The sequence below is a fragment of the Pseudomonas sp. CIP-10 genome (assembly GCF_020911845.1).
GTDB lineage: Bacteria > Pseudomonadota > Gammaproteobacteria > Pseudomonadales > Pseudomonadaceae > Aquipseudomonas > Aquipseudomonas alloputida.
On record NZ_CP087160.1, the window covers coordinates 2217080 to 2270833 of the forward strand.

Sequence of the window (53754 nt, forward strand, 5' to 3'; positions counted from 1 at the left end):
GCCTGGGGCTGAGCCAGGTCTATGGGTTCGCCCGGCAAAGTGGTGGTGCCATTTGTGTCGACAGCGAGCCTGGCCGGGGAACTTGCATGCGACTGTACTTGCCAATGTATCAGGACCAGACGGATAGCCCACTCGACAGGTAGACATCATGGCACAGGCACTGAAGCGGCTGGTAACGGGGATCGACGGGCTCGACGCGTTGCTCAAGGGTGGCCTGATAGCTGGCGCCTCCTACATTATCCAGGGGCCGCCGGGGGCCGGTAAGACCATCCTCGCCAATCAGCTGGCCTGCGGCCATGTGCGTGGCGGTGGTCGGGTGCTGGTGGCCACCTTGCTGAGCGAGTCGCATGAACGCTTGTTCCAGTACCTGTCCACGCTGGACTTCTTCGACCCGGCGCTGGTCGGTGACAAGATCCAGTTCGTCAGCGCCTTTGATACCCTCGAGCAGGACGGGCTGGATGCGGTGGTGCGCTTGCTGCGCCAGGAAATTGCCCGGCAACAGGCCAGCCTGCTGATCGTCGACGGTGTGCTCAATGCCCGGGTACGCGCGGAAACCGCGCTGGACACCAAGAAGTTCGTTTCTGAGCTGCAGGGGCATGCGGCCTTCGCCGGTTGCACCGTACTGTTGCTGACCAGTGCCCGGCTGGACGAGGGCAGCCCGGAACACACCATGGTCGATGGCGTGATCGAACTGGGTGAGCAACTGGTGGGCAGCCGCGCCGTGCGCCACGTCCAGTTGCGCAAGACCCGCGGCAGTGGTGCGTTGTCGGGGCGTCACGAATGCCTTATCGATGAGTCCGGCATGCAGGTCTATCCTCGCCTGGAAGCGTTGTTCAGCCACCCTAGCCAGTTGGGCAGCGGTACCTTGGCGCGTATCAGCAGCGGTGTACCCACCTTCGATGAAATGCTTGGTGGTGGCTTGGCCACCGGGTCAGTCAGCCTGTTGATGGGGCCTTCGGGGATTGGCAAGACGTCATTGGGCCTGGCCTTTCTGGGTGCCAGCACGCCGCAGGCGCCGGGGTTGCATTTCGGTTTTTACGAAACGCCCGAACGCCTGCGCAGCAAGGCCGCTTCGCTCGGCTACGATTTTGCCGCGATGGAGCAGGGCGGTAGCTTGCAGCTGTGCTGGCAGCCGACCACCGAGGGCTTGCTGGACCAGGTTGGCGCGCGGCTACTGGAGCGTGTAGCGGCGCAGGGCAGCAAGCGCGTGGTAATCGACAGCCTCGGCGCATTCAGCCGCCTGGCTATTGACCCGACGCGGCTAAATGCGTTTTTCCGCGCCCTGGCGGGTGAGTTGCGCGCGCGCGATGTCAGCGTGATGCTGACCTGGGAGATGCGCGACATCTTCGGCGCGGAAATCAGCGCCCCCGCGCCGGACCTGTCGAGTATCGTCGACAACCTTATGCTGATGCGCTTTGTCGAACTGGACTCGCAACTGCGGCGCATGCTGTCGGTCCTCAAGGTGCGTGACAGCCACCATGACCCGGCCTTGCACGAGCTGCTGATCGGGCCGCAAGGCATTACCTTGCGCAAGGCATTCGAAGGTGCCTGCGGTGTGCTTTCGGGAACGCCGACGCCGCAGGGGAGCGGGTGACGGACGAGCCGATGAACACCATCCTGATTGTCGATGACGAGTACCTGATCGCCGATATCCTCGGGTTTGCCCTGGAGGACGAAGGTTTCGTGGTGGAAAAGGCGAGCAATGGCTGCAAAGCACTGGAGGCGTTGAAGGAAAAACGCGTGCAGCTGGTGATTACCGACTACATGATGCCGCTACTCAACGGTGAGGAGTTGGCACGTGCCATACGCCAGGACCCGGCGTTAAGCGAGTTGCCGGTCATCCTCATGAGCGGCGCACAGGCCAGCCAAGGATGCCCGGCCCTGTTTGCCGCAATATTCGACAAGCCGTTCGACATGGATGAGATGATCGCCACGGTGCATCAGTTGATGGGCACCTGAGGCTGGCGGTCGAGCGCATCCATGCCCCTCGGGTGGCGCTAGTGTGAGTCTTCGTGTTTCTCCGGAGCCGGGTTGCCGGCCTGGATGCGTTTGAAGATCTCTTCTCGATGGACCTGAACATCTTTCGGTGCATCGATACCGATTCTCACCTGCATCCCTTTGACGCCCAGAATGGTGACTTTGATGTCATCGTTGATGACGATGCTTTCGCCAACCTTACGGGTGAGTATCAGCATGTAATTCTCCTTGGTGATGTAAAAGTCCGCAGGGCTAGTTGCCGCTGCGGCGGGAGCTTGTCCCTCTTCCTTCTCATTAAAGACGCTTTCGGCGGATAGTAATTCCCCGACAGACAAATTCTGTTGCGTGTCTTCAGTTGCAGGTGCCAAAGCAAACCGTCAACGGTTTGTCGGCCAAGGTGCTCGCTGGCAAGAATAGGGGGCTTGGCGACTAATGGGAAATTTCTTCGCATCATGGACTGAATAGACAAGCTCAATGGTCCTCCTGTTCCTCGAGTGCCTGAAGAAACAGCAGCAAGGCCACTTCCTCCGGGTCCAGGCCTTTGCGCACACGGTTTTTCGGTAAATTGGCCAGGCGCCCCAAGGCATAGTGCTCCAGGACTGCCGGGTGGATGTAACAGCGCCGGCACACGGCCGGTGTATTGCCCAGGCGTGTGGCCACCTGGCGGACTATCGCGGCCACCTGGCGTTTGGCTTCACTTTCCGGCTCCCAGGCCAAGGGCTTCAGCAGGTTCAATGCCAGGCTGCTGCCGGCCCAGGTGCGATAATCCTTGGCGGTGAAGTCGGCGCCGGTCAGTTGCTGCAGAAACTGATTGACCTCGCTGGAGCCGACACTATGGCGCTGGCCGTCTTCATCCAGGTATTGAAACAGCGCCTGCCCAGGCAGTTCCAAGCAGCGTTTGAGCAGGTTGGCCAGGCGCCGGTCGTTGAGGGTGACGTTGTGCTCGACGCCGCGCTTGCCGCGGAACTGGAAGCGGATAGTGCTGCCTTTGACCTGCACATGGCGATTGCGCAGGGTGGTCAATCCGTACGACCGGTTATCGCGCAGGTAGCGCTGGTTGCCAATGCGGATCAGGGTGTGATCCAGCAGGCTCACCACCAGTGCCATGACCTTTTCCCGGTCCAGCCCTGGCCGCGCCAGGTGGGCTTCCAGCTGTGTGCGCAGCTTTGGCAGGGCCTGGGCGAACGCAAGCATGCGCCCATACTTGTGCTGGTCGCGCAGTTGGCGCCACTGCGCGTGGTAGCGGTACTGCTTGCGGCCGCGGGCATCGCGGCCGGTGGCTTGCAGGTGGCCTTGCGGGTCGGCGCAGATCCACACATCCGTGTAGGCCGGGGGAATCACCAGTGCGGCGATGCGCGAGAGGGTGTCGCTGTCACGTACCCGTTGGCCATCGGCATCCAGATAGATGAAACGGTCGCGCCAGCGCCGACGGGTCAGGCCCGGCTGACTGTCGTCAACGTAGTGCAGGGTGCGCGGCAGGGGGCAGTCGAGCATGGGCAGCAGGCCTCGATCAGGTCACTGATCAATGGACAATACGCGCGCTAAGGATGCTCAACCCAAAAGGGCCACCGACTTGATCTGGGCGAACAGTGTCTGCCCTGTGTGCAAGCCGAGCTGGTCTGCCGAGAAGCGGGTGATGCGTGCAAGCAGGGCATTGCCGCCAGCATCCAGGCTGACCAGCACATGCGCCGGGTTAGCCGCCGGACGGCTTTCGCGCACACGCACCGGCAGGCGGTTGAGGATGCTCGATGCGCTGTCCGCCGCCAGGGCCAGGCTGACATCCCGGGCCTGAACCTTGACGCGCAGGGTGCTGCCCATCACCTGCGCCGCGTGGGTGATGCGCAGCAGCGGCCCGTCGCTGCCGGGCAGGCGCAGGTCAAGCAGGCCGTAGTGCGGGTCGTGCCCTACCACCTTACCCTCGAACACGACGCCGGCGTCGTCGCCCTGGGCCAGCGACAGGTCAAGGCGAGCCAGGGTTTCGCTGATCGGGCCGCTGGCGATCGCCCGGCCTTGTTCCAGCAACACCAGGTGGTCGGCCAGCCGCGCGACTTCATCCTGGGCGTGGCTGACATATATCAGGGGGATGTCCAGTTCGTCGTGCAGGCGCTCCAGGAAGGGCAGTATCTCGCGCTTGCGCGGGCCGTCGAGGGCTGCCAGCGGCTCGTCCATCAACAACAGCCTTGGGCTGCTGAGCAGGGCGCGGGCAATACCTACCCGCTGCGCCTCGCCACCCGACAGGGTTGCAGGGCGGCGCTCCAGCAAGTGGCCGATACCCAGCAGTTGGCATGCCTGGTCGAGGCTGACCTTGCGTTCAGCGGGCGCTACTCGGCGCCAGCCGAACGTCAGGTTGCCGCGCACCGACAGGTGCGGGAACAGGCTGGCCTCCTGGAACACGTAGCCCACCGGGCGCAGGTGCGGTGCCTGGAAGTAGCCACGGGTGCTGTCTTCCCAGACTTCGCCGTTGACCTCGATATAGGCGCTGGCGGCCCGTTCCAGCCCGGCCAGGCAGCGCAGGCAGCTGGTCTTGCCCGAGCCAGAGTGGCCGAACAGTGCGCTGATGCCGCGCCCGGGCAGGTGCAGGTTGACGTCCAGGGTAAAGTCGTCGCGCGCCAGTTTCAGGCGCGCCACAATCGATGCGCTCATTTCAGCTCCAGCCAGCTTTGCCGCGGCGTCCAGCGTACAGCAAGAGCAGCACCAGGAAAGAGAACACCAGCATGGCACCGGCCAGCCAGTGGGCTTGTGAATACTCCATGGCTTCGACGTGATCGAAAATTTGCACCGAAACCACGCGAGTCTTGTCGGGAATGTTGCCACCGATCATCAGCACGACGCCAAACTCGCCCACCGTGTGGGCAAAGCCGAGGATGCTGGCAGTGACGAAGCCAGGGCGGGCCAGCGGCAGCACCACATGAACGAAGGTGTCCCAGGGGCTGGCGCGCAGGGTGGCGGCGACTTCCAGGGGCCGCTGGCCGATCGCGCCAAAGGCATTCTGCAGGGGTTGCACCACGAACGGCATGGAATACACCGTCGAGCCAATCACCAGGCCTGTGAAGCTGAACACCACACTGCCCAGGCCTAGCGCCTGGGTGGCCTGCCCGAGCCAGCCGTGCGGGCCAAGGGCGATCAACAGGTAAAAGCCGATCACCGTCGGTGGCAGTACCAGGGGCAGTGCCACCACCGCACCCACCGGCCCGCGCAGCCATGAGCGTGTGCGCGCGAGCCACCAGGCGACCGGTGTGCCGATGACCAGCAGGATCAGGGTGGTCAGGCTGGCCAGTTTCACGGTCAGCCAGATGGCGCCCAGGTCACTGGCATCGAGTGGCATCAGCGTTCATAACCATAGGATTTGATCACCGCTGCGGCTTTCGGGCCTTTGAGGTATTCGACCAGTGCCTTGGCGGCCGCATTGTCCTTGCCTTTGTTGAGGATGACGGCGTCCTGACGGATCGGGTCGTGCAGGTTGGACGGCACGATCCAGGCCGAACCATGGGTCACCTTGCCGTCCATGTAGATCTGCGACAGGGCGACAAAGCCCAGCTCGGCGTTGCCGGTGGAGACGAACTGGAAGGCCTGGGTGATGTTCTGGCCTTCGACGATCTTGCCTTTGGTGGCTTCGGTTAGCTTCAGCCTGTCCAGTACCTGGGTGGCGGCCAGGCCGTAAGGTGCCGCTTTCGGGTTGGCGATGGACAGGTGTTTGTATTCGTTCTTTTTCAGCACTTCACCCTTGGCATCTACGTAGCCTTCCTTCGCAGACCACAGGGCCAGGGTGCCGATGGCGTAGGTAAAGCGCGAGCCGGGTACGGTTTCCTTTTCTGCTTCCAGCTTCTTGGGGGTGGTGTCGTCAGCGGCGAGGAACACTTCGAACGGTGCACCGTTCTTGATCTGCGCGTAGAACTGCCCGGTGGCGCCATAGGCCGCGACCAGTTTGTGGCCGGTGTCTTTTTCGAAGTCCTTGGCGATGGCCTGGATAGGGGCTGTGAAGTTGGCTGCGACCGCGACCTGGACTTCGTCGGCCCAGGCAGTGTTGAAGGCGAACAGGCTGGCCAGGGCAGTGACGGCCAGCTGGGGCGAGCGGATACGCATGAAGACAGCTCCTTGAAGTTATCGTTATAGCCTTAACTATATAGCGATAAGCCATTGGCCGGGAAGAGGCCAGGCCTGCCTGTCAGAATGCCTGGTGACCGATCACTGCCAGTGCCTTACCGGCAATCTCCCGGGTCAGCTCACCCGCCGGCATGTGCCGGCCCAGCCGTAACGCCTGCCCCGACCACAGATTGCTGAAATCACTCTTACCCTGCGGATCGGTGATCGCCCGTAAAGGCATCAATGCCCCGCCCGCCAGCGGGAAGCGCGGTGCTAGCTCGCTCATCGGCCCCAGCTCGCGCATGAGGCGATTGTTGATGCCGCGCGCCGGTCGGCCGGTGAACAGGTTGGTCAGCGCGGTGTCGCTGGCAGGCGCGCTGTCCAGCGCCCGGCGATGCGCTGGCGACACCTTGGCCTCGGGGCAGAACAGGTAAGCCGTGCCGATCTGCACTGCCGAGGCACCCAGGGCCAGTGCCGCCAACAGCCCGCGGTGGTCGGCGATACCACCGGCGGCAATCACCGGCACGCCGACGGCATCGGCCACCTGCGGTACGAGCGCGAAGGTGCCTATCTGGCTGGTGATGTCATCGCTGAGGAACATGCCGCGATGGCCACCGGCTTCATAACCCATGGCGATGATCGCATCGCAGCCATTGCGCTCCAGCCAGGCCGCTTCTTCCACAGTCGTGGCGCTGGACAGTACCTTGGCACCGCTGGCCTTTACCCGCTGCAGCAGTTCGGCCTGCGGCAGGCCGAAGTGGAAGCTCACCACCTCCGGGCGCAACGCTTCGACCAGCAGGCAGCTCTGCTCGTCGAAAGGCGCGCGGTTGGACACCGGCGTGGGCGCCGCGAAGTCTGCGCCCACTTCGCTGTAATAAGGCTCAAGTGCCTGCTTCCAGCGCGCATCGCGCTCGGCATCGGGCGCTGGCGGCTGGTGGCAGAAGAAGTTCAGGTTCAGCGGGCGCCCCGGGCAGCCGGCGCGGAATGCGGCGATCTCGGCGCGCACCTGCTCGCCGCTGAGCATGGCGCAGGGCAGGGCGCCCAAGCCACCTGCCAGGCCCACGGCAATGGCCATGGCCGAGCCGGTCGCCCCCGCCATGGGTGCCTGTAGAATGGGCAGCTCGATGCCCAGCAGGTCGAGGATACGGCGGTCGGGCCAATGGCTCATGCGAGTCTCCTTGCGTGGGGCGAGCGATGCGGCGGGGGCTTGCGGCAAGTCTTAGAGGGCCTTGCTGACCTGGATGTCGCTGATTTTCTCGGCGTCGTCGCCGTGGATCTTGCGCAGGGCCTCGAGGGCTTGCTCTTGCGAGGCATCGGGCATCAGCGCGAAATCCCAGCGACGCTGGCCGTCGAGCTTGTATTTGATGACGTACTTGATGGTCTGGGTCATGGTGGCCTTATCTGAGTTTCGACGACGAGCGACGGATGATCTTGATCTTGTGGGTCAGCGTTGGCTTGCGTGTGACCGAGATCGGGCGAGTGGTGACGGTATCGATGGTGATGTTCCAGAAGCCGGTACTGGGTACGGTGATCTTCGCCGGAAACTTCTCGAAATGGCCGCCGTGGTAAGTATGACGGCCGCCGTTCTTGAAGCTGCGGAAGTTGGCGTCGTTCATCAGGCGGATATTGCAGCGCTGGGAGCACTCGATGACGACAATATCGTCCTCGTTGAGGTGCTCGCGCTGGTGTACGAATTTCATGTGATGCTCCGCAAGGTTTGGATCTGCAAAAGCAAAAGATACCACGATGTGCCGTTACACTGCCGCGTTGATCGCCAGGCGTAGATAATTCTGCCAAAGCAGGGAGCAAAACCGCCTGGATGTGGTCGAAGCGAATTCTTGAAGGCAGAGGTGCAGCAAATGAAGTGGATGGTGGCGGCGTTGTCGGTTGCGCTCGGTGGCTGCGTGAGCGTCGCGGAGCTGGAGCAATCGCGTGAAACGATGGATGTGATCTCTGGCAAGAGCCCACGCGCCTATGCCGATTGCGTAAAGGAAAAGCTTGCCGATACGCGTGACCCGCTGACCGAAGAGCAGCGTGGCGACGGCCTGCGGCTGATCGTACCGCAGAAAATCACCTCAGGTGCCGGCCCGGCGGCGCTGGTGGATATCGACAAGCGCGGCAGCGGCAGCAGCATCAAACTGCACGAGCGGCTGAATAACTTCCCGCTGCGCCTTGGGGATGTGCGCACTGCGGCAACGCAGTGCATCTCCGGAAGTTGATCTGAAGCAACGGGTCCTCCTTTCTCTGCTTATATGTTTTAAGCCTAAACATATAACAAAAGAAAAGGAGATTCGTGATGACACCGTTGAGACGCGTGATGATCGGCAGCTTGCTGATCCTGATCTGGCCCACGGCACATGCCGCTGAGGGTCAGAAGGTCTTCACCCAGGGTGGGGCCAACCCCGCCGCCATGGCCTGCCTGGGTTGCCATGGCCCGGACGGCAATGGCATTGCGGCTGCCGGCTTTCCACGTTTGGCCGGGCTACCGGCCGGTTACCTTGCCAAGCAGTTGCAGGACTGGCGCAACGGCAGCCGCAAGCAGCCGGTGATGGAACCTTTGGCCAAGGCCCTGAGCGACGACGAAATCAAGGCCGTCAGTACCTACCTGGCCAGCCTGCCAGCAGCGCCCGCTGGCGACCTGCACCGCCAGCAGATTGCCGATGACCCGACCACCCGCATGGCCCTGTACGGCGACTGGAGCCGGCAGATTCCAGGTTGCGTGCAATGCCACGGGCCGGGTGGCGGCGGGGTGGGCGAACACTTCCCGCCCTTGGCCGGCCAGCCCGCCAGTTACCTGGTGGCACAGCTCAATGCCTGGCGCGACGGCAGCCGCAGCAATGACCCCAACCAGCTGATGGTCGGCGTGGCCAAGGCCATGACCGATGAGGAGATCAAGGCCGTTGCCGAGTTCTTCGCCCGCCCCGCCAGTCAGGAGGTCACGCCATGAAAACCTTGATTCCCGTCTTGTTGCTGCTGGCCGTGGGCAGCGCCCAGGCCACGCCGATCGCCATGGAAGACCAGTCGCAGTTGAAGGTGCCCGGTGTGCAGGCTGCACCGCAGTTTGTGCCGCCTGCTGAGCGTGAGTTGCCCGATAATGCCTTTGGCAAAATGGTGCGTGAAGGCCATGCCTTGTTCGTCGACACCCGCCGATTGATGCCCGAGGCGGTGGGCAACGGCATGAACTGCAGTAACTGCCACCTCGATCAGGGGCGGTTGGCGCATTCGGCGCCGCTGTGGGGTGCCTACCCGATGTATCCGGCCTATCGCAAGAAGAATGACAAGGTCAACACCTTCGCCGAGCGTATCCAAGGGTGTTTTCAGTTCAGCATGAACGGCAAGCCGCCGGCCGCTGACAGCCCGCAGATGACGGCGTTGGCGGTGTATTCATACTGGCTGTCGACCAAGGCGCCGACCGGCGTGGAGATTGCCGGACGTGGTTATCCGGAGGTGGCACAACCCAAGGGTGGTTATGACTTCAAGCGCGGCCAGCAGGTTTACCGTGAACAATGCGCGATTTGCCATGGCGATAACGGTGAAGGGCAAAAGGTCGCCGGCGAGTACGTAATGCCGCCGCTTTGGGGCAAGGACTCCTACAACTGGGGGGCTGGCATGCACCGCATCAATACCGCTGCGTCGTTCATCAAATACAACATGCCGTTGGGCAAGCCGGGCAGCCTCAGCGATCAGCAGGCCTGGGATGTGGCGGCGTGGATCAACCGCCACGAGCGGCCACAGGACCCGCGGTTGGTAGAGGGATCCATCGAGAAAACGCGGGTGAAATTTCATGCCAATGATGGGGTGAACCTGTATGGTCAGGAGGTTGATGGGGTGCTGATCGGACAAGGGACGGGTAGCTGAGGTCAGCCAGTGGCGGTCTCTTCGCGGGTGAGCCCGTTGAAAAGGCCGCCACTGGCACGCTGATTTTCCTGTCATCCAACGGTCATGTATGACAGCAATATTTACGATCCCCCGGAACTATCTACACTGGGATATCTCTATGATGGCAACGGTCGTTAACGGGGGCATTGTAAGGTGACTGCCGCCTGATTAGACTGCGCCGAATTCCACAGGCCTAGCCTTTTGTAAGGACGTATATGATCAAAAAATGCTTGTTCCCGGCAGCCGGCTACGGCACGCGCTTCCTGCCTGCTACCAAAGCCATGCCCAAGGAAATGCTGCCGGTGGTCAACAAGCCACTGATCCAGTATGGCGTTGAAGAAGCATTGGATGCGGGTCTGAACGAGATCTCCATCGTTACCGGGCGCGGCAAGCGCGCCCTGGAAGACCACTTCGACATCAGCTACGAGCTGGAAAACCAGATCAAGGGCACCGACAAGGAAAAATACCTGGTCGGTATTCGTCGTCTGCTCGACGAGTGCTCCTTCTCGTACACGCGCCAGACCGAAATGAAAGGCCTCGGCCACGCCATTCTCACTGGCCGCCCACTGATCGGCGACGAGCCGTTCGCGGTGGTGCTGGCGGACGACCTGTGCGTCAACCCGGAAGGTGACGGCGTGCTGACTCAGATGGTCAAGCTGTACAAACAGTACCGCTGCTCGATCGTCGCCATCCAGGAAGTCGACCCGCAGGAAACCAACAAGTATGGTGTGATCAAAGGTGAGATGATCCGCGACGACATCTTCCGTGTAACCGACATGGTCGAAAAACCGGCCCCGGAAGACGCGCCTTCGAACCTGGCGATCATCGGCCGTTACATCCTGACCCCGGATATCTTCGACATCATCGCCAACACCAAGCCAGGCAAAGGCGGTGAAATCCAGATCACTGATGCCCTGTTGCAGCAGGCGAAGGATGGCTGCGTGATTGCCTATAAGTTCAAGGGCAAGCGTTTCGACTGCGGTGGCGCCGAAGGCTACATCGACGCGACCAACTTCTGCTTCGAGAACTACTACAAGACTGGCAAGGCTTACTGATAAGCCCTGCTGGCCTCAAAGCCATCCTTCGGGATGGCTTTTTTGTTTGCGGCGGCCAACGGCGGTATGCTGGACGCCTGCCTGGGAGAGTGAATACATGGCCTTCGATTTTGATCTGTTCGTGATTGGCGCCGGGTCCGGTGGTGTGCGTGCAGCGCGTTTTGCTGCCGGTTTTGGTGCAAAAGTGGCAGTGGCGGAAAGCCGCTACCTGGGGGGGACCTGCGTCAACGTCGGTTGTGTGCCGAAAAAACTGCTGGTATACGGCGCGCACGTTGCCGACGAGCTGGAGCAAGCCGCGGGTTTCGGCTGGACGTTGGAAGAGGGGCATTTCGACTGGGGCACCCTGATTGCCAACAAGAATCGGGAAATCGAGCGCCTTAACGGCATCTACCGTAACCTGCTGGTCAACAGCGGGGTGACCCTGTTGCAGGGCCACGCGCGTCTGACGGGTGCCAACGAAGTGGAAGTGGACGGTCAGCGCTACACCGCCGAGCATATCCTCATCGCTACCGGAGGCTGGCCGCAGGTACCGGACATCCCCGGCAAGGAACTGGCCATCACCTCCAACGAAGCCTTCTACCTCAAGGACTTGCCGCGCCGCGTGCTGGTGGTGGGTGGGGGTTATATCGCCGTCGAATTCGCCGGCATCTTCCAAGGCCTGGGGGCCGACACCACACTGCTGTACCGTGGCGACTTGTTCCTGCGCGGCTTCGATGGCTCGGTGCGCACCCACCTGAAGGAAGAGCTGGAAAAACGCGGCCTCGACCTGCAGTTCAACGCCGACATCCAGCGCATCGACAAGCTTGAAGATGGCCGCCTGAAAGCCACGCTCAAGGACGGCCGCGAGCTGGTCGCCGATTGTGTGTTCTATGCCACTGGCCGGCGCCCGATGCTGGACAATCTGGGCCTGGAGAACACCGGCGTCGAGCTGGATGCGCGCGGCTACATCCGGGTTGATGAGCAGTACCAGACCACCGCGCCCTCGATTCTCGCCATTGGTGATGTGATCGGCCGTGTGCAGTTGACCCCAGTGGCCTTGGCTGAAGGCATGGCCGTGGCGCGGCGCTTGTTCAAACCCGAGCAATACCGCCCGGTGGATTACCAGAACATCCCCACTGCGGTGTTCAGCCAGCCACCCATCGGTACCGTAGGCTTGACCGAAGAGCAGGCGCTGGAGGCCGGGCACAAGGTGCAGGTATTCGAAAGCCGCTTCCGGGCCATGAAGCTGACCCTGACCGACATTCAGGAAAAGACCCTGATGAAGTTGGTGGTCGATGCCGAGACCGACAAGGTGCTGGGCTGCCACATGGTCGGTCCTGACGCTGGCGAGATCATTCAGGGCCTGGGCATTGCACTTAAAGCCGGTGCGACCAAGCAGCAGTTTGACGAAACCATCGGCGTGCACCCGACGGCGGCCGAAGAGTTCGTGACCATGCGCACCGTCACCCGCTGATGACGCGGAGCCTGCTGTACAGCCTGTAGACGCAGCCTTGTGCTGCGACGAGGTCCTTGCTGACACCGGAATGTTTCTGTCATTCGGGCCTCGTTGCAGCACAAGGCTGCTTCAGGGGTGTGTACAAGGCCGGATCAATACACCCACACCTCGACCCGCCGGTTGCGCAGCCGGCCTTGCTCCTGTTCATTGCCGGCCACTGGCAATTCATCGCCCATCCCGGTCACCTGCAGCACCTCCACGCCACCACGCGCCAGTTCGCGGCGCACTGCTTGCGCACGCAGGCGGGAGAGCAGGGCTGCGCGCCCGGGCGTTTCCTTGGGGTCGCCGAACCCCACCAGCACTGCCTTGCCCTGCAGCTTCCCGGCCTGGCGCAGGTACTCTGCCACCCGCTGCACATCGCGCAAGGCCTTATTGTCCAGCCTGGCGCTTCCTTCCTGGAAGCGGAAGTTCACACTCAGCCGCTGCGCCTGCAGGGCCAGGATGCGATAGCGCGGTGGCATGTCGCTTTGGGGGGCGACAGACAGGGCCTTGATCTGCTGCGAAACGAAACCCTGCTGGGCGATGATCGCCTGGCCGGCCGGGCTCTGAGCGAAATCGACCAGGGCCTTGGCCTGGGGCTTGGGGTTGGCCGGCAGGTAAAAGTACAGGCGCCGTGAGAGCGGGTAGTCCTCGCTGGCCACACGTGCACGCTCTGGCAGCATGGCCGGCGCGTCGCCTTCGGCCACCGCCAGCACCTTGGCCCCGTGTACGGCGGCCAGGCTGCTGAAACCGATGGCCTGGCGGTCGGTACCCACGCGTTGCGCCAGTTCGTCGCTGGACTCGAAGCGCCTGGCCTTGGCCGAAAGTTCGCCGTGCTGAGGTTCCAGCACCAGCGCCTTGAAGGTCTCGAAAGTGCCGGAACGGTCGTCACGGGCATACAGATGAATGGCCCCGCCAGGTATGCCCAGTTGTTCCCAGCGCTGGATCTGCCCGGAGAAAATCTGCGCCAGTTGCCGGGTGTCCAGTTGGGGTATTGGGTTGTCGGGGTGGACGATGATCGCGACGCCGTCGAGGCCGATCACTTGTTCTGCGCCGGCTGCGCGCAGGTCGCCCAGCGCCTGCAACTGGCGCACTTCACTGTCGTTGATCGGTCGCGAGGCGGCGGCCAGGTCAGCCTCGCCACGGCCCAGCGCGACAAAGCCTGTGCTTGAGCCGTGGGCGGCAATGTCGATGCGCAAGGGCTGACCATGCACGTCGCGGGCGGTAATCACCCGCTCGTTGGCGACCTTGCCTGGCTGTTGTGCGATGGCGGTGGCCTGCTGCGCGCGCAATTGCCCCTGCACCAGCGCCGGCATCAAGGCCGCGCCGATGGTGTTGGAGCCTTGGACACGCAGATGCAGGGGCTCAGACAAGGTCGCTAGTGGAAGCAAGGTGAGCAGCAAGACAAGCAGGCGGAGCATGCCGGGTGGCCTATGGCACAGTGTTGGCCGGCAGATTACGACAGTGGCGTGATGATAATGTGACGGGGGCGTACACCTTCCAGCGTGCAGCGCCTGCCCGATCGTGCGCCGCGCGGGCTACGCTCGATCTGGCAGGCGCTGCAACGCTGAAGAGGTTAATGTGCCCCGGCCGACTTGCTCAGGTCGCTCTCGGCCCATTCGGTATAAATGCAGGCGTCGGCCACTGCCCAACGCACCTTCACGCTGTCGCCCGGCTGCATCGGCATGCCCGCGGCCGACAGGGCCTTCACCGTCAGCTCGGTACCCCCTGCAGTCACCACATGACAGGTCTGGCTTTCACCCAGGAACAGCACTTCGCCCACCTTGGCACTGACCTCGTTCCAGCCTGCCGGCAATGGCTCGCGCGCCGCTTGTTCGGCGGTCAGGGCCAGGGCTTTTTCCGGACGCACCATGATCAGCGCATCCTGCTCGGCGGCCAGGCCTGGGGTGAGGCGGATGGCCACTGGTTGGCCCTCGAAGCTGCCTGCGCCATTGCTGCTGGCCTTGATCCGCAGGAAGTTGGAGTTGCCCAGGAACGACGCAACAAAGGCATTCGGCGGATTCTGGTACAAGTCGTACCCGGTGCCCAGGCCGACGATCTTGCCGTGGCTGAAGATGGCGATGCGCTGCGACAGGCGCATGGCTTCTTCCTGGTCGTGGGTGACGTAGACGATGGTGATGCCCAGGCGGCGGTGCAACTGGCGCAGTTCGTCCTGCAGGTCTTCACGCAGCTTCTTGTCCAGCGCGCCGAGCGGCTCGTCCATCAGCAGGATACGCGGCTCGTACACAAGCGCCCGGGCGATCGCCACGCGCTGCTGCTGGCCGCCCGACATTTGCGAGGGTTTGCGGTGCGCGAACGGCTCCAGTTGCACCAGCTTGAGCATGGCGTCGACGCGCTTTGCGGTTTCGGCAGCGCCGAGTTTGCGAATGGCCAGTGGGAAGGCGATGTTGTCACGCACATTCAGGTGCGGGAACAGCGAATAGCGCTGGAACACCATGCCGATGTCACGCTTGTGCGGCGGCACGTTGACCAGCGACTGGCCGTCGACCAGGATCTCGCCGCTGCTCGGTGTTTCGAAGCCGGCCAGCATCGACAGGGTGGTGGACTTGCCCGAGCCGCTGGAACCAAGAAAGGTCAGGAACTCGCCGTCCTGGATCTCCAGGTCGAGGTTGTCCACGGCGGTGAAGTCGCCGTAGTGCTTGTTCAGGCCGCGCAGGCTGACCAGGGTTTTGCCGTGCGCGTTGTCTTTGATCACTGCACTCATTGTTGTTTTCTCCGCGCTCAGGCGTTTTCGGTGCGCCGGCGCAAGGCGGCGGCAATGAACATGACCAGCAACGACAGGCCGATCAGCAGGGTCGAAGCCACGGCGATGACCGGGCTAAGGTCCTGGCGCAAGGTGGTCCACATCTTCACTGGCAGGGTCTGCAGGTCGGGGCTGGCCATCATCACGCTCAGCACCACTTCATCCCAGGACACCAGGAAAGCGAACAGGCCACCGGCGATCATGCCGGGGCGGATGGCCGGGAACGTGACCTTGAAAATGGCCTGCAGACGTGATGCACCGCAGATCACCGCAGCATCTTCGATCGACTGGTCGAACAGCTTCAGCGAGTTGATGATCGAGATGATCGTGAACGGCAGGGCGACGATCACGTGGCTGACCACGAAGGCGAACAGCGTGCCGGTGTAACCTAGCTTGAGGAACAGTGCGTATACCGCCACGGCAATGATCACCAGCGGCACGATCATCGGCATGGTAAACAGCCCGTACAGCAGCTCGCGGCCCGGGAAGCGGCCACGCACCAGGGCGAATGCGCTGGGCAGGCCCAGCAACACGGCGGCGATGGTGGTCAGCACGGCCACCTTCAGGCTGGCCAGTGCGGCGTCCATCCACTCCGGGTTGGAGAAAAACTGGCCGTACCACTTGAAGGTCCAGCCCGGTGGCGGGAACACCAGCCACTGTGACGAGCCGAATGACAGCAACACAATGAAGACCACCGGCAGCAGCAGGAAAGCCGCGATGACCCCGGTGGTCAGGTACAGGCCCGTACGCAGCGGGCGGCCCATGGCATTGGGAGACAGGAGCATGGCGGTTTACCTCGCGTTGCCAACCGGGGATTCCGGCTGCAGCTTCAGGTACAGGTAGAAGAGCACCAGGGTGATCGCCACCAGCAGTGCGGCAGCGGCGCTGGCCAGGCCCCAGTTGAGGAACGACTGCACCTGCTGGATGATGAATTCAGGCAGCATCATGTTCTGCGCGCCCCCCAGCAGCGCCGGGGTGACGTAGTAACCGAGCGACATCACGAACACCATCAGCGCCCCGGAGAACAGCCCCGAGCGGCACAGCGGCAGGAACACCTTCCAGAAGTTGGTCCACGGGCTGGCACCACAGATCGAACCTGCCTGCAGCACCATCGGGTCGATGGCGTGCATGGTCGCCTGCAGTGGCAGCACGATGAACGGGATCATGATGTAGCTCATGCCGATTACCACGCCGGTGAGGTTGTGCACCATTTCCAGCGGGGCATCGATGATGCCCATGGCCATCAACGCCTTGTTGATCACCCCCGAGCTCTGCAGCAGCACCAGCCACGAGTAGGTGCGCGCCAGCAGACTGGTCCACATCGACAGCAGCACGATGTTCAGCAGCCAGCGGCCCCAGCCCTTGGGCACCAGGGTGATTGCCCAGGCCAGCGGGAAGCCCAGCAGCACGCTGATCAGGGTTACCACGCCGGCCACCGAGAAGGTGTTGAACAGCACCCGTGCATAGGCCGAGTTGGCGAACAGCTGCTCGTAGTTACCCAGCCCTGGCGTTGGCTCCAGCACCCCGCGCAGCAGCAGGCCGACCAGCGGGGCGAAGAAGAACACGCCAAGGAACAGCAGGGCGGGCAGCAGGTTGCGGCTGCCTTTCCAGCGCTGGCTCAGGCTTGCGCGGCGCGGGGCGGTGCCCGGGGCGCCAGCACCCGTGGGGGTGCCTTGCGCATTGTGCAGGGCGTTGATGGCGACTTTCATTTGACCAACCACTCATTCCAGCGGGCCGCGATGGCTTGACCGTTCTTGGCCCAGTAGGCGAAGTCGAGGGTGACCTGGTCCTGGGCGTAGGCAGTTGGCAGGTTTGGCGCGAGGTCCTTGTCCAGCTTGGCCACGCTGTCGACGTTGACCGGCGCATAGGCGGTTTTGTTGGCGAATTCGGCCTGGCCTTCGGCGCTGCTGGCGTTGGCCAGGAATTTCATGGCCGCTTCCTTGTTCTTGGCGCCTTTGGGGATGACCAGGAAGTCGGCCATGACCAGGTTCTGCTTCCAGCTCACACCCACCGGTGCACCGTCTTGCTGCAGGGCGTAGACACGGCCATTCCAGAACTGGCCGAGCGAGGCTTCACCTGAGGCCAGCAACTGCTGTGACTGGGCGCCACCGCCCCACCAGACGATGTCTTTCTTGATGGTGTCGAGCTTCTTGAAGGCGCGGTCCAGGTCCAGCGGGTACAGCTTGTCGGGGGCTACGCCGTCGGCCAGCAGGGCCAGTTCCAGCACGCCGGGGCTGGGCCATTTGTACAGGGCTCGCTTGCCGGGGTAGGCCTTGGTGTCGAACAGCGCGGTCCAGTCCACCGGCTTGTTGGCCCCGAGCTTGCCTTCGTTGTAGCCGAGCACGAAGGAGAAGAAGAATGAGCCGACGCCATGGTCGGAGACGAAGCGTGGGTCGATCTTGTCGCGCTTGATCTGGTTGAAGTCGAGGGGTTCGAGCAGGCCTTCGCTGGCGGCACGCAGGGCAAAGTCGGCTTCGACGTCGACCACGTCCCACTGCACGTTACCGCTCTCGACCATGGCCTTGAGCTTGCCGTAGTCGGTGGGACCGTCCTGCACGACCTTGATGTTCGTGGCTTTGGTGAACGGTACTGCCCACGCTTCTTTCTGGGCGTCCTGGGTCGTACCGCCCCAGCTGACGAAGTTGAGGCTGTCGGCGGCCTGGGCGGCCTGACATGCCAGGGTCAGCAGGCTGGCGGACAGCACTGCGGTTACACGTTTGCTTAACAGCATGGTTACGCCCTCGTTGCTTTTGTTATTCGAGGCGGGGCTTTTGGTGCGCCCGCCAATAATGTTCGGGGAGCAGCTAAAACAAAGTGTTCTGATGGCCGTTTTTAATTGTAGGTGCCGGCCTGAAGACTCAAGGTCTACGGGATATCATATTATGGTATTCCAAGATTTTGGCAAGAGGTATGGGGCGACCGGCCATCACTCTGCCTTCAGGCACGGGCCCGTTGCTGATCGGGGAAATTGATTTGAACAGGGTCTAAAAGCTTGCGCGGTCTCTGTGGGAGCGGGCGGGCCCGCGAACACGGGCGAAGCCCGTGCCATGCCCCGCGGTGTCTGCTTCGTGGGCTTGCCCGTTTCCACAGGGACCGTATATCAACCTGCAATCCCGGGCTCGAACGGGATGCTCTGCACCACTTCCAGCTCATACCCCGCCAGCCCCGCGTATTTCAGCGGCGGCCCCAGGTGACGCAGCTTGCCCACGCCAAGGTCCTGCAGAATCTGCGCCCCGGTGCCCACTTCGGAATACACCTTGGACTGGCCACGTTGATAGGGCCGCACAGGGTGGGTCAGTTGTGGCACACGCTCAAGCAAGGCCTGGGAGGATTCGTGGTTGGCCAGGATCACCACCACGCCAGTACCTTCCTCAGCCACCTTCTGCAGCGCCGCCCACAGCGTCCAGTTGGCGGGGCCGGCGTACTCGGCACCCACAAGGTCGCGCAGCGGGTCAATCACATGCACCCGCACCAGGGTCGGCTGTTCGCGGCGAATGTCGCCCATGACCATGGCCATGTGCACGCCACCTTCGATGCGGTCTTCATACGTGACCAGGCGGAAGGTGCCATGCACGGTCGGTAGCTCGCGCTCGCCGATGCGCTTGATGGTCTGCTCGGTGCTCAGGCGGTAGTGGATCAGGTCGGCGATGGTGCCAATCTTGATGCCATGCCGGGCGGCGAACACTTCCAGGTCGGGGCGACGGGCCATGGTGCCGTCGTCGTTCAGCACTTCAACGATGACCGAGGCCGGGCTGAAGCCGGCCAGGCGTGCCAGGTCGCAGCCGGCTTCGGTGTGGCCGGCACGGGTCAGCACGCCGCCTTCGCGTGCCCGCAGGGGGAAAATGTGGCCAGGTTGTACCAGGTCTTCGGGGCGGGCGTTGGGGGCCATGGCCGCTGCCACGGTGCGTGCCCGGTCTGCGGCGGAAATGCCGGTGGTGACCCCGGTGGCCGCCTCGATCGACACGGTGAACGCGGTGCTGAACACGCTACCGTTGGCCGGAACCATCTGCTCCAGGCCCAGGCGCTGGCAGTGATCGTCGGTCAAGGTCAGGCAGATCAGCCCGCGCGCCTCGCGGGCCATGAAGTTGATGGCCTGGGCGTCGCAGCGCTCGGCGGCGATCAACAGGTCGCCTTCGTTTTCCCGGTCCTCGTCATCCACCAGCAGGACCATCTTGCCTTGCCGGTAGTCCTCGAGAAGTTCCTCGATGGTGTTGAAAGCCATGGTGCACGCTCACTGTGGTGGGGTGAATTTTATGGTATACCATCATACACAAATATCGCCGTAACAGGAGAGCTGCACATGAAGGCCTACTGGATCGCCCATGTGGACGTGACCGACCCCGAGCAGTACCAGCAATACACCCAGCGCGCCCCGGCTGCCTTCAAGGCATTCGGCGGGCGCTTCCTGGCCCGTGGCGGGCGCAGCGAGGCGATGGAAGGGAGAGCTACGCCTCAGCGTAGCGTGGTGATCGAGTTCGATTCGTACGCGCAGGCCGTCGCCTGTTACCGCTCCGCGCTGTACCAAGAGGCATGCAGTCATCGCCAAGGGGTGGCGAAGGCTGAGGTGATCATTGTGGAAGGGTTTGAGCCCTGAGCAGGATTTGCCGGCCCTTTCGCGGGTTTACCCGCGAAAGGGCCGGACCTGCAGCACCGATGGCAGATTCATTGACGCCTGCGGGCCGTTTCCGCAAATAGAAGCAAAAGACCCGCCCAGGCGGGTCTATTGCTCATTGCCTCACTGCAGATGCACTTTAAGTTCGTTGCCCGCCTGCCGCAGCGCCGCCTTTACTGCCGGCACTTGGCTCAACGGGTTGAGCAGCCCATAGTCATGAATCATTCCGTTGTAGCGCACCGAGGTTACTTTCACGCCCGCCGCATTCAACTTGCGGGCATACGCCTCACCTTCATCCCGAAGCACATCGAACTCAGCCGTTTGCACCAGGGCCGGTGGCAAGCCCTTCAGCTGTTCGGCGGACGCCCGCAGCGGCGAGGCGTAGATCTGCGCCCGCGCCTTTGCATCAACGGTGTAGTTGTTCCAGAACCACTTCATCATCCCGGTGGTCAGGAAGTGTCCTTCGGCAAACTGCTTGTACGATGCTGTCTCGAAGCTGGCATCGGTCACCGGCCACAGCAGCAGCTGGAAGCGCAGGGCAGGGGTGCCGGCCTCTTTGGCCTTGAGTGCAACCACCGCCGCCATGTTACCGCCAACGCTGTTGCCGGCTACAGCCAGGCGCTTGCCATCCACGCCGATCTCCTTGCCATGCTCGGCCACCCAGCGAGTCGCGGCGTACGCCTGGTTGATCGCCGTCGGGTAGTGCGCTTCCGGTGACGGGGTGTAGTCCACATAGACCGCCACCGCACCCGAGCCGACCACCAGGTCGCGGATCAGTCGTTGGTGGGTCGGGAAGTCGCCCAGCACCCAGCCGCCGCCGTGGAAGAACATGAACACCGGCAGATCACCTTTGACATTAGTCGGGCGTACCACTTGCAGCTTGATCGACTGGCCATTGGCCTGAATCGTGCGTTCCTTCACTTCGATCCCCGAGAGGTCGACCTTTACCGAGGCCTGGGCGCCGGTCAGTACCGCGCGGGCGTCGTTTGGTGTGAGCTGTTCCAGCGGCTTGCCACCCCCTTTCTCTAGGGCTTCGAGGAAGGCCTGGGTGTGTTGTTCGACACCGGGGCTGCCTGCGGCGAAGGCACTGGAAACGGACAGGGCCAGGACGGAGGCGGTGAGGGCTTTGTGGACAATGTTCATGAGCGAATCCTTTTCTGTGCAAGTGTTGGTAGTGGGCGTCTTGCCTGGCCTGAGGGGCCATCGCTGCGACTTGTGCGTAGATTAGGCAGATGCACTCGTGGGAAAAAGCCGCTATAAAGTGTTTGACTGTCAGCAAGAGCGAGACAATGAACCCTTACGAAGACATGCGGATCTTTGCCCAGGTGATGGAGGCCGGTAGTTTCACCGCTGCCGCCGACCGTCTGGGCATGTCCAAGCAATCGGTCAGCCGGCGTCTGATGCAGCTTGAAGAGCGCCTGGGCGTGCGCCTGCTCAACCGCTCCACCCGGCGCCTCGATGCCACGCCACTGGGGCAGCACTACTACCAGTCGGCCCTGCGCCTGCTGGGTGAAGTGCAGCAGGTCGAACACGACATCAGCGGCCAGGCCCAGGTCCTGCGCGGCACCTTGCGCCTCAGCGCGCCGCTGTCGTTTGCCATGGCGCACCTGGGTTGCCTGCTGACCGAGTTTCTGCAGTTGCACCCCCAGGTTGATGTAGAAGTAGACCTGAGCGACCGCGCCGTGGACCTGATTGGTGAAGGCTATGACCTGGCGCTGCGGATTGGTGCACTGGAGGACTCCAGCCTGATTGCCCGGCGTATCGCCAGTGTCGAGCGGGTCTACTGTGCGAGCCCGGCGTATTTGCAAGCACGAGGAGCGCCGGGAAAACCGGATGAGCTCGCCGCGCATGATTGTCTGCCCTATGGGCATTCGCGGCAGGTGCAGTGGCAATTCCACACAGGTGGCAAAACCCAGGCAATTCAGGTGACCGGGCGCATGCGGGCGAACAATGGCGAGTTGCTGCGGGGGGCTGCGATTGCCGGGATGGGGGTCACTTACCTGCCGACCTTTATCGTTGGGCAGGCGTTGGCGGAGGGGCAACTGGTGACGGTTCTGGATGAGTGGCGCCCGCCCGCGCTGCAGCTCTCGGCGGTGTATCCGCAGCACCGGCAGGTGGCGCGGCCGGTGCAGGGTTTTGTCAGCTTCCTGCGTACGCGGCTGGCGCAGCTCTGACGGTCGGTACAGGCTATGCTTGCCCTATGAGTACGCCCGTTCCTTTACGCCAACCTTGCCCCCCTGGCGCCTGCGTCTGCGGCCGCGAGCAATTGGCCGACCATCCGCAGGCCGCCCAGCGCATCCTCTTGCTGACCCGGCAGGAAGAAAAACGCCTGCTCGAACGCCTGGAAAACCTGAGGGACCTGGAAGACCTTCAACGTCTGCAGCAGCGCCTGTACGAAAACCTCGGCATCCGCGTGCACATCGCCCCCGGTTACAACGAGGTACGGACCATGCGCGGCATCGTCATCGAGCTGGACGAGCAACCCGGGCTGTGTCGCAAGACCCGGCAGTCTATCCCGGCGGCAATCCGGCGCGGGCTGGAGCGTAATCCGCAGGTTGCGTTCCGGTTGCTCGATACGCATGACCTGTTGCGCGATACCTGAGCGTTGATACCAGCACCGGTCGCTCCCACACAGCGGCGCGTCAGTTCCGTTAATTTTTACAACGCTTGCTACGTCTACTTGAAAGCCACCCTGCGCCAGGCGCGCAGCGGCATCATCATTTAAGGAGACAGGCAATGACTTCCGTTTTCGACCGCGACGATATCCAGTTCCAGGTAGTGGTCAACCACGAAGAGCAATATTCGATCTGGCCCGACTACAAAGCCATCCCCAACGGCTGGCGAGCCGTGGGCAAAAGCGGCCTGAAGAAGGAATGCCTGGCCTACATCGATGAAGTCTGGACCGACATGCGCCCGCTGAGCCTGCGCCAGAAAATGGCCGAAGCTGCCGCCCAGTGACCGTGCTGAACCTGCTGTGCCTGCCGTACTCCGGGGCCAGCGCCATGGTCTACAGCCGCTGGCGGCGCAAGCTGCCGGCATGGTTGCAGGTGCGCCCGGTGGAATTGCCTGGGCGGGGCGCGCGCATGGCCGAGTCGCTGCACACCGACATGCAAGTGCTGGCTCGGCAACTGGCCAGCGAGCAGCGACTGGCGGCAAGCGCTCCTTATGCGCTGCTCGGCCACAGCCTGGGTGCACTGCTGGCCTTCGAGCTGGCCCATGAGCTGCAGGCATTGGGCTGCCCGGCGCCGCTGGCCTTGTTCGCCTGCGGCACCGCGGCACCTACCCGGCGTGAGGACTACGACGGCAACAACTGGCGCGAGCCCAAGAGCGACGCCGAGCTGATCAGCGAGTTGCGCGCGCTACAAGGCACGCCTGAGGAAGTGCTGGCCAACGCTGAGCTGATGAGCCTGACCCTTCCGACCTTGCGCGCGGATTTTCTGTTGTGCGGCACTTACACATACCGGCAGCGGCCGGCGTTGCAGTGCCCACTGCATGTGCTGGGTGGCGTGGATGACCGGGCCAGCGATGAGCAACTGCAGGCATGGCGCTGTGAAACTCACGGCGCGTTCTCGCTGCAGATGTTCCCGGGTGGCCATTTCTTCATCCATGAGCAGGAAGACCGTGTGCTCGCTGCGCTGACCGCGTCGCTGCAGCCGCTTCGGCTGTCTGCCTGATTGACGACACCGCTTGCCTGGGGGAGGCTAGGGTTTTCCCAGGCAAGAGGCAGACAATGCTGATCGATCCACTCAAGGCCACGCTACTGGTCGTCGACATCCAGGAAAAGCTGATCGGTGCCATGAGCGACTCCGAAGGCACTCGGGCACGGGCCCGCTGGTTGCTGGCGGCGACTGCCGAGCTGGCGCTGCCGACGGTGATTTCCGAGCAGTACCCCAAAGGCCTGGGCCATACCCTGGCCGAACTGCTGGCCGCAGCGCCGGCAGCCGAAGTGGTGGAAAAAAGTCACTTTTCCTGCGTGGCCGCCGAGTGCCTGCCGGCCAGTTTGATGGCGCGCGAGCAGGTGATCGTCTGCGGCATGGAAACCCATGTTTGTGTGCTGCAGACCGTGCTCGGCCTGCTGGCGCTGGGCAAGCAAGTATTCGTGGTCGAGGATGCCTGCGACAGCCGCACCCCGGCCAGCAAGGCCGCAGGCCTGGCGCGCATGCGTGCCGCCGGTGCGCAGGTAGTGACCCGCGAGATGGTGCTGTTCGAATTGATGGGCAGTGCCGGGCACCCGCAGTTCCGCCACATCAGCAAAACCTATCTGGTCGGTGAACAGCCCTGAACGGCCGGTTACTGGCCATTGCGGTGATGGCCCTGGCGCTGTTGCAAGGCTGCGCCGGGCGCCGCGAAGAAGCGCCCGAAGCGGACCCGGCCAAAATCCGTGCGCAGCTGTTGCGGCTGTTACCCGCCCAGGTCAAGGACCGCGAGGGTTGGGCCAACGATATCCAGGTAGCCTTCGAAGCCCAGCGCATAGCGCCCAGTAAAAGTAACCTGTGTGCAGTGCTGGCGGTGACCGAACAGGAGTCGACTTTCACTGCGGACCCGCAGGTGCCCAACCTTGGGCGTATCGCCCGCCAGGAGATCGACCGCCGCGCTGCGCGCCTGCATATTCCCAAACTGCTGGTCGACGGTGCGCTGAAGACGCCGTCGGTCAACGGCAAGAGCTACCAGCAGCGGTTGCAGACGGTGCGCAGCGAAAAGCAGTTGAGCGAACTGTACGACGAAGTCGTTGCTCGCGTGCCGCTGGGCAAGACCTTGCTGGGCGGGCTGAATCCGGTGCACACCGGCGGGCCGATGCAAGTCAGCATCGACTTTGCCGAAAAGCATGCGAGGGATTACCCCTACAGCCATGAAGGCACGATTCGCCAGGAAGTGTTCAGCCGGCGTGGCGGCATGTACTTCGGTATTGCCCACCTGTTGGGCTACCCGGCCAACTACGAGCGCCAGCTTTACCGTTTCGCCGATTTCAACGCGGGCTGGTACGCCAGCCGCAATGCGGCATTCCAGGCGGCATTGAGCAAGGTCACGGGGGTGAAGTTGGCACTGGACGGCGACCTGGTGGCGCCAGGGGCGATCATGCCGGGGACGACTGAACTGGCCGCGCGCAAGCTGGGGGTGAAGCTGGGGCTGCGTAACCCGCAGATCCGAAGCCAGCTGGAGGAGGCCGACAGCCTGGCGTTCGAGGACAGCAAGCTGTACAGCGGGGTGTTCGCCCTGGCGGATGCCAAAGCCGGCAAACCGGTGCCCCGCGCAGTGTTGCCGGGCATCGAGCTGAAGAGCCCGAAGATTACCCGCAAGCTGACCACGGCCTGGTTTGCCGGGCGGGTGGATGAGCGTTATCAGCGGTGCATGAAGCGTTAGCCTGGCAGCAACCGTTCAACGGGTTTACCCGCGAATACGGTGGCGGCGGCAATGGTGATTGGCGGGTGGAGATTGGCCAGCAGGCCCGGCCCTTTCGCGGGTGAACCCGATCCTACGACGGCCTGCGCCCAACCACCGACGCGTGTCCAATGTAGGAGCGGGCTTGCCCGCGAACACGGGCGAAGCCCGTGCCATCCACCGCGTGGGCCCGTCCGATCAGCGCCCGCCCAATGCCCCAACCACCTGGTCAACGCTGGCTTTGAGCCCCGCAATCGCATCTTCAGGGTCACTCTCCACCACCACCAGCTTGGCCCCGGCCGCCTTGATCACCTCGGCCACTGCCGCTTCAGGCTGACGATGGTCCAGCACCAGCGCCACGTCCTGCGCCTTCAGGTTCTCCCCCAGCGCCTTGAGGGCCGCCGCATCCCATTCGGCCGGCAGTGGCTGCTCGACCGCATCCAGGTTCAACCCGTTGACCAGATATCCCAGCCGCTCCGACAGGCTCACCACCGTCAGGTTGTCGACTTTGGCCAACCGCGTCTGGCTGCTGGCCGAAAGCTCCAGCAATTGGCGCTTGAGCCCTGCCAGGTTGCCCTGGATCTTTGCCTTGTCGTCCGGCGCCAGGCGCTCCAGGTCATTGGCCACCACGTCGGCCATGCGCCCGAGGTTGGTCGGGTTGAGCCAGGGGTAAGCACCATAGGCATCGTCACCGTTCACCGCAATGCCCGGCAGTGCGCCATCCACCGGTCGCGCGGCATCGATCTCGACAATGCGGATATTGCTGCGTCGGGCCATCGGGTACAGCGGGTCGTCACGCCAGATCGAACGCACCCCGATCACCGCATCTGCCTGCTGGGCGGCCTTGTGCAGGCCTGCGCCACCACGCCCGCTGAAATACGACGGTTGGCGGCTGGCAGGCAGGTTGGCCGGTGCTGCCTGCTGAAGCCGCACCGCAGTGCCGTCGAGCAGGGCGCTGGCCAGGCTGTGGGTGACGGGCAGGGTCGTCAGCACTTGCGTGGCGAAAGACAGGGACGGCAGGCCGGCCAGTGCCAGCGCCAGGGTCAGGTGTTTGAAGTTCATGCCGGGTTTCCTTGCAGGCGGGGAACGAGGGCGCGGGCCAGGGCGGCCAGGGCAAAGCAGATGCCGGCGACCAGGATGATCGCGGCCCCTGACGGCACCGGCAGGTCGAAAACGATCGGCAGCAAAATACCGAGTAGGGTACTGATGGTGGCAATCAGCACCGACAGGAAGAAAAAGCCCTTGAGCGACTGACTGACCAGGCGAGCGGCGGCGGCCGGGATGACCAGCAGCGCACCGACCAGGATGGCCCCGATCACCTTCACCGCAGCCACGGTCACCAAGGTCACCAGCACCACGAACAGATAGTCCAGGGTCTTCACCGCTACCCCGCGCACAGCCGCCAGCTGCGGGTTGAAACTGGCCAGCATGATGCGGTTGTACAGTGGCAGCGCCAAGGCCAGCACCAGCGCCGCGACGATGCCCAGCACGAGCAAGTCCTGGGCGCTAACGGTCAGCACCGAGCCGAACAGCACGTTCTCGAGGATGTGCACGTTGATCTTGCCTGCCAGCATCAGCAGCAGGCTGGCGCCCAGCGCCAGCGACACCGACAGGAACACGCCAATCAGTGTGTCCGGCGACAGCCCGGTACGGTTGCGCAGGAAGTTGAGCAGGATGCCGAACAGCAGGCAGTAGCCGAACAGGCTGCCGTAAGGGCCGGTATAGGGCTCACCCAGCAGGATACCGATGGCCACGCCGGTCAGCGCCGCATGGCCGACCGCTTCGGAGAAGAAGGCAAAGCGCTTGACCACCACCAAGGTACCCAGGCCGCCCAACACCGGGCCGATCATCAGGCCGGCCAACAGGGCGTTGACCACGAAGCCGTAGGCCAGCGCCTCGGGCAAATAGCCGGCAGTGGCCCAGTCCTGGACCGTTTGGCGAAAGATTTCAAAACTCATCAGGCAAGGCTCTCGCTACGCGGGTGAACGGAGAACAGACCGAGCAGACGCTCCGGGGTTAGGGCCTGGGCAGGCGGCGCATCGAACAGCACCTGGCGGTTCAGGCCTGTTACCCGGTCCGCCAGACGCAACACGGCTTCCAGGTCGTGCTCGATCCACAGAACGGTAGTGCCGGCCTGGCGCCAGCCCTGCAATAACTGTTCGAACACCTGGATTCCGGCTTCATCGAGGGCCGACATCGGTTCGTCCAGCACCAGCAACTGCGGCTCTGGGATCAGGCCTTGGGCCAGCAGCACGCGCTGGCGCTCACCGCCGGACAGTGCACCCATGCGCCGCGTGCGCTTGTCGAGCATGCCAACCTGAACCAAGGCTGCATCAATGGCTGGCTTCACGCGCCGCGACAGGCCGAGGAAGGCCGGGCGGCGCTGGCACATGGCGGCCATGAAGTCGTCCACGGTCATGGGCAGGCCGCGGTCGAACTCCAGTGCCTGCGGCACGTAGCCAATCACTTCGCGCTCACCAGGCCAATGCAAGGTCAGCTGGCCCTGGTGTGGCATCTGCCCGAGCAGGGTCTTGATCAACGAGCTCTTGCCGCCGCCGTTGGGGCCGACGATGGCGTGCACGCTGCCTGCTGCCACGCTGAAACTGACCTGTTCGAGGATGCGCGTACGCCCCAAGGTCAGGTCGATGCCAGTGAACTCGATGCGCGGCCCGCAGGCTGTCACCCGCTTGGCGGCAGCGGTCATGCGCGGTTCTCCTGAATGGCGCGGACCACGGTGTCCAGGTTGCGCTTCATTTCCACCTCGTACTTGTCCTTGGTGTAATTGCCGTAGGAGATATGCGTCAACGGATACAGGCGTACGCCGGACTCACGCTGAATGGTTTCGACATAGGCCGACGGGAAGTCCATTTCCGAGAAGATCACCCGCACGTCCAGTGCCTTGAGCTGGTCGATGGTTTTTTTCAGCTGCGCCGGGCTGGGCTCGATGCCATGGGCCGGCTCGACGACGGCGGTCACCTCCAGACCGAAGTCGCGCACCAGGTAGTCATAGGCAGCATGGATGGTGGCGACCCGGAACGTTGCGCCAGGGGCTTCGGTGACCTTGGCCAGGGCCTCGGCACGCAGGGCGCGCAGGCGCTTGGCGTAGGCACGGGCGTTTTGCGTGTACAACTTGGCGTTGTCCGGGTCGAGCTTGCCCAGTTCACGGGCGATGTTGTTCACCTGGGCGATGGTGGTGCTGATCGACAGAAAGGTGTGCGGGTTGACCACCTTGCCGGCACCGCGCGCGGCGATGCCAGTGGCCGCCAGCAGCGGCACGTTCTGATTGGCTTCGATAGTGGCAATGTCGGGTTTTTCGCTGGTGGCGATCATGCGGTCTGCGAAATCGTCATGGCCAACACCGTTGAGCACCACCACGTCCAGCGTGCCGATGCGCTTGATGTCCTCGGCCCGCGGCTCGTAGGCGTGCGGGTTGAAGCCCGCCGGAATCAGGGGAACCACCTCGGCCTTGTCGCCGACAATATTGCTCACGTAGCTGTAGTAGGGGTGCAGGGTGATGCCGATTCGCAGCGGCTTGCTGTTATCGGCCAGGGCCATTGCCGGCAGGGCAAGGGACAGGAGCAGGGCGAGGGCGGAGCGAAACATGGGCGGGTCCTTGGGTTCAGTGACGGTGTTCGCGGGTGACCCCGGCGTCGTAGTGGCTGACCACTTGTTGCCAGCCAGCCGCGATCAGGGCGGCCTGGCCGAGGTCGTCCGGGATCACGGCGGCGCTGTCGCGGCGCAGCCAAATATCGGCTTGGCCTGTGCTGTCGGGTGGCAGGATCAGCAGCAGGCTGCCGGCCACTTCCGGGGCCTGGCTGCGGCCCAGGTAGGCGCCGGGTTCCAGCCATGACCATTGGTGGCCGCCACGGCTTTGGCTGCCGGCATCGACCACGAACGGCGGCAGGCCTTCTTCGGCCAGGGCCTTTACGCTGGGCGTGACGGCGTTTTCTTCGCGCAGGAGCTGGATCTCGTCGAAGGCTACCTGCAGGTCGGTGTACAGGCCTTGCTCGGCGGCGGTGAGGTCGCGGCGGGCGTCGATCTGGTGGCTGGCGATGGCCTGTTCGTCCTCGCGCTCACCGCGCAGCAGCACCACGCTGGCGGCGAGCACCACGATCAGCAAGCTTGCCAGCAGCACGTACAGGGTTTCGTGCCCGGCACCGGCCGGGCGAATGACGTGGGCGCGGCTCATGGCTGGGCGATATCGGCGTAGTCCACTTCCACCACGTGCCCGGGGCCAGCATCGAACAGCACGTAGAATTCGCCGTCCGGGCGTTTGAAGGTCAGCGTCGAGTCGTCGCCAAGCTTGCCGCCGACCAGCACCTGTTCGTCATAACCAATCACGTCCAGGGTCACTCCGGGGGCACCGCTGCCGTCCGAGAAACCGCCGGTGCACTTGACCTGGCCGCTGGCCAGTTCTTCGCATTCGCACATCGGGTTGTGCGCCAGCGCAGGGCCGGCGACCAGTACCAGCAAGGGCAGCGCCAGGGTGCGCATCCGGTGATTCATTTGTTTTCTCCTTGTTTCTCGAGCCATGCCACAGTGGCTGGCGATGCCTTGGCCAGGGGGATCGACGCCTGGTGCATGCTGCCGTCCCAGCCTTCCAGGGTAATCCAGATGTGCGCGTCGGGTTTGGTACGCGGCGGAATCGGCAACGAGGTGCCCATGTTGTAAGGTGCACCGAAGAAAATGGTGCCGGCGGCGCGCAGGCTTCTTGGCTTGCCGATGCGCAGGTAGGCTGCCTTGACGTTTTTTATGCAGGCCTTGCACAGCGATGCATTGAACGATTTGAAGTAGCCGGCGGGGCCGTCGGCGTGTGGCGCCTCGTCACGCAGTTCCGCAAGGTCGAGGCTGTAAGGGCCGACCTGGATGTCACTGATCACGTTGGCGCCAAGGCCGGCGTCGCCGCGGAACAGCCTGGCGTCGGCGAAGTACTTGGGCATGAAGCCCAGCGGGATCAGGATCAGCAGGATGTTCAGGTGAAAACGCCACTTCAGCCAAAGCTGCTTCAGCGGGCTGGCGGGCAGGGCCTGGGCCTGGCTCATGAATGGATCTCCACGGTGGTTTCACTGTGAGCTGCACGTGGAGCGCGCTCGCTGCGCTTGAGGGCCGCGGCGGTGGCCTGGGCGGTGCGCTTGGCCCAGATCAGCAGGCCGCTGAGCACCATCAGGGTGAGGATCAGGCCGAAGAAGAACCACACCAGCTTGATCGGCAAACCGCCAAAGTCGCCGGTGTGCAGCGGGCGCATGGACTCGGTGACGAACTCCAGGGCCGAACGGTCGCTGATCAGGAACTGGCTGTCGACATTGCGTGTGTACGGATTGACCGACGCACTCTGAAACATCAACGGGTACCAGCCCGGGCCAGACAGCATGACGTGGCTGTAGGCAGTGGCGGGGAGCGAGATGGAGGTCACTTCCAGCCCCGGGATCGCCAGACCGGCAAGGCGTGCCGCCTCATCCAGGTCGATGCGCGAGGCGGGGCTGCCATCTGGCGTTTGTGGCACTTCCTCACGGGCGATCACCGGCACGATGGGCTGGCTGGAAAGGGTGATGTGGTTGTCAGACAGGATCGCCTGGATCAGGAACCAGGTGCCGGTGATGGAAATGACCGCAATGAACCAGATTGACCACACCCCGGACAGACGGTGCAGGTCACCCCAGAAAATTCGCGAACCATGGCCGGTACGCACGGGTTTGAAAAAGCCTTTCCAGAACTTCTTGTAAACCACCAGGCCGGTGACCAGCGAGGCCAGCATCGGCAGGCCGAGCAGCGAGACCAGGTACCAGCCCCAGCTGAAACCGTTGGTGAACGGCACCAGCCACCAGCCGTGCAGGGCGCGGGTGAAGGCTTCGAAGTTGAAGTCCGGGGTCTTGCCCTGAATGGTTCCGGTGTAGGGGTTTACATACAGCGTCGGGCGGGTGCCGTCAGGCAGGGTGACATTGGCTTTCACCGCGAAGTGCGAACCATCTGGCTGGCTCAGGCGCTCCACCACCATGTCCGGCTCGGCCTTGTTCAAGGCCTCCAGTACCTGCTGAAAGCTCATGCGCTCGGTGTCCGCGTCTGGCTTGTTGGCGCGCACAGCCGGATCGGCGAGCCAGACGATTTCCTGGCTGACCACGGCGAGCATGCCGGTGAAGCAGACGATCAGGACAAAGAACCAGATCGGCAAGGCGAGCCAGCTGTGGACCAGGAACCACAGCTTGGATTTGGATTTTTTCGGTGATTGGGCCATCAGACGGTCTTCTGCTATGGGTGGTCGAGCGTGTGCCAACCAAAGAGTGCTGTACTGATAAGGACGAATGAGAATCGAAAACCTGCAGGTTAAAATGAAAGCAAATGTTTCAAAGCACAAACACCGGACTGCGCACGAGGTACCAGTCCGGCCTTGATGGCTGGTTGTAGAGAGGGGTCAGGCGCGGGTCAGTGCCACGGCTGCTTGGGGCTTTTCGTGCAACTGCTCCAGGTCCTGGTACAGCGCTCGGCCAATTTCCGCAGCGCGTGCCGGCAGGACCGAAAGCAGGGTGTCACTCAGGCCGTGGCTGTTTTCGCAGAAGCCCTGCAGGTACACCGAGGCTTGCAGGTCCGGGCTGGCCAGTACGCGGTAGTTGCGGTCGACGCTGAAGTCCTCCAGGTAATCGGCCAGCGGCGCGAGCAATTCACGGTGCGAGCGGCGCTCGTAACCGGTGGCGAGGATAACGGCATCGTAGCGGTGGGTTTGCTGCTGGCCGGTGGCGAGGTCGCGCAGGGTCAGTTCCAGGCCTTCGCGGGTGGCCACCACCGCTTCCACCTGGCGCCGGCACAGCACGTTGTGGCGGTGCTGATGGGCAACCTTCTGCCGGTAGAGGATGCCGTAGATGCGCTCGATCAGGTTGAGGTCGACCACCGAGTAGTTGGTGTTGTGGTATTCGCCCAGCAGTTTGCTGCGCTGGTCGGCCGGTTCGTTGTAGACCAGGTCGGTATAGTCGGGCGAGAAGATCTCATTGACGAAGGGGCTGTCGTCGGCGGGCTTGAGGGCCGAGCCGCGCAGAATCATGTCGACCTTGACTGACGGATAGCTGTCGTTGAGGTCGATGAACGCCTCGGCGGCGCTCTGGCCTGAGCCGATCACGGCAATGCGCATGGGTTTGCCAGCCGTGCACGGCAGTTTGGTCAGGCTGCTCAGGTACTGCGAGTGGTGGAAGACTCGCGGGTCGTCCTTGAAGGCGCCGAAGTTTTCCGGGATTTTCGGCGTGCCACCGCTGCCCACCACCACTGAGCGGGTGGCGCGGCTGTATTCGCGGCCTTGTTTGTCACGCGTGATCACGCACAGGTGTTGGACCCGGCCTGCATGCATGTGCGGTTCGATGCGCAACACTTCCTGCCCATACACCGCCTGGGAGGCGAAATGCTCGGCGGCCCAGCGCAGGTAGTCGTTGTACTCCAGGCGGCAGGGGTAAAAGGTGCCGAGGTTGATGAAGTCGGCCAGGCGCTGCTTCTGGTGCAGGTAGTTGACGAAGCTGTAAGGGCTGGTTGGGGTGCGCAGCGACACCAGGTCCTTGAGGAACGAGATCTGCAACTCGCTCTGGGTAGCCAAGGTCTCGCCGTGCCAGTGGTAGTCTTGCTGCTTGTCGATGAACAGTGCGTCGAGTGCATGGCCCCGGGATTCGGCGAGTTCTTCCAGGGCGATGGCCAAGGCCAGGTTGGAGGGGCCGAAGCCCACGCCGATCATGTCTTTGATGGTTTCCTGCTGTGAAGACTGGCTCATGGCTGCGATTCCCTGAATGGTCGAATATGGACGCCCGCCGGGGCTCCGGCTCCTGCGCAAGTACATGAGTTGGAACGAGCCAGCCGAGGGGGAATTTAAGCGGGCTAAAGAACAGCGTGAGGCGGCCGATGTGTTGGTTACGGCAAGGACCAATTTTTCAGGCAGGGAATCGACATGAGCGGTATCACGGCAAGCAACCTGATGATCAATGGTGTTTCAGCGCAGACGCTGAGCGCGAACGCAGCAACCGAGCGTGAGCAGGCGAAACAGGCCGGTGAGGCGGTTGGGCCCTTGAGCATCAGCAGTGACAGCATGAAGGTGTCGGCGGGTAGCCCGGCGCAATCCACCGACACAGAAGGCAGTGGCGAGTCGGAGGCTGTGAGCGAGCTGCGTCAATTGATCAAGGATCTGCAGAAGCAATTGGCAGAGGAACAGAAACAGTTGGCTGCATTGCAGAACAGCAAGATGGACGAGGCTGCGAAAGCAGCAGCGGTTGGTGCCAAGCAGGCGAGCATTGCTACCCTCAATGGGCAGATCATGGCGGCCACGGCGCAGTTGCTGGAACTGTTGCAGCAAGAGGGCGGCAGCAGTGCGGGCGGTATGGTCAGCGCTACGGCCTGACTGGACATGCACAGGCCGCTGTAGGAGCGGGTTTACCCGCGAATGGGCCGGCCCTGCTGGCCAGTTTCCACCTGCCGTTCACCGTTGCCGCCGCGACCGTATTCGCTACGCCTATCGAGGGTGGACACACATTGGTGATCGGGCGCAGGCCGTCGTAGGCGCGGTTTTACCCGCGAACACGGGCGAAGCCCGTGCTATCCACCGCGTTGTCTGTTTCGCGAACAAGCCCGCACGTTCCAGGATATGGCGGTCATTCGGCCGCCAACCGCCCCTTGTTCTGCCGGTCGGCCTTGTACTGCATGGCCACTGCCGGTGCCGGTTTGGCGGCACCGGTTTCCAGCCATTGACGCATGCGGCTGGCATCGGCGAAGTGGGTGTACTTGCCGAAGGCATCGAGAATGACCATGGCCACCGGGCGGTTATCCATGCGGGTCAGCAATACCAGACAGTGCCCGGCCTCGTTGGTGAAGCCGGTCTTGGTCAGCTTGATATCCCAGTTGCTTTTGTTCACCAGGTGGTCGGTGTTACGGAAGCCCAGGGTGTAGTTGGGCTTGCGGAAGGCGACGGTCTTTTCGCGGGTGGTCGACAGCTCGCTCAGCATGGGGTACTTGCGCGAGGCCATCAGCAGCTTGGCCAGGTCGCGGGCAGTGGATACGTTCTGCGTCGACAGGCCGGTCGGCTCAACATAGCGGGTGTGGGCCATTCCCAGGCTGCGGGCTTTGGCATTCATTGCCTTGATGAACGCCGGATAGCCGCCGGGGTAGGCGTTGGCCAGGCTATTGGCCGCACGGTTCTCCGACGACATCAGGGTAATCAGCAGGGTTTCGCGGCGGTCCAGCTGGCTGCCCAGGCGCACGCGCGAGTACACGCCTTTCATTTCCGGGTTGTTGGCAATGGTCATGGTGAGCATTTCATCCATGGGCAGCTTGGCATCCAGCACCACCATCGCCGTCATCAGTTTGGTCACCGAAGCGATCGGCACCACGCGGTCGGCATGGCTTGAATACAGCTCCTGGTTGCTGTTCAGGTCGATCAGCAGAGCGCTGCCTGAAGCCAGATGCAGTTTGGAGGGGTCACGTTGAACCTGGGCCGGGGGTTGTGCAGCAGCAGTCGACGGAAGGGTCGCGGTACCTGTGAGCAACAGCAGCAGGCTGAGGATGGACAGGGATGTTTTCACGTTGAGGCTCACTAAAAGTTGGTATGTCGTTGGCTGTGCAAGGGTTTTCCCCCTAAAACCGATGCATTTTGGAGTATGGCTGAATTGCTGTCGAATGCCTTATGCCTAAAGGGCGCAAAGTGAACGATATTTAATCCTGTACCCATTACGTTCTTTTCCAGCTTCGCCAGTTCCGTCCAATCGTTGGCAGAATTCAACCACTTGGCGTAGGTCGAGAGAAGCACCTGCACCGAGCGCCCAAGCTGCCAAGCAGTGAACGCTGGATGTGTGGTGACGAGCCAGAAGGTTGGAAGATGAATGGCGACTCCGTCGAGACGCGGCGCTTCTGCTTCGAGCGGTATTGGGTCGGTTAGCGCCTCTGGATTGGGTTGACCATCCTTGTCCTACCTCACATGGAGGACAAGCCATGAACGCCATTACGACCAGCAGCCATCAGCCTTGGAACAAAGGAAAATTGGTCGGGCAGAAAGCTCCGCTCCGACTGAAAGATATCTGGGCCATTCGGGTAAGGCTCCAAATCGCGGAGGAAACTCGTGATTTAGCCCTTTTCGATCTGGCCATCGATAGCAAGCTACGAGCCTGCGATCTGACCAAGCTTCGCGTACGCGACGTTGCTCATGGGGAGCACGTGTCATCTCGGGCGATAGTGATGCAGCAGAAAACCCAACGTCCCGTACAGTTTGAAATTACAGAGCAAACGCGGCTGGCCCTACAGGGCTGGATACATCAAGCCCAACTCCACAGCGAGGATTGTCTTTTCCCAAGCCGGCTACACGCCTCAGTGCATCTCTCCACCCGGCAGTACGCCCGAATCGTCAAAGCGTGGATAAAGTCTATTGGGCTAGATCCTGCTATGTACGGCACCCACACGATGAGACGTACAAAGGCATCGCTGATCTATCGCAGGACAAAGAACTTGAGAGCAGTTCAGCTCCTGCTCGGCCATACAAAGCTTGAAAGCACAGTGCGATACCTGGGCATTGAATTCGATGACGCATTGGAGATGGCAGAGCAGACGGAGGTCTGACAGCGTCCAGCGACGGTCGAGGAATGACCGTCGCGATTCGACCCAGAGTGTGTAAAAACGCCCGGACAAACCCTTGCTATGATTTCTGAGAATTTCATCGCAAGGGTCGCCTATGAAACGGTTTATTCAGGGTGAACACCGAGGCCAAAGCACCTTACTGCCTGAAAGCCTCGACGACTACGTCAGTGATACCAATCCGGTGCGCGTGGTCGATGTCTTCGTCGATGAACTCGACCTCACAACGCTAGGGTTTGATGGCGCCATTCCCGCCGACACTGGACGACCTGCCTACCATCCCGCTGTCCTGTTGAAGATCTATATCTACGGTTATCTGAACCGCATCCAATCGAGCCGACGCCTTGAGCGAGAAGCCCAACGTAACGTCGAACTGATGTGGCTAACCGGGCGGCTCATGCCCGACTTCAAAACCATCGCGAACTTCCGAAAAGACAACAGCAAGGCCATTCATGGGGTCTGCCGACAGTTCGTTGTGCTGTGCCAGCAGCTTGGACTTTTTGGAGAAAACCTGGTTGCCATCGACGGCAGTAAATTCAAGGCAGTGAATAATCGTGACCGAAATTTCACCAGCGCCAAACTCAAGCGGCGGATGGAAGAGATTGAGTCGAGCATCAGCCGTTACCTGGCTGCACTTGATGCGGCTGATAGGCAAGTGCCAACTGCCTCCGAACCAGACGGCGCACGCCTCGCAGAGAAAATCGAGAAGCTGAAAGCTCAAATGAAGGAGCTTCAGCTGATCGAATCTCAGCTTAACGATTCGCCTGATAAGCAGGTCTCGCTGACCGATCCAGATGCCCGTTCGATGATGACGCGCGGAAGTGGAATCGTCGGCTACAACGTGCAGACAGCAGTCGATACCCAGCATCACTTGATCGTCGCCCACGAGGTTACGAACGTCGGCTCTGACCGCGACCAACTCAGCTCCATGGCGAAGCTCGCGCGTGAAGCCATCGGCTCAGAAACGTTATCGGTCGTGGCTGATCGGGGCTACTTCAAAGGTGAAGAAATCCTGGCCTGTCACAACGCCAATATCAGCGCCTACGTGCCAAAGCCGATGACCTCAAGCGCCAAGGCAGAGGGTCGTTTCAATAAAGATGCCTTCGTTTATGACGCGACAAAAAACCAGTACACCTGCCCAGCTGGGGAGGTACTGATTTGGCGTTTCTCCAGCATCGAAAAAGGCATGAATATGCACTGTTACTGGAGTTCGAGCTGCCAGAAATGTGCGCTGAAACCGCAGTGCACGCCCAGCACAAATCGCCGAGTCAGGCGCTGGGAGCATGAAGCGGTGCTGGAGCAAATGCAGCGCCGACTAGACCAAGCCCCGGACATGATGCGAGTGCGAAAAAGGACTGTTGAGCATCCCTTCGGGACGCTCAAACAATGGATGGGATCTACGCACTTCCTAACTCGCAAGCTGGTTGGCGTCAGCGCGGAGATGAGCCTTAACGTGCTCGCCTACAATATGAAGCGAGTTATGAAAATCGTCGGCACGGAAGGTTTGATGAAAGCAATGACGGCCTAAAAGGCCCAGCTTTTGCCGCTGTAAAAGCCACTGAAACACGCCCTGAAGGCCAAGGAGCGTTACCGGTGCGGATCTTGGCGAACGCTTGGAATATCGCAACGACCAGAAGCCATGGGCTAACTCACCAGCAACTTGAAAGTGTTTTTACACACTCTGGACCGACTTCTGCCTTTGGCCACCGGCAGCTATGGGTCGACAGCGGACTGTGGGAGGTGGGTGTAGCTGACGACCCAGGACGGATCTTGGTTGGCTGAACGCCTGGATGGGGGAATAAAGCTGTCTAAAACCGCCCGAAAGCGTCTCGGTTTTATTGGGCCAAAGTCGCTGAAACTGGCTGAACCCTATTAGACAGGCCAGATGCTCAGGCCGCTTGCGGTGCGGTCTGAGGCTAGATTCCCACGCTACTGCTGCATTGCCGGGATGTGCTGGATGGACGTACAGCCGGCGCGTACCAATTTTTGTACCAATAGTGGGATGCAGTTCAGCGAAAGGTCCCGGTATTGAGGTTCTCGCCTGTGTCCGGTGATCTGATATAAAACCTTTCTGGACAGGGTAAGCGCACACTTGATGTAGCTCAGAGCTTCTGAGCATTGAGAGGTGCGTATGACCATAGATAGGGATGGAATGGATTGTGATCAGCAGGTTAGCAGGCCGGCTGAAAACAATGGTCCGCCAGGCGGTCAAGACTCGGAAGGTAAAAGGGAGCAGCCCGAGGAACGCGACGATTCCGCACATAATCGGCCCTTTCGAGGCAGGCAGAGATCAGGCCCGCCGGACCCATCGCGGGCATCCAATGCCGAGCGTTATAGTTATCACAAGCGCCCACTGGAGTAACTGCCAGTACAGTGTGTAAAGGCTGGCGGAAGTACTGTTCAGCCCAGCTGATAGAAGCCCAGCCCCGCGCTGGGCTTTTTGCATTCATGAGACGCCATGAGGGCTTGTGATAGCAGGGCTGGGCATCGACGTTCAGCGGTGGATAAGCGAGAGCTCGCTGATGATGCAGATCGAGCCGTCCTCGGCGGGCGTTGCGTCGGTGTAGTCGACCTGGTTGTAAACCCCGCCGTGGAACTCGAACAGGTACGAAGCCCAGGTACTGTCGAGCTGCAAATCGCCCGACGAGGCGGATACCCCGTTGCATTCGGCCGTCACGGTTACCACGCCTTCAGACGTCGTGTGAATGCTGATGTGGAACGTCGCACCCAGTGGCACCCCCTTCAGGACTGTGGAATTCACCGGGTCGGTCTGGTTGAAGGTGCGTCGAAACCCCAGTGTGATGTTGCCCTTGTTCCAGAACACCTTTACTGGCGGGCCGTCATCCCCGCGTACGTGCATCTGGGCGATGACCACCTTCTGCGCCGAGTTAACCTTGGTCAGCGTCATGGTTTGCCGATTCCAGTGATCCTGGGCGCTGGCCAGCGTCCAGTCTTGCGTTTCTGTCCATTCGCAGCGTGTCCTGTGGGTGCTTTTGCTCGAAGCACCTTTGGTTGGGGCTGAGAACTGGATCGAGCCATCGCTGAGCACTGTCACGATGCTGGGAAAGCGGGCAATCGCTTCAGCACCGTTCAGCTCCAGAGCAACGGGGTTGGTTGAGGAGACGGCTACCGGCGTGGCGATGGTGAGGTGGCTGATATCTACGGCCATGGGGAACTCCTGGCGAAAAGGTTTGAGTGGCATAGCCGCCGTACAAGCGACGGCCGAACACAAAGTTAGCCTCAGGCTAAAGATCGGTCAATAGCTGATGGCTAAATTAATTTCGCTTCACGGGAAATTACCTACAGGCGAAATTTTTCGCAGTGGGGGGCTTTACGCAGGATTTGACGGTGAGCTAAGCTTTCGCCGAGTGCTGTACGAATATACAGCTATCAGGATGAGAATATGGCAAGCCACATAAAGTCGGAACCTCAACAGCGCCAGGAAATGACCGGAATAGAGCGGCTTAGCCTGCGGGTATCGTCAATGATCAACCACCCGCTCGCACAGACGCAGCGCTGGGTAGTGGTGCACCGTCTGGATACCGACGGTGAAGCGGAATGGGAGGAGGTGATGGGCCAACTGCTGGAAACGCCAGAGTTGCAGCTGACGTTCAATGATGACGCTAGCGTGACGGTGCGATGGGCGCGCAGTAGCGTGGAAGAGCGTGATGATTTTATCGTCGAACGCGACTGCGAGGCGCAGGTCGAGGAGGCTGCACCGTTCTGAGCTTCAGCAAAAGCCCGCCGGTCAGGGCGGGCTTCGGTTTATACAAGGTGGGCATTCCACACCAGCAGGACCCTGGCCTGTATGTAGGTCTCTTCCCGACGAATCATGCGGTCTTTGTGCCGCGAGTTGTCGGAGATCATCTCGAAGTGGTCCTCGTCTGCGATCTGTAGCCGCTTGATGTAGATGTGGTCGCCCCAGGAAAAGAAGTAGATGCCATCGCCGACGAACTCTCGGATGCTGACGTCGACGATCAGCGGGTCGCGGTGCCTGATGGTCGGCTCCATCGACTGGCCCCAGCCGGTCACCATCTTCAGGTGATGGTGCTCGCTGAACGTCACGCCCAGTTCGCGCAGGTGGCTGGGGCTGACGCGAACGTCCTTGAACATCTCGGGGTAGTCGTGGGGGATCTGGCCGCCGCCCATGGCTGCCCGCACGTCATAGTGGGCAATCCACACTTCGTCACCGACCAGGCCGGGGCGCAGCGGCTCGGCTTCCAGCAGCGTGGCATCTGCAGGCTCTTGCGCCGCAGCCAGCAGCCTTTGCCGGGTTTCTTCAGCGATACCTTTGCCGCTTCGGGCAAGCATCTGTTTGACCAGGTCGGCTGCAGAGAGCTTGTTGTCACCTGGCTCGACAGCCGCTTGTGCGTGTTCGCCTGGCGACAGCGCGTCGAACCAGCCCCGTGGCAAACCTTCGATGCCCTCGATGCGGCGGGCCACGTCATCGCCCAGGTTTTTCACGGTCTTGTCGGAAAGGATCTGGCTAAGGTGTGCAGGCGCCATCCCCCAGCGCTCTGCGCAGGTGCCCTTTCTCTGGCTGCCGATTAGCTTCACCAGGTTGTGCTTGCGAATTTGGTAGATGTCCATGGGGTGAAGCATGCCAGTGTTTAGCTTGCTGCTAAATGTGCGCATGGCTAAATCTGCTCTTGTGGTGTTGTTAGCTGTAGGCTAAATTAAGCGCGCAAACAAGGAAAGCTAGCGAGACATTTTTCTCCAGGGCTGATCACATTATCATCTGTAATGAGGTTCACATGGATCCGACCGACCTCGGCCCGGGCACCGTCACTTGGCTGGGCGGTACGGGGACTGCACTGCTGGGAGCGTTTCTGTGGCTGCGTAAATGGTTGTCGAGGGATGCAGTCGACCGCGCGATGGACAACGCTGAAATTGCCGTCATCCGCCACCTGACAGAGCTGCTGGACATCGAACGGGATGCCCGAAGGGAGGCGCAGGCAAAAGCTGAACTGCTCGCCAAGGAACGAAACGAGCTGGTGATGACCGTAGGCCAGCTGCAAGGCAAGGTCATGGTGCTGACCAGCAAGCTGGGCAGTAGCGGCCAAACATGAGGAGGCAGCCCGGGCGATCCGTGAAGAAAAAAAGCCCGCCAAATTGGCGGGCGACAAGGGCGTAGGGAGCAACGCACAACAAATTCGGTTCAGGCAGCCAAAGTACCTGGTTGCAATTGTTCGGCCAGTGCCTGGGCTGAAGCGAGCGTCGGCATCGGGCCGCTCACGGCTTCACCGTTGCGAACCAGGTACCAGCACGCCAGCAGGCCCTGCTCACGCAGTGAGGCGGGAACGGCGCTACCGACAACGGACATGATCTGGATAGTGGCCATGGGGACCTCCTGTGAAACATGGCTCTACCATACGCAGCAGCCGGGATTGTTTGAAATCAACTTCCTCGATAGTGATCATTGCTCCTATCAACCATTACCAGCGCGGTGGCCCGTAGTACACCGGTGGCGGCCCATAATAGGTGCGGTAGCCCGGTGGCGGTGGGGGTGGTGCGTAGTAGGGCTGGTAGTACACCGGCTGTGGTGGCGGTTGTACGTACACCGGCGGCGGCGCGTAATAGACCGGCTGGCGTTCGACATACACTGTGCGGTCATGGCCGCCATAAACCGTCGCCCCAACCACGGCGCCGACCACAGCCGCACCCAGCAGTGGACCCGGCCCGTACCAACCACCGTGCGCATGGCCGCCATAGCCGCCGTGCGCTGCTGCAGGCCCGCTGATGGCCAGGGCACCGACCAGCAGGACGATTCCGGGAATGAGACGGTTCATAAAACAACCTCGCAGGAAAACCCCACGTCCGGGGCCCTGTTACTATGACTCCGGTCTCTGTCAGCTGAGCACAGGGGAACGGTAAAGGTTGTGTAAGGGGCGACCAGTGGTTGACTCTGTTACGCTGAATAAACGTTTCAGTTATGACCAAGGAGCCTGCTATGCCGACAACTCCAAGCCGGGACACCGTGCTTTGCATCTCTCTGGCCGGTCGCCCCGGCACCTTCGGCGTGCGCTTTCACAACCACCTGTACCAGCAGTTGGGCCTGGACTTCTACTATAAGGCCATGCGCACCGATGACCTGCCGGCGGCGGTGGCAGGGATCCGCGCCTTGGGTATTCGCGGCTGCGGGGTGTCGATGCCGTACAAGGAAGCCTGCATGGCCTTGGTCGACGAAATCGATCCTTCGGCGGCGGCCATCGACTCGGTCAATACCCTGGTCAATTGCAATGGCCACCTGAAGGCCTACAACACCGATTACCTGGCCGTGCGCCAATTGCTGGTTCAGCATCAGGTCGATCCGTGCACTGCCTTTGCCCTGCGAGGCAGTGGGGGCATGGCCAAGGCCGTGGCCAGCGCCTTGCGCGATGCCGGGTTTGCCGAAGGCATCATCGTTGCACGCAACGAGCAGGCCGGGCGTCAGTTGGCGGATGTCTGTGGTTATCGCTGGGTGCCAGAGCCAGGCGACCTCTGCCCGCCGATGCTGGTGAACGTGACGCCGATCGGTATGGCAGGCGGGCAGGAGGCAGAAGAGCTGGCGTTTCCCGAGCACGCCATCGCGGCGGCGGAGCGGGTGTTCGATGTGGTGGCAATGCCGGCGCAGACGCCGTTGATTCTCCGGGCTCAGGCGTTGGGCAAGCCGGTGATCACTGGGCTGGAGGTCATTGCGCTGCAGGCGCTGGAACAGTTCGTGTTATACACCGGGGTAAGGCCGACGCAGGCGCAGGTGGATGCGGCGGTGGCATACGCGCGGGCTAGCTAGTTAATGCCACCCCCTTCACAGCTTCGGCGGCGAAGGGGGTACAGGCGAAACCCGGATCAGAACACCTCGTGCCCGTTATCCAGCTGTTTGTCGACCAGTGCCCGACCATGGGCCAGCGACACACGCTGCGCATTCTCAAGGTCGGAGAAGAACTGCATGGGCATCGACATGCGCTTGCTGGTGTGCCCGTCAGGTGCCGTGATCAGGCAGCCGGCGGCATAGGGCAGGGGGGAGTCGGGATGGGGCATCACGCTGGCAGTGATGGTGTGCTCGCGGTATTCACAGTGAAGAGATTGCATCGTCCTTACCTCGCTGTGGCATGTGAAGCAGTTACCTTCATATACCACAGCAAGAGGCCGGGAGTTCCCGGCCCGACGAGCGCGCCGCGACGAACGCTTAGCCTTCGAGCTCGGTTGGCTGGATCACTTCGACCCAATAACCGTCCGGGTCCTTGACGAAGGCCAGGTGGTTCATGCGGCCGTCCTGCAGGCGTTTCTGGAACGGTACTTCCAGTTCCTCGAAGCGCGCGCAAGCGGCGCGTACGTCGGGTACCGAAATGCAGATGTGGCCAAAGCCGCGCGGGTCGGTGTTGCCATTGTGGTAGGCAAACTCGGCATCGTTTTCGGTGCCATGGTTGTGGGTCAGCTCCAGCACGCCGGGGATCGCCTTCATCCACTGGTGGCGGGCGGTGTCATCAGCGGGGATCTGGGCAGGGTCGACCAGGGCCAGGAAGTACAGGCTGAAAGCGGCTTCAGGGAAGTCACGCTTGTCCACCAGGCGGAAGCCCAGCACGCGGGTGTAGAAGTCCAGGGACTTCTCGATGTCCTTGACCCGCAGCATGGTGTGGTTGAAGACGAACTGGGCGGTGGCGGCGTCAGGTTGCGCGGTGACGCCAGGCAGGGTTTGCAGATCGTGCAGGCTCATGGGAACTCCTGAGACGGGGCCGGGCGCAGGGCGCCGGCAAAACAGACAGGCTGGCCATGATACGGCAGTGCGCCGATTGCGCAAATGAAAGCGCCCTGCAAAGGCAGGGCGCTGAAATTAGAGGCCCGCATGTGCGGGCGCGTGATGGGGTCGCTAATCCTTTAGCTGTTTCGATACTGAGCCAGTCCTTGTGAAAAAAGCGTGAAGCCTTTGTGGGCATTTCATCAGCGTACCCAGCTGTCTACCGTGGCGGCCCCATATTGTTCTTTCCAGGCCTTGAGGCCGCGGTGGTTGCCGCCTTTGGTCTCGATGCGTTCGCCGGTGTGCGGGTTCTGATAGACCTTGACCACCCGTGGGCGGCGTTGTTGCTTGGGGGGGGGGCTGGAAGCGCGGGCCACAGCCTTCGGGTCGAGGATGGCGATGATATCGCGCAGGCTCTTGTCATAGCTTTTCATCAGGCCGACTAGTTTCTGCTCGAATTCGATTTCGCGTTTGAGGCCGGCATCCTTTTTCAACGCTTCCAGTTGCGCCATCTGTTCCTGGAGCGCTTTTTCGGCAGCACGAAACTCTGCAAGTCTGGACACTGTAATCACTCCTGTACGTCGGTCGTGGCAGGGCGTGACGAACATTGAAGAAGAGTAAAAACGCCGGCCACGCAGGTGGGTTCCACTGTTCGCTGATATCGAGTGTAGTCATTCATGTCTACTGGGTAAACTGCTAACTTTTTGCAAGTAAGCCGGGAACTTTCCTAGTTTTGCGTGCGCTATTTTGCGGTTTTTCTGCGGTTGCGCGACAGGGGGGCTAGACCATGGTCCAATGGCCCGCGCCAGAGCCTTTGCGCGATCATTTCAGATGATGGCCGACTCATGTTCGGACCTGCCGCAGTGCCGTGGCCAACCCGTGCCACAGGTTGTTAACTCGTCTTCATTCTGGATGTTTCCTCGCATGTTTTCCCCTTTCCCCCTCGCCCCCGGGCGCCGTGTAACCGGCCTGGTTCTATTGTGCGCCGGTGTCAACGCCCAGGCTGCCGGGTTTCTTGAAGACGGCAGTGCCAAGATCGAAGCACGCAATGTCTATTTCAACCGGGACTTCCGGGACGGTTACAGCAGTTCCAGCCAGGGCGCATCCAAGCGCGAAGAGTGGGCACAAGGCTTCATCCTCAATGTGCAATCGGGTTATACGCAAGGCCCGGTAGGTGTTGGTGTGGATGCGCTGGGCATGTTCGGCTTCAAACTGGACTCCAGCCCGGCCGACAGTAACAGTGGATTGCTGCCCTCGTCTGGCCACGACCCCCGGCACTCGGCCGACCAGTATGCGAAGATCGGCCTGGCGGCCAAGGTCAAGGTCTCCAATACCGTACTCAAGTACGGCTCAATGATGCCGGATGTGCCGTTGCTCAAGTACAACGATGGCCGTCTGCTGCCGACCCTGTTCCAGGGTGCCATGCTCACCTCTGAAGAACTGCACGACCTGAAGTTCACCCTGGCTCGCCTGGACAACTACACCGCTCGGGATTCCACCGATCGCCAGGACATCCGCGTGCACTGCAAAAACAAGCGTTATGCCTGCGATACCGAAGCCGACCACTTCGACCTGGCCGGTGTCGACTACCGTTTCAACGAGCGTTTCAGCGCCCAGTACCAAGTGGCCAAACTGGAGAATATCTACCGTCAGCACTTCCTCGGCCTGGTGGCCAGTCAGCCGCTGCCGGTGGGCAGCCTGTCGGCTGACATGCGCCTGATCAAGAGTGATGACATCGGCAATGCCCGTGCCGGTGAAATCGACCATCGCGCCTTCAGCGGCATGCTTGGCTACAGCCTCGGTGGCCACAAGCTCAGCGCCGGCTGGCAGCGCATGTATGGCAGCAGCGCCATGCCGTACCTGGATGGTAGCAACCCGTACCTGGTCAACTACGCCCAGGTCAATGATTTCGCCGCTGCACAGGAGCGCTCCTGGCAAGTGCGCTATGACTACGACTTCAAGGCGTTGGGTGTACCCGGCCTGACCTTCTTCACCCGTTATATCAACGGCGACAATATCAAGGTGCCGGGCAGCGGTGCCGAAGGCAAGGAGTGGGAACGCGACACCGAGTTCAAATACCAGGTGCAAAGTGGCTCTTTCAAGGATGTCAGCGTACGCCTGCGTAATTCCACTTACCGCAGCAACTATGAACAGTGGGCGCGTGACATGGATGAGACGCGGGTCATTGTCAGCTACAACTTCTCGATCTTCTAAGCGGCTGCTTTGCCAAATACCGGTAGCCGCCTGACAATGGTGGCGGGTTCCCGCAAAGGGCAGGGCAATGAAAGACCTGTTGTTGATCGGCATCGGCGCGGGTGACCCGCGCCAGGTCACCTATGAAGCAGTCGATGCGCTGCGTAGCGCTAGCGTGTTCTTCGTGCTCGACAAGGGCGACGACAAAGATGAACTGGTACGCCTGCGCAAGGCCATTCTGCAGCGCTACCGCCCCGAAGGTGGCTATCGCCTGGTGCCGGTGGTCGACCCTTTGCGCGATGGGCAGGCGGATGACTACCTGGGCGCGGTGCAGCACTGGCACCGGCAGCGTGCTGCGCTGTATGCGCGCCTGATCGAGGAGGAAATTGGCGACGGGGAAACGGGGGCCTTCCTGCTGTGGGGCGAGCCCACCCTGTACGACAGCACCCTGCGCATTCTCGACCTGGTCCGCGAACAGGGCGTGACGTTGCGCTTGCAGGTCATCCCTGGCATCAGCAGTGTGCAGGCGCTGGCGGCGCGGCACCAGGTGCCGCTCAACCGCATCGGCGAGCCCCTGACCGTGCTGCCGGGGCGACGCCTGGCCGGGCAGGGGGCTATCGACAACGTGGTGGTGATGCTCGACGGGCAGTGCGTCTTTGCCGGGCTCAATGACCCGGCGCTGACCATCTATTGGGGCGCGTACCTGGGGACCGAGGATGAAGTGCTGATCGCCGGGCCGTTGCAGGCGGTGAAGGCACGGATACTGGAAGTGCGCGAGCGGGAGCGGGCGCGCAAAGGGTGGATCATGGATACCTATCTGCTGCGCAGAGAGCTGTGAGGTGGGTTGCCTGTGTCGGCCTCTTCGCGGGCAGGCCCGCTCCGGCAAGCGAAACAGGCAACGCCGTGCTCAAGGGTTACCCAGAATGCCCACCACCGTGTCCCGCAACTGATCGATGCTGAACGGCTTGCCGATCAGGTGCATGCCCTCCGGTACCGTGAGGCTGTCGGCGTAGCCGCTGGCGAACAGCACCGGTAATAGCGGCCGCAGTTCGCGCGCTTTGCCCGCCAGCACCTCACCTCGCATGTCCGGCAGCCCCACATCGGTCATCATCAGTGCCAGCGCCTGGCTTGGGTCTTCAAGTACACGCAGGGCGGCTGCGGCGTCTTCTGCCTCGATGACCTTGTAGCCCAACTCGTCGAGCACTTCGACCGTCAGCATACGTACGATGTCGTCGTCTTCGACTACCAGAAGGTGCATGGTTCAAATCCTGTACAAATGAGTGTCTTTAATCTGTGCACCGCGCGGCATCAGAAGTTCCCGAGGATACCGCTCCATGCAAATAGATGGAACGATTGCCGAATGCAACCTTCAAATACTGGCTAAATGCCCTGCCAGACCCGTGAAAGCTGGTTAGACTCGCTTATCAGGACAGCGCAGTGGCAGATAACAATAACGACTGATCGGCCACTCTTTTCAATGGACTTTTCTAGCTCGGGCGTTTTCTCATGATTCAAGCAGCCTCGATGGACCAGCGAAGCTTTCGCAAGCTGTTGAGCCGTAACATCGGCCTCCCCCTGGGGGTTGGCCTGCTCGGGGCCGTGGCCTTCGTCGCGGTGATCAACTACCTGCTTTCGGCCATGCAGTGGGTCGAGCACACCGACCGGGTGATCGGCAACGCCAACGAAACGGTCAAGCTCTCGATCGACATGGAAACGGGCATGCGCGGCTTCCTGATCACGGGCGACGAGCGCTTCCTTGACCCTTACGAGGTGGCCAAGCCACGCATTCTCGGCAGCCTGCAAAGCCTGCGCAGCATGGTCGAGGACAACCCGCAGCAGGTTGACCGTATTGACCGGCTGATGGCCTTGCAGCGGGCCTGGAACGACTTCGGTAACGAGATGATCAGCCTGCGCCGCAGCCAGGGCGATTACCAGGCCTCGATCGGCAATGGCCGGGGCAAGCGCATCACCGATGAAATCCGCAAGGAGTTCGATGACCTGATCATTACCGAACAACAACTGCGCATGGCCCGTAACGAAAAAGTCAGTGCCGTCACCGTGACGGCGATTTCGGCTTTCGTGCTGTTCATTGTCGGCCTAAGTGCATTGCTGGCCTACCTGGGCCGTCGTGACCTGCTGGCACTTTCGGCCAACTACGCTGAAAACCTGCAAGCCCAGCAACGCTCGGCGCAGCGCCTGGAGCACCAGGCCTGGCTACGCAACGGCCAGACCCAGCTGGCGCAGCAGGTGCTCGGGCAACTGACCTTGCCCATGCTTGGCGAGAACATCCTGCGCTTCTTTGCCTCTTATCTGGGCAGCGTGGTGGGCGCCGTGTACGTGCGCGACGAGCATGGCCGGCTGGTGCGTGTGGCCTGTTATGGCCTGAGTACCGAAGCGCAGGCCCGCGAGCAGGTTGAGTCGGACCACCATGGCCTGTTGGCCCAGGCGGTCCGCGAAGGCCGCTTGCTGCGCCTGGAGGAACTGCCCGAAGACTACTACCGCCTCAGTTCCGGCCTGGGCAGTGGCTTGCCGCGCAGTGCATTGCTGATGCCGGCGACCGAAGACGGACAGATCAACGGGGTGATCGAGCTGGGTTTCCTGCGCCCTTTGCAAGAACGGGATGAAGAGCTGCTGGAGCGGGTCGGCGGCAACCTGGGCATGTCGATCGAGAGCGCCCGTTATCGCCAGCGCCTGCAGGAGGTGCTGGCCGAAACCCAGCAACTCAATGAAGAGCTGCAGGTGCAGCAGGAAGAACTCAAGACTGCCAACGAAGAGCTCGAAGAGCAGTCACGGGTGCTCAAGGAGTCTCAAGCCCATCTGGAAACCCAACAGGCCGAACTCGAGCAGACCAACGAGCAGTTGTCGGAACGCACCGATGCGCTGGACCGCAAGAACGATGAGCTGAGCCAGGCGCAGCTGGAGCTGCAGGCCCGTGCCGACGACCTGCAGCGATCGAGCAAGTACAAGTCCGAATTCCTCGCCAACATGTCCCATGAGCTGCGCACGCCGCTCAACAGCTCGCTGATCCTGGCCAAGTTGTTGGCTGAGAACGGTGAAGGCAACCTCAGTGAGGAGCAGGTCAAGTTCGCCGAATCCATCTACTCGGCCGGTAACGATCTGCTCAACCTGATCAACGACATTCTCGATATCGCCAAGGTCGAGGCCGGCAAGCTCGAAGTACGGCCCGAGACCACCCAGGTCGAGCGCCTGGTCGAAGGCTTGCGCGGCATGTTCCAGCCGCTTGCCGGTCACAAGGGGCTGGCCTTCGAGGTGAAGGTCGAGCCGCAGGTACCGGTCACGCTGTTCACCGACCGTCAGCGCCTGGAGCAGATCCTCAAGAACCTGCTGTCCAACGCCATCAAGTTCACCGAGCGTGGTCAGGTCAGCATGAACGTCAGCTTCCAGGCAGGCAGCGGTATCGTGTTCGCAGTCCGGGACACCGGCATCGGCATTGCGGCCGATCAGCAGCAGGCGATCTTCGGCGCCTTCCACCAGGTCGATGGCACCAGCAATCGCCGTTATGGTGGCACTGGCCTGGGGCTGTCGATCTCCCGTGACCTGGCGCATTTGCTCGGTGGCCAGATCAATGTCGACAGCAGCCCTGGGCAAGGCAGCGTGTTCAGCCTGATTTTGCCGGAGCGCTATGCCGCCGAGGCGGAAGATGTCGAGCCGCAAAGCCTGCGCCCGGCCGTCGATGCGTTGCCGCCCGCACCGCAAGCGCCCTTGGCCGCCGCTGTCATGCGCCCGGCGCCGGCCTTTGCCGACGACCGCGAGCGGGCCCCTTTCGATACCCGTTGCATTCTGGTGATCGAAGACGAGCCCAACTTTGCCCGCATCCTCTTCGATCTGGCCCATGAACTGGGCTATAGCTGCCTGGTGGCCCATGGCGCCGACGAAGGCTTCGAGCTGGCGGCCCAGTACATTCCGGATGCGATCCTGCTGGACATGCGCCTGCCCGACCACTCGGGCCTCACCGTCCTGCAGCGCCTCAAGGAGCAGGCCAGCACCCGCCATATCCCGGTGCACATCATTTCGGTGGAAGACCGTGTCGAGGCGGCCATGCACATGGGGGCGGTGGGGTATGCGGTCAAGCCCACCAGCCGCGAGGAGCTCAAGGAGGTGTTCGCTCGCCTGGAAGCCAAGCTTACGCAAAAGCTCAAGCACATCCTGCTGGTGGAAGACGACGACCTGCAGCGCGAGAGCATCGCCCGGCTGATCGGCGACGACGATGTCGAGATCACGGCCGTGGCCATGGCCCAGGATGCCCTGGCGCTGTTGCGCCAGAACATCTACGACTGCATGATCATCGACCTCAAGCTGCCAGACATGCTCGGCAACGAGCTGCTCAAGCGCATGACCGCCGAGGATATCCGCGCCTTCCCGCCGGTGATCGTTTATACCGGCCGCAACCTCACCCGCGAGGAAGAAGCCGATCTGCTCAAGTACTCACGCTCGATCATCATCAAGGGCGCACGTTCGCCGGAGCGCCTGCTCGACGAAGTGACGCTGTTCCTGCACAAGGTCGAATCGCAGCTGTCCAACGAGCGTCAGCGCATGCTCAAGACCGCGCGCAGCCGCGACAAGGTGTTCGAGGGCCGCAAGGTGCTGCTGGTGGATGACGATGTGCGTAATATCTTCGCCCTGACCAGTGCCCTGGAGCACAAGGGCGCCATTGTCGAAATCGGCCGCAACGGGCGCGAAGCCATCGAGCGCCTGGAGCAGCACGACGACATCGACCTGGTGCTGATGGACGTGATGATGCCGGAGATGGACGGCTTCGAGGCCACTCGCCTGATCCGTCAGCAACCGCGCTGGCGCAAACTGCCGATCATCGCCGTGACCGCCAAGGCCATGAAGGATGACCAGCAGCGTTGCCTGCAAGCCGGTGCCAATGATTACCTGGCCAAGCCGATCGACCTGGACCGCCTGTTCTCGTTGATCCGTGTCTGGCTGCCGCAACTGGAGCGAATTTGACTAGCGAACGCAACACCGACATCGAGATCCGACTGCTGATCGAGGCGATCTACCTCAAGTACAGCTACGATTTCCGCAATTATTCCGGCGCTTCGATCAAGCGTCGGATTCTCCACGCGCTGCGTCAGTTCGATTGCCTGACGGTGTCTGCGCTGCAGGAGCGTGTGCTGCACGACCCGGGCATGTTCATGCAACTGCTGCAGTACCTGACGATCCCGGTCAGCGAGATGTTCCGTGACCCTGACCACTTCCTTGCCGTGCGTAACGAAGTGGTGCCGCTGCTGCGTACCTGGCCCTCGATCAAGGTCTGGATCGCGGGCTGCAGCACGGGGGAAGAGGTGTATTCCATGGCCATCCTGTTGCGTGAGGAAGGGCTGCTTGAGCGCACCATCATCTACGCCACCGACATCAACCCGCATTCGCTGGACAAGGCCAAGCAGGGCATCTACTCGATGCAGAGCATGCGCGAATACGAGGAAAACTACCGCCTTGCCGGTGGCCGCCGAGACTTCGCCGAGTACTACACCGCCGCCTATGGCAACGCCATCATGGACAGCAGCCTGCGCGACAATGTCACCTTCGCCGACCACAGCCTGGCCACCGACAGCGTGTTCTCCGAGACCCAGTTGGTGTCGTGCCGCAATGTGCTGATCTACTTCAACAAGGACCTGCAGGATCGGGCGCTGGGCCTGTTCCATGAGTCGCTCTGCCACCGTGGTTTCCTGGTGCTGGGTAGCAAGGAATCGGTGGATTTTTCGGCCTACAGCGATCGTTTCGAGCCGCTGGTCAAGCCCCAACGGATCTTCCGTAAATCATGAGCGGTGTACGTGCAGTGGTGATCGGCGCCTCGGCCGGTGGCGTGGCGGCATTGTTCCAGGTGCTCGGCGCGCTGCCATCGGCGTTCGCCATACCGGTGCTCTGCGTGCTGCACCTGCCGGACGACCGCCACAGCCAACTGGCTGGCGTGCTGCAGCGGCGGCTGCATCGGCCGGTGTGCGAGGCACGTGACAAGGAGAGGATCAGCGGCGGGCAGATCTATGTGGCAGGGCCGGGTTACCACTTGTCGGTGGAGCGCGACCTGACGCTGTCGCTGAGCCAGGAAGAACCGGTGCATTTCTCGCGCCCAGCGATCGACTTCCTGTTCATCTCGGCGGCCGATGCCTATGGCGACAGCCTGCTGGGTGTGCTGCTTACCGGCGCCAACGAAGACGGCGCCAGGGGCCTTGCCTACATCAAGAACAATGGGGGGCGCACGATTGTCCAGGACCCTCGTGACGCACAGGTTGCCCTGATGCCGGAGGCCGCCCTGGCCCTGCACCAGCCCGACCATATTCTTACTCTGAGCGGTATCGGGCAGTTGCTCGCGACCCTGGAATACAGCGCATGCTAAGCCACACCATCGCCAAACTGCTGATTGTCGACGACTTGCCGGAAAACCTGCTGGCGCTCGATGCCCTGATCCAGGGCGAGGACCGCGAGGTGCACCAGGCACAGTCTGCCGAGGCTGCCTTGTCGTTGCTGCTCGAGCACGAGTTCGCACTGGCCATTCTCGATGTGCAGATGCCGGGCATGAACGGTTTTGAACTGGCCGAGCTGATGCGCGGTACCGACAAGACCAAGCACATCCCGATCGTCTTCGTCAGCGCGGCGGGTCGCGAGATGAATTATGCCTTCAAGGGCTACGAGAGCGGGGCCGTGGACTTTCTGCACAAGCCGCTCGACACCCTGGCGGTGAAAAGCAAGGTCTCGGTGTTCGTCGACCTGTTCCGCCAGCGCAAGGTGCTTGGCCGGCAGCTGGAAGCCCTGGAGCAGAGCCGCCAGGAACAGGAGCTGTTGCTCAGCCAGCTGCAGGTGGCACGGTGTGAGCTGGAGCACGCCGTGCGCATGCGGGACGACTTCATGTCGATCGTCTCCCACGAGGTGCGCACGCCGCTCAATGGCCTGATCCTGGAAACCCAGTTGCGCAAGATGCACCTGGCACGGGGCAACCTGGACGCCTTCAGTGTCGACAAGCTGCAGGCCATGGTCGAGCGCGACGAACGGCAGATCAACAGCCTGATCCGGTTGGTCGAGGACATGCTCGATGTTTCGCGCATCCGTACCGGTAAACTGTCGCTGCGGCCCAAACTGTTTGACCTGGGCCAACTGGTGCGTGGGCTGGTGGAAAACTTCACGGCGCAGGCCATGGCCCTGGAAACACACATCGAATTGCAGCGTTGCGAAGCGCTGAAGGGGGAGTGGGACGAATTCCGGATTGAACAAGTAGTGGCCAACCTGTTGTCCAATGCAATGCGTTACGGCGAGCGCAATCCGGTGCAGGTACGGGTGTTCGAGCAGGGCGGCATGGCCTGGGTGCAGGTGCAGGACCACGGCATCGGTATCAGCGCCGTCAACCAGCAGCGGATCTTCCAGCAGTTCGAGCGGGTCTCTGCCCAGCAGGCCAGCGGAGGGTTGGGCCTGGGGTTGTACATCTCCGAGCAGATCGTCCAGGCACACGGTGGCCGGATACAGGTTGAAAGCGAGGAGGGCAAGGGTGCCACATTCACCCTGCAATTGCCGATGGCAATATTCAAAGAACAAAACGACCAGGCGCGGGCAACCTCTGTGTAAGCCTGGGGTCTGATGGCCAACTGTAAGTATTTCAAGGCGTTAACATGAGTGAAGATGCACAAGATGTGGTTCTGGTCGTCGAGGATGAACCGGCGATTCGCATGATTTTGCGCGATTACCTGGCGGGTGAGGGGTACCACGTCCTGGTGGCTGAGGATGGCGAGCAGGCGTTTGCCATCCTGGCCAGCAAACCGCACCTGGACCTGATGGTGACAGACTTCCGTTTGCCGGGGGGGATCTCGGGGGTGGATATTGCCGAGCCCGCGGTGAAATTGCGGCCCGACCTGAAGGTGATTTTCATCAGCGGCTACCCGGCGGAGATTCTCGAATCTGGCAGCCCGATCACCCGCAAGGCACCTATCCTGGCCAAGCCGTTTGACCTGGATACCTTGCACGAGCAGATCCAGTCGCTGTTGCGCTGAGGCATCCGGCCTTTTCGCGGGGCAAACCCGC

General features: G+C 61.9%; 61 protein-coding genes (1 of these 61 running past the window's edge). 28 read left to right on the top strand and 33 right to left on the bottom strand.

Going from position 1 to position 53754, the window contains the following annotated elements; genetic code table 11:
- The 3 genes in view from LMH93_RS10030 to LMH93_RS10040 are tightly spaced (at most 11 nt apart) and all read left to right on the top strand, a layout consistent with a single transcriptional unit that may run on beyond the window.
- Positions 1 to 143 carry the final stretch of a two-component system sensor histidine kinase NtrB gene (locus LMH93_RS10030; RefSeq protein ID WP_004576582.1) on the top strand. It extends 1018 nt beyond the left edge of the window, so the window shows 143 of its 1161 coding nt (coding positions 1019–1161); its start codon lies beyond the left edge, outside the window; the stop codon is at positions 141 to 143.
- 5 nt (positions 144 to 148) lie between these two features.
- Entirely contained in the window at positions 149 to 1594 is a 1446-nt protein-coding gene (locus tag LMH93_RS10035) for an ATPase domain-containing protein (protein ID WP_230065111.1), read from the top strand.
- 11 nt (positions 1595 to 1605) lie between these two features.
- Positions 1606 to 1959: a response regulator gene (locus LMH93_RS10040; RefSeq protein WP_003250927.1), complete on the top strand. Its 354-nt coding sequence runs from the start codon at positions 1606 to 1608 to the stop codon at positions 1957 to 1959.
- Between the two features lie 38 nt (positions 1960 to 1997).
- On the opposite strand, the gene csrA is transcribed toward LMH93_RS10040, so the two are convergent.
- The 8 genes from csrA to LMH93_RS10080 form a co-directional block, all read right to left on the bottom strand.
- The gene (csrA, locus tag LMH93_RS10045; RefSeq protein ID WP_003250926.1) at positions 1998 to 2195 is read right to left on the bottom strand and encodes a carbon storage regulator CsrA; all 198 of its coding nucleotides are present in this window, start codon (positions 2193 to 2195) and stop codon (positions 1998 to 2000) included.
- Positions 2196 to 2448: 253 nt separating this feature from the next.
- Positions 2449 to 3471 carry a DNA topoisomerase IB gene (locus LMH93_RS10050; RefSeq protein WP_047603480.1) on the bottom strand — a complete coding sequence of 341 codons (1023 nt, stop codon included), beginning with the start codon at positions 3469 to 3471 and terminating at the stop codon, positions 2449 to 2451.
- A gap of 57 nt (positions 3472 to 3528) precedes the next feature.
- Complete coding sequence (gene modC, locus LMH93_RS10055) at positions 3529 to 4620, bottom strand: molybdenum ABC transporter ATP-binding protein (RefSeq protein ID WP_060538836.1); 1092 nt, start codon at positions 4618 to 4620, stop codon at positions 3529 to 3531.
- Position 4621: 1 nt separating this feature from the next.
- Entirely contained in the window at positions 4622 to 5302 is a 681-nt protein-coding gene (gene modB / locus LMH93_RS10060) for a molybdate ABC transporter permease subunit (RefSeq protein ID WP_003250923.1), read from the bottom strand.
- Positions 5302 to 6060, bottom strand: a complete 759-nt coding sequence (gene modA, locus LMH93_RS10065; protein WP_054889279.1) for a molybdate ABC transporter substrate-binding protein — start codon at positions 6058 to 6060, stop codon at positions 5302 to 5304. Before modA ends, modB begins: the two co-directional genes overlap by 1 nt.
- 82 nt (positions 6061 to 6142) lie before the next feature.
- The gene (locus LMH93_RS10070) at positions 6143 to 7228 is read right to left on the bottom strand and encodes an NAD(P)H-dependent flavin oxidoreductase (RefSeq protein WP_230065112.1); all 1086 of its coding nucleotides are present in this window, start codon (positions 7226 to 7228) and stop codon (positions 6143 to 6145) included.
- Positions 7229 to 7279: 51 nt separating this feature from the next.
- Positions 7280 to 7450 (bottom strand): hypothetical protein, encoded by a 171-nt coding sequence (locus LMH93_RS10075; RefSeq protein ID WP_003250919.1) that lies wholly within the window; start codon positions 7448 to 7450, stop codon positions 7280 to 7282.
- A gap of 7 nt (positions 7451 to 7457) precedes the next feature.
- Positions 7458 to 7760: a DUF1883 domain-containing protein gene (locus LMH93_RS10080; RefSeq protein WP_003250918.1), complete on the bottom strand. Its 303-nt coding sequence runs from the start codon at positions 7758 to 7760 to the stop codon at positions 7458 to 7460.
- A gap of 159 nt (positions 7761 to 7919) precedes the next feature.
- On the opposite strand from LMH93_RS10080, the gene LMH93_RS10085 reads away from it, so the two are divergent.
- The 5 genes from LMH93_RS10085 (at position 7920) to gorA (ending at position 12447) form a co-directional block, all read left to right on the top strand.
- Entirely contained in the window at positions 7920 to 8279 is a 360-nt protein-coding gene (locus tag LMH93_RS10085; RefSeq protein ID WP_003250915.1) for a hypothetical protein, read from the top strand.
- 77 nt (positions 8280 to 8356) lie between these two features.
- Positions 8357 to 9007, top strand: a complete 651-nt coding sequence (locus LMH93_RS10090) for a c-type cytochrome (RefSeq protein ID WP_004576587.1) — start codon at positions 8357 to 8359, stop codon at positions 9005 to 9007.
- Entirely contained in the window at positions 9004 to 9918 is a 915-nt protein-coding gene (locus tag LMH93_RS10095; protein ID WP_003250910.1) for a c-type cytochrome, read from the top strand. The genes LMH93_RS10090 and LMH93_RS10095 overlap by 4 nt, the downstream gene beginning before the upstream one ends.
- A gap of 236 nt (positions 9919 to 10154) precedes the next feature.
- On the top strand, positions 10155 to 10994 hold the full coding sequence (gene galU / locus LMH93_RS10100; protein ID WP_003250908.1) for a UTP--glucose-1-phosphate uridylyltransferase GalU: 840 nt from the start codon (positions 10155 to 10157) through the stop codon (positions 10992 to 10994).
- A 97-nt stretch (positions 10995 to 11091) separates the two neighbouring features.
- Entirely contained in the window at positions 11092 to 12447 is a 1356-nt protein-coding gene (gene gorA / locus LMH93_RS10105; protein ID WP_003256243.1) for a glutathione-disulfide reductase, read from the top strand.
- Between the two features lie 134 nt (positions 12448 to 12581).
- On the opposite strand, the gene LMH93_RS10110 is transcribed toward gorA, so the two are convergent.
- The 6 genes from LMH93_RS10110 to ribBA all read right to left on the bottom strand — a co-directional run bounded on the left by LMH93_RS10110 (position 12582) and on the right by ribBA (position 19454).
- Positions 12582 to 13889 (bottom strand): substrate-binding domain-containing protein, encoded by a 1308-nt coding sequence (locus LMH93_RS10110; RefSeq protein WP_003256241.1) that lies wholly within the window; start codon positions 13887 to 13889, stop codon positions 12582 to 12584.
- A gap of 155 nt (positions 13890 to 14044) precedes the next feature.
- Positions 14045 to 15193: an ABC transporter ATP-binding protein gene (locus LMH93_RS10115; RefSeq protein ID WP_004576591.1), complete on the bottom strand. Its 1149-nt coding sequence runs from the start codon at positions 15191 to 15193 to the stop codon at positions 14045 to 14047.
- Positions 15194 to 15210: 17 nt separating this feature from the next.
- Complete coding sequence (locus tag LMH93_RS10120; RefSeq protein ID WP_003256236.1) at positions 15211 to 16017, bottom strand: ABC transporter permease; 807 nt, start codon at positions 16015 to 16017, stop codon at positions 15211 to 15213.
- Between the two features lie 6 nt (positions 16018 to 16023).
- Positions 16024 to 16941, bottom strand: coding sequence for an ABC transporter permease (locus LMH93_RS10125; RefSeq protein WP_014590488.1), 918 nt, complete (start codon positions 16939 to 16941; stop codon positions 16024 to 16026).
- Entirely contained in the window at positions 16938 to 17963 is a 1026-nt protein-coding gene (locus tag LMH93_RS10130; RefSeq protein WP_004576593.1) for an ABC transporter substrate-binding protein, read from the bottom strand. Before LMH93_RS10130 ends, LMH93_RS10125 begins: the two co-directional genes overlap by 4 nt.
- 369 nt (positions 17964 to 18332) lie before the next feature.
- Positions 18333 to 19454 (bottom strand): bifunctional 3,4-dihydroxy-2-butanone-4-phosphate synthase/GTP cyclohydrolase II, encoded by a 1122-nt coding sequence (gene ribBA / locus LMH93_RS10135; protein ID WP_019751007.1) that lies wholly within the window; start codon positions 19452 to 19454, stop codon positions 18333 to 18335.
- Between the two features lie 78 nt (positions 19455 to 19532).
- Between ribBA and LMH93_RS10140 the strand changes: the two genes are divergently transcribed.
- A complete protein-coding gene (locus LMH93_RS10140) occupies positions 19533 to 19826 on the top strand; it encodes a DUF1330 domain-containing protein (RefSeq protein WP_003256229.1) in 294 nt (97 codons plus the stop codon).
- A gap of 141 nt (positions 19827 to 19967) precedes the next feature.
- Here LMH93_RS10140 and LMH93_RS10145 read toward each other — a convergent pair whose 3' ends face one another.
- The gene (locus tag LMH93_RS10145; protein ID WP_230065113.1) at positions 19968 to 20987 is read right to left on the bottom strand and encodes an alpha/beta hydrolase; all 1020 of its coding nucleotides are present in this window, start codon (positions 20985 to 20987) and stop codon (positions 19968 to 19970) included.
- 146 nt (positions 20988 to 21133) lie between these two features.
- Between LMH93_RS10145 and LMH93_RS10150 the strand changes: the two genes are divergently transcribed.
- The 6 genes from LMH93_RS10150 to LMH93_RS10175 all read left to right on the top strand — a co-directional run bounded on the left by LMH93_RS10150 (position 21134) and on the right by LMH93_RS10175 (position 25205).
- Positions 21134 to 22018, top strand: a complete 885-nt coding sequence (locus LMH93_RS10150; protein WP_230065114.1) for a LysR family transcriptional regulator — start codon at positions 21134 to 21136, stop codon at positions 22016 to 22018.
- A gap of 26 nt (positions 22019 to 22044) precedes the next feature.
- Positions 22045 to 22446 carry a hypothetical protein gene (locus LMH93_RS10155; protein ID WP_003256224.1) on the top strand — a complete coding sequence of 134 codons (402 nt, stop codon included), beginning with the start codon at positions 22045 to 22047 and terminating at the stop codon, positions 22444 to 22446.
- A gap of 134 nt (positions 22447 to 22580) precedes the next feature.
- Entirely contained in the window at positions 22581 to 22802 is a 222-nt protein-coding gene (locus LMH93_RS10160) for an MbtH family protein (protein WP_016711157.1), read from the top strand.
- Positions 22799 to 23518: a thioesterase II family protein gene (locus LMH93_RS10165; protein ID WP_104886213.1), complete on the top strand. Its 720-nt coding sequence runs from the start codon at positions 22799 to 22801 to the stop codon at positions 23516 to 23518. Before LMH93_RS10160 ends, LMH93_RS10165 begins: the two co-directional genes overlap by 4 nt.
- Positions 23519 to 23574: 56 nt before the next feature.
- On the top strand, positions 23575 to 24126 hold the full coding sequence (locus LMH93_RS10170) for an isochorismatase family protein (protein WP_230065115.1): 552 nt from the start codon (positions 23575 to 23577) through the stop codon (positions 24124 to 24126).
- A gap of 26 nt (positions 24127 to 24152) precedes the next feature.
- Positions 24153 to 25205, top strand: a complete 1053-nt coding sequence (locus LMH93_RS10175) for a DUF1615 domain-containing protein (RefSeq protein ID WP_230065116.1) — start codon at positions 24153 to 24155, stop codon at positions 25203 to 25205.
- Between the two features lie 216 nt (positions 25206 to 25421).
- Here LMH93_RS10175 and LMH93_RS10180 read toward each other — a convergent pair whose 3' ends face one another.
- The 9 genes from LMH93_RS10180 to LMH93_RS10220 all read right to left on the bottom strand — a co-directional run bounded on the left by LMH93_RS10180 (position 25422) and on the right by LMH93_RS10220 (position 32967).
- The gene (locus tag LMH93_RS10180; RefSeq protein WP_003256216.1) at positions 25422 to 26285 is read right to left on the bottom strand and encodes a metal ABC transporter solute-binding protein, Zn/Mn family; all 864 of its coding nucleotides are present in this window, start codon (positions 26283 to 26285) and stop codon (positions 25422 to 25424) included.
- Complete coding sequence (locus LMH93_RS10185; protein ID WP_003256215.1) at positions 26282 to 27181, bottom strand: metal ABC transporter permease; 900 nt, start codon at positions 27179 to 27181, stop codon at positions 26282 to 26284. Before LMH93_RS10185 ends, LMH93_RS10180 begins: the two co-directional genes overlap by 4 nt.
- Positions 27181 to 27927: a metal ABC transporter ATP-binding protein gene (locus LMH93_RS10190; protein ID WP_019751012.1), complete on the bottom strand. Its 747-nt coding sequence runs from the start codon at positions 27925 to 27927 to the stop codon at positions 27181 to 27183. Before LMH93_RS10190 ends, LMH93_RS10185 begins: the two co-directional genes overlap by 1 nt.
- Positions 27924 to 28826 (bottom strand): metal ABC transporter substrate-binding protein, encoded by a 903-nt coding sequence (locus LMH93_RS10195; protein ID WP_230065117.1) that lies wholly within the window; start codon positions 28824 to 28826, stop codon positions 27924 to 27926. The genes LMH93_RS10190 and LMH93_RS10195 overlap by 4 nt, the downstream gene beginning before the upstream one ends.
- Positions 28827 to 28842: 16 nt before the next feature.
- Positions 28843 to 29412, bottom strand: coding sequence for a DUF6162 family protein (locus LMH93_RS10200; RefSeq protein ID WP_230065118.1), 570 nt, complete (start codon positions 29410 to 29412; stop codon positions 28843 to 28845).
- The gene (locus LMH93_RS10205) at positions 29409 to 29729 is read right to left on the bottom strand and encodes a hypothetical protein (protein WP_003256211.1); all 321 of its coding nucleotides are present in this window, start codon (positions 29727 to 29729) and stop codon (positions 29409 to 29411) included. The genes LMH93_RS10200 and LMH93_RS10205 overlap by 4 nt, the downstream gene beginning before the upstream one ends.
- A complete protein-coding gene (locus LMH93_RS10210) occupies positions 29726 to 30265 on the bottom strand; it encodes a hypothetical protein (RefSeq protein WP_003256210.1) in 540 nt (179 codons plus the stop codon). Before LMH93_RS10210 ends, LMH93_RS10205 begins: the two co-directional genes overlap by 4 nt.
- Positions 30262 to 31455, bottom strand: coding sequence for a PepSY-associated TM helix domain-containing protein (locus tag LMH93_RS10215; protein WP_230065119.1), 1194 nt, complete (start codon positions 31453 to 31455; stop codon positions 30262 to 30264). Before LMH93_RS10215 ends, LMH93_RS10210 begins: the two co-directional genes overlap by 4 nt.
- Before the next feature lie 177 nt (positions 31456 to 31632).
- Entirely contained in the window at positions 31633 to 32967 is a 1335-nt protein-coding gene (locus LMH93_RS10220) for a lysine N(6)-hydroxylase/L-ornithine N(5)-oxygenase family protein (protein ID WP_064614827.1), read from the bottom strand.
- A gap of 174 nt (positions 32968 to 33141) precedes the next feature.
- On the opposite strand from LMH93_RS10220, the gene LMH93_RS10225 reads away from it, so the two are divergent.
- Positions 33142 to 33588, top strand: coding sequence for a hypothetical protein (locus tag LMH93_RS10225; RefSeq protein ID WP_003256207.1), 447 nt, complete (start codon positions 33142 to 33144; stop codon positions 33586 to 33588).
- A 250-nt stretch (positions 33589 to 33838) separates the two neighbouring features.
- On the opposite strand, the gene pbpG is transcribed toward LMH93_RS10225, so the two are convergent.
- A complete protein-coding gene (gene pbpG, locus LMH93_RS10230; RefSeq protein ID WP_012051929.1) occupies positions 33839 to 34765 on the bottom strand; it encodes a D-alanyl-D-alanine endopeptidase in 927 nt (308 codons plus the stop codon).
- A gap of 406 nt (positions 34766 to 35171) precedes the next feature.
- Between pbpG and LMH93_RS10235 the strand changes: the two genes are divergently transcribed.
- Entirely contained in the window at positions 35172 to 35792 is a 621-nt protein-coding gene (locus LMH93_RS10235; protein ID WP_230065120.1) for a tyrosine-type recombinase/integrase, read from the top strand.
- Positions 35793 to 35904: 112 nt separating this feature from the next.
- On the top strand, positions 35905 to 37335 hold the full coding sequence (locus LMH93_RS10240; RefSeq protein WP_230065121.1) for an IS1182 family transposase: 1431 nt from the start codon (positions 35905 to 35907) through the stop codon (positions 37333 to 37335).
- 966 nt (positions 37336 to 38301) lie between these two features.
- Here the strand turns inward: LMH93_RS10240 and LMH93_RS10245 are convergent.
- On the bottom strand, positions 38302 to 38976 hold the full coding sequence (locus LMH93_RS10245) for a polysaccharide lyase family 7 protein (RefSeq protein ID WP_108190609.1): 675 nt from the start codon (positions 38974 to 38976) through the stop codon (positions 38302 to 38304).
- Between the two features lie 234 nt (positions 38977 to 39210).
- Between LMH93_RS10245 and LMH93_RS10250 the strand changes: the two genes are divergently transcribed.
- Positions 39211 to 39534 carry a DUF1654 domain-containing protein gene (locus LMH93_RS10250; protein ID WP_108190610.1) on the top strand — a complete coding sequence of 108 codons (324 nt, stop codon included), beginning with the start codon at positions 39211 to 39213 and terminating at the stop codon, positions 39532 to 39534.
- Positions 39535 to 39572: 38 nt separating this feature from the next.
- On the opposite strand, the gene LMH93_RS10255 is transcribed toward LMH93_RS10250, so the two are convergent.
- The gene (locus LMH93_RS10255) at positions 39573 to 40397 is read right to left on the bottom strand and encodes a S24 family peptidase (protein WP_019751052.1); all 825 of its coding nucleotides are present in this window, start codon (positions 40395 to 40397) and stop codon (positions 39573 to 39575) included.
- Positions 40398 to 40561: 164 nt separating this feature from the next.
- Between LMH93_RS10255 and LMH93_RS10260 the strand changes: the two genes are divergently transcribed.
- A complete protein-coding gene (locus LMH93_RS10260; protein ID WP_230065122.1) occupies positions 40562 to 40876 on the top strand; it encodes a chemotaxis protein in 315 nt (104 codons plus the stop codon).
- An 89-nt stretch (positions 40877 to 40965) separates the two neighbouring features.
- On the opposite strand, the gene LMH93_RS10265 is transcribed toward LMH93_RS10260, so the two are convergent.
- Both LMH93_RS10265 and LMH93_RS10270 read right to left on the bottom strand, forming a co-directional pair.
- Entirely contained in the window at positions 40966 to 41148 is a 183-nt protein-coding gene (locus LMH93_RS10265; protein WP_003256194.1) for a hypothetical protein, read from the bottom strand.
- Positions 41149 to 41242: 94 nt separating this feature from the next.
- Positions 41243 to 41596, bottom strand: coding sequence for a hypothetical protein (locus LMH93_RS10270; protein WP_019751053.1), 354 nt, complete (start codon positions 41594 to 41596; stop codon positions 41243 to 41245).
- A 161-nt stretch (positions 41597 to 41757) separates the two neighbouring features.
- Between LMH93_RS10270 and LMH93_RS10275 the strand changes: the two genes are divergently transcribed.
- On the top strand, positions 41758 to 42579 hold the full coding sequence (locus tag LMH93_RS10275) for a shikimate 5-dehydrogenase (protein WP_230065123.1): 822 nt from the start codon (positions 41758 to 41760) through the stop codon (positions 42577 to 42579).
- Positions 42580 to 42635: 56 nt separating this feature from the next.
- Here LMH93_RS10275 and LMH93_RS10280 read toward each other — a convergent pair whose 3' ends face one another.
- From LMH93_RS10280 to LMH93_RS10290, 3 genes are all read right to left on the bottom strand, one after another.
- On the bottom strand, positions 42636 to 42878 hold the full coding sequence (locus LMH93_RS10280; RefSeq protein ID WP_003256190.1) for a hypothetical protein: 243 nt from the start codon (positions 42876 to 42878) through the stop codon (positions 42636 to 42638).
- Positions 42879 to 42975: 97 nt separating this feature from the next.
- The gene (gloA, locus tag LMH93_RS10285; RefSeq protein WP_003256188.1) at positions 42976 to 43503 is read right to left on the bottom strand and encodes a lactoylglutathione lyase; all 528 of its coding nucleotides are present in this window, start codon (positions 43501 to 43503) and stop codon (positions 42976 to 42978) included.
- 224 nt (positions 43504 to 43727) lie between these two features.
- Complete coding sequence (locus LMH93_RS10290) at positions 43728 to 44087, bottom strand: histone-like nucleoid-structuring protein, MvaT/MvaU family (protein WP_070095765.1); 360 nt, start codon at positions 44085 to 44087, stop codon at positions 43728 to 43730.
- 361 nt (positions 44088 to 44448) lie between these two features.
- On the opposite strand from LMH93_RS10290, the gene LMH93_RS10295 reads away from it, so the two are divergent.
- Together LMH93_RS10295 and cobF are read left to right on the top strand one after the other, a co-directional pair.
- Positions 44449 to 45738 (top strand): OprD family porin, encoded by a 1290-nt coding sequence (locus LMH93_RS10295; RefSeq protein ID WP_230065124.1) that lies wholly within the window; start codon positions 44449 to 44451, stop codon positions 45736 to 45738.
- A gap of 67 nt (positions 45739 to 45805) precedes the next feature.
- Entirely contained in the window at positions 45806 to 46555 is a 750-nt protein-coding gene (gene cobF, locus LMH93_RS10300; protein ID WP_230065125.1) for a precorrin-6A synthase (deacetylating), read from the top strand.
- Between the two features lie 69 nt (positions 46556 to 46624).
- Here cobF and LMH93_RS10305 read toward each other — a convergent pair whose 3' ends face one another.
- Positions 46625 to 46975 carry a response regulator gene (locus LMH93_RS10305; protein ID WP_054889289.1) on the bottom strand — a complete coding sequence of 117 codons (351 nt, stop codon included), beginning with the start codon at positions 46973 to 46975 and terminating at the stop codon, positions 46625 to 46627.
- A gap of 248 nt (positions 46976 to 47223) precedes the next feature.
- Here LMH93_RS10305 and LMH93_RS10310 point away from each other — a divergent pair, with 248 nt between their 5' ends.
- Genes LMH93_RS10310 through LMH93_RS10330 form a run of 5 tightly spaced genes read left to right on the top strand, consistent with a single transcriptional unit; the run spans position 47224 to position 53723 of the window.
- A complete protein-coding gene (locus LMH93_RS10310; protein ID WP_230065126.1) occupies positions 47224 to 50691 on the top strand; it encodes a response regulator in 3468 nt (1155 codons plus the stop codon).
- Positions 50688 to 51509 (top strand): CheR family methyltransferase, encoded by an 822-nt coding sequence (locus LMH93_RS10315; RefSeq protein WP_003256179.1) that lies wholly within the window; start codon positions 50688 to 50690, stop codon positions 51507 to 51509. Before LMH93_RS10310 ends, LMH93_RS10315 begins: the two co-directional genes overlap by 4 nt.
- Positions 51506 to 52081: a chemotaxis protein CheB gene (locus LMH93_RS10320; protein ID WP_047603087.1), complete on the top strand. Its 576-nt coding sequence runs from the start codon at positions 51506 to 51508 to the stop codon at positions 52079 to 52081. The genes LMH93_RS10315 and LMH93_RS10320 overlap by 4 nt, the downstream gene beginning before the upstream one ends.
- Positions 52075 to 53301: a hybrid sensor histidine kinase/response regulator gene (locus LMH93_RS10325; protein WP_003256177.1), complete on the top strand. Its 1227-nt coding sequence runs from the start codon at positions 52075 to 52077 to the stop codon at positions 53299 to 53301. Before LMH93_RS10320 ends, LMH93_RS10325 begins: the two co-directional genes overlap by 7 nt.
- 44 nt (positions 53302 to 53345) lie before the next feature.
- Entirely contained in the window at positions 53346 to 53723 is a 378-nt protein-coding gene (locus LMH93_RS10330; RefSeq protein WP_003256176.1) for a response regulator, read from the top strand.
- The last annotated feature ends 31 nt before the right edge of the window (positions 53724 to 53754 follow it).

Coding starts and splice junctions, on each gene's coding strand:
- LMH93_RS10035 (WP_230065111.1), top strand. CDS start 149: ATGGCACAGGCACTGAAGCGGCTGGTAACGGGGATCGACGGGCTCGAC.
- LMH93_RS10040 (WP_003250927.1), top strand. CDS start 1,606: ATGAACACCATCCTGATTGTCGATGACGAGTACCTGATCGCCGATATC.
- csrA (WP_003250926.1), bottom strand. CDS start 2,195: ATGCTGATACTCACCCGTAAGGTTGGCGAAAGCATCGTCATCAACGAT.
- LMH93_RS10050 (WP_047603480.1), bottom strand. CDS start 3,471: ATGCTCGACTGCCCCCTGCCGCGCACCCTGCACTACGTTGACGACAGT.
- modC (WP_060538836.1), bottom strand. CDS start 4,620: ATGAGCGCATCGATTGTGGCGCGCCTGAAACTGGCGCGCGACGACTTT.
- modB (WP_003250923.1), bottom strand. CDS start 5,302: ATGCCACTCGATGCCAGTGACCTGGGCGCCATCTGGCTGACCGTGAAA.
- modA (WP_054889279.1), bottom strand. CDS start 6,060: ATGCGTATCCGCTCGCCCCAGCTGGCCGTCACTGCCCTGGCCAGCCTG.
- LMH93_RS10070 (WP_230065112.1), bottom strand. CDS start 7,228: ATGAGCCATTGGCCCGACCGCCGTATCCTCGACCTGCTGGGCATCGAG.
- LMH93_RS10075 (WP_003250919.1), bottom strand. CDS start 7,450: ATGACCCAGACCATCAAGTACGTCATCAAATACAAGCTCGACGGCCAG.
- LMH93_RS10080 (WP_003250918.1), bottom strand. CDS start 7,760: ATGAAATTCGTACACCAGCGCGAGCACCTCAACGAGGACGATATTGTC.
- LMH93_RS10085 (WP_003250915.1), top strand. CDS start 7,920: ATGAAGTGGATGGTGGCGGCGTTGTCGGTTGCGCTCGGTGGCTGCGTG.
- LMH93_RS10090 (WP_004576587.1), top strand. CDS start 8,357: ATGACACCGTTGAGACGCGTGATGATCGGCAGCTTGCTGATCCTGATC.
- LMH93_RS10095 (WP_003250910.1), top strand. CDS start 9,004: ATGAAAACCTTGATTCCCGTCTTGTTGCTGCTGGCCGTGGGCAGCGCC.
- galU (WP_003250908.1), top strand. CDS start 10,155: ATGATCAAAAAATGCTTGTTCCCGGCAGCCGGCTACGGCACGCGCTTC.
- gorA (WP_003256243.1), top strand. CDS start 11,092: ATGGCCTTCGATTTTGATCTGTTCGTGATTGGCGCCGGGTCCGGTGGT.
- LMH93_RS10110 (WP_003256241.1), bottom strand. CDS start 13,889: ATGCTCCGCCTGCTTGTCTTGCTGCTCACCTTGCTTCCACTAGCGACC.
- LMH93_RS10115 (WP_004576591.1), bottom strand. CDS start 15,193: ATGAGTGCAGTGATCAAAGACAACGCGCACGGCAAAACCCTGGTCAGC.
- LMH93_RS10120 (WP_003256236.1), bottom strand. CDS start 16,017: ATGCTCCTGTCTCCCAATGCCATGGGCCGCCCGCTGCGTACGGGCCTG.
- LMH93_RS10125 (WP_014590488.1), bottom strand. CDS start 16,941: ATGAAAGTCGCCATCAACGCCCTGCACAATGCGCAAGGCACCCCCACG.
- LMH93_RS10130 (WP_004576593.1), bottom strand. CDS start 17,963: ATGCTGTTAAGCAAACGTGTAACCGCAGTGCTGTCCGCCAGCCTGCTG.
- ribBA (WP_019751007.1), bottom strand. CDS start 19,454: ATGGCTTTCAACACCATCGAGGAACTTCTCGAGGACTACCGGCAAGGC.
- LMH93_RS10140 (WP_003256229.1), top strand. CDS start 19,533: ATGAAGGCCTACTGGATCGCCCATGTGGACGTGACCGACCCCGAGCAG.
- LMH93_RS10145 (WP_230065113.1), bottom strand. CDS start 20,987: ATGAACATTGTCCACAAAGCCCTCACCGCCTCCGTCCTGGCCCTGTCC.
- LMH93_RS10150 (WP_230065114.1), top strand. CDS start 21,134: ATGAACCCTTACGAAGACATGCGGATCTTTGCCCAGGTGATGGAGGCC.
- LMH93_RS10155 (WP_003256224.1), top strand. CDS start 22,045: ATGAGTACGCCCGTTCCTTTACGCCAACCTTGCCCCCCTGGCGCCTGC.
- LMH93_RS10160 (WP_016711157.1), top strand. CDS start 22,581: ATGACTTCCGTTTTCGACCGCGACGATATCCAGTTCCAGGTAGTGGTC.
- LMH93_RS10170 (WP_230065115.1), top strand. CDS start 23,575: ATGCTGATCGATCCACTCAAGGCCACGCTACTGGTCGTCGACATCCAG.
- LMH93_RS10175 (WP_230065116.1), top strand. CDS start 24,153: ATGGCCCTGGCGCTGTTGCAAGGCTGCGCCGGGCGCCGCGAAGAAGCG.
- LMH93_RS10180 (WP_003256216.1), bottom strand. CDS start 26,285: ATGAACTTCAAACACCTGACCCTGGCGCTGGCACTGGCCGGCCTGCCG.
- LMH93_RS10185 (WP_003256215.1), bottom strand. CDS start 27,181: ATGAGTTTTGAAATCTTTCGCCAAACGGTCCAGGACTGGGCCACTGCC.
- LMH93_RS10190 (WP_019751012.1), bottom strand. CDS start 27,927: ATGACCGCTGCCGCCAAGCGGGTGACAGCCTGCGGGCCGCGCATCGAG.
- LMH93_RS10195 (WP_230065117.1), bottom strand. CDS start 28,826: ATGTTTCGCTCCGCCCTCGCCCTGCTCCTGTCCCTTGCCCTGCCGGCA.
- LMH93_RS10200 (WP_230065118.1), bottom strand. CDS start 29,412: ATGAGCCGCGCCCACGTCATTCGCCCGGCCGGTGCCGGGCACGAAACC.
- LMH93_RS10205 (WP_003256211.1), bottom strand. CDS start 29,729: ATGAATCACCGGATGCGCACCCTGGCGCTGCCCTTGCTGGTACTGGTC.
- LMH93_RS10210 (WP_003256210.1), bottom strand. CDS start 30,265: ATGAGCCAGGCCCAGGCCCTGCCCGCCAGCCCGCTGAAGCAGCTTTGG.
- LMH93_RS10215 (WP_230065119.1), bottom strand. CDS start 31,455: ATGGCCCAATCACCGAAAAAATCCAAATCCAAGCTGTGGTTCCTGGTC.
- LMH93_RS10220 (WP_064614827.1), bottom strand. CDS start 32,967: ATGAGCCAGTCTTCACAGCAGGAAACCATCAAAGACATGATCGGCGTG.
- LMH93_RS10225 (WP_003256207.1), top strand. CDS start 33,142: ATGAGCGGTATCACGGCAAGCAACCTGATGATCAATGGTGTTTCAGCG.
- LMH93_RS10235 (WP_230065120.1), top strand. CDS start 35,172: ATGAACGCCATTACGACCAGCAGCCATCAGCCTTGGAACAAAGGAAAA.
- LMH93_RS10240 (WP_230065121.1), top strand. CDS start 35,905: ATGAAACGGTTTATTCAGGGTGAACACCGAGGCCAAAGCACCTTACTG.
- LMH93_RS10245 (WP_108190609.1), bottom strand. CDS start 38,976: ATGGCCGTAGATATCAGCCACCTCACCATCGCCACGCCGGTAGCCGTC.
- LMH93_RS10250 (WP_108190610.1), top strand. CDS start 39,211: ATGGCAAGCCACATAAAGTCGGAACCTCAACAGCGCCAGGAAATGACC.
- LMH93_RS10255 (WP_019751052.1), bottom strand. CDS start 40,397: ATGGACATCTACCAAATTCGCAAGCACAACCTGGTGAAGCTAATCGGC.
- LMH93_RS10260 (WP_230065122.1), top strand. CDS start 40,562: ATGGATCCGACCGACCTCGGCCCGGGCACCGTCACTTGGCTGGGCGGT.
- LMH93_RS10265 (WP_003256194.1), bottom strand. CDS start 41,148: ATGGCCACTATCCAGATCATGTCCGTTGTCGGTAGCGCCGTTCCCGCC.
- LMH93_RS10270 (WP_019751053.1), bottom strand. CDS start 41,596: ATGAACCGTCTCATTCCCGGAATCGTCCTGCTGGTCGGTGCCCTGGCC.
- LMH93_RS10275 (WP_230065123.1), top strand. CDS start 41,758: ATGCCGACAACTCCAAGCCGGGACACCGTGCTTTGCATCTCTCTGGCC.
- LMH93_RS10280 (WP_003256190.1), bottom strand. CDS start 42,878: ATGCAATCTCTTCACTGTGAATACCGCGAGCACACCATCACTGCCAGC.
- gloA (WP_003256188.1), bottom strand. CDS start 43,503: ATGAGCCTGCACGATCTGCAAACCCTGCCTGGCGTCACCGCGCAACCT.
- LMH93_RS10295 (WP_230065124.1), top strand. CDS start 44,449: ATGTTTTCCCCTTTCCCCCTCGCCCCCGGGCGCCGTGTAACCGGCCTG.
- cobF (WP_230065125.1), top strand. CDS start 45,806: ATGAAAGACCTGTTGTTGATCGGCATCGGCGCGGGTGACCCGCGCCAG.
- LMH93_RS10305 (WP_054889289.1), bottom strand. CDS start 46,975: ATGCACCTTCTGGTAGTCGAAGACGACGACATCGTACGTATGCTGACG.
- LMH93_RS10310 (WP_230065126.1), top strand. CDS start 47,224: ATGATTCAAGCAGCCTCGATGGACCAGCGAAGCTTTCGCAAGCTGTTG.
- LMH93_RS10320 (WP_047603087.1), top strand. CDS start 51,506: ATGAGCGGTGTACGTGCAGTGGTGATCGGCGCCTCGGCCGGTGGCGTG.
- LMH93_RS10325 (WP_003256177.1), top strand. CDS start 52,075: ATGCTAAGCCACACCATCGCCAAACTGCTGATTGTCGACGACTTGCCG.
- LMH93_RS10330 (WP_003256176.1), top strand. CDS start 53,346: ATGAGTGAAGATGCACAAGATGTGGTTCTGGTCGTCGAGGATGAACCG.